The sequence below is a fragment of the Chryseobacterium mulctrae genome (genome assembly GCF_006175945.1).
Classification (GTDB): domain Bacteria; phylum Bacteroidota; class Bacteroidia; order Flavobacteriales; family Weeksellaceae; genus Chryseobacterium; species Chryseobacterium mulctrae.
In genome coordinates this window covers 3,561,714-3,619,384 of the sequence record NZ_VAJL01000001.1, presented here as the reverse complement: position 1 = coordinate 3,619,384, position 57,671 = coordinate 3,561,714, and the positions used below count along the sequence as shown (strand labels likewise).

Genomic DNA, 57,671 nt, shown 5'->3' with positions numbered 1-57,671 from the left:
ATTTAATCTATTTTTTATAAAATATTCTTGATTATAAAAACTTTGAAAATTATTGGATTTTATCCTTTCTTTTACTAATCGATCTTATGATAAATATTCTTTATTATTATCTTTGAACCAATCATCTAATGCCTGATCAAATGTATAATGAAAATTATATCCGCTAGTTTTCATTTTTTTTCCGCTCACATTTGTTGATATCATAAGTTTTTTCACTCTATCCGGATGTATCCCAATAGATTTTCCACCAAATGCACCAATAATTCCAGCAGCAATTTTCAGAATTCCAGCAGGAATTTTATAAATCTTTCTTTGCATTCCTGTTATTTCCATCATAGAATTTGAGATTTCTTCTATAGTGAATGCTGGTTCATATGTGCAATTGAAAATTTCTATATCTATATTTTTGTTTTCAATCCTAAATACCATGAAGCGCACAAGTTCTTTCACATAGATACTTGCTTTTATTGTATCTTTTCTGCCTGGATAAAAAAAACGGTGTCTTTTTATACTCCAATATAGCCTTGTAAAGTTTCCATTTTCACCCTTTCCAAAAACTACGCCTGGTCGTAGAATCGTAAGTTGTCTTTGTTGATTCTTTTTTGCCTGCCAAATCATATGAGTCTTTTCTGCAACTAATTTTGATATTCCATAAGGAGTATTTGGCATTGGGGTAGTTGTTTCCATCTTCATTTCTTCAGATGCGCCATACGGAGCAATAGAAGAAGTAAAAAGTATTTTTTTAACATTAAATTTTTCTGCAAAAGCCGTAATATTCTCTGCCCCTTTGATGTTGGTTTCGAAATAATCATAGTCAGGATGTCCAGGTGTGACATGAATAGCAGCAAAATTAAAGATTATATCATTTTCAGAAACAGGAATATTTAAATTTATCTCTGACTTTACATCACAATTTATAAAGATAGATTTACCATTATGGGTATTTTCAATAATATCAAGGTTGTATATTTTTGAACCAGCCTTATTTTCTTTTAGATAGTTGATTAAGTGAGTTCCTATAAATCCCGAACCTCCAAATATAAAATAATTCATGAATAAGGACTTTTATTTTTTATTAGTAAAATATTGTTTTTTCAACATAATGTTTATTGATGTATTTTCAAGAATCATATATCTTTAAAAGTTCAAGGAAATTTTTGTCTTTATCAAAAAGTTCTCTACAGCGTTGGTAAGATGCTTCGCCCATTTCGGCTCTCAAAGATTCGTCCTGTAGCTTTCTTATTTCCACTATAGCTTCATCTGTTGTATTAAATAAAAATCCTGTCTTCCCGTTTTGTACAGAATCTTTATTACCAATAATATTACTTGCAACAATAGGCTTTCTTAATGCCATTGCTTCTAAAATAGCTATAGAAAGTCCTTCCCACAGTGATACTTGCAAATATACATCAAATGTAGAAGTGAGAGACAACAACTTTTCTCTTGTGTCTATCCAACCAGTAATCGTAATATTGGGTGCCGTGAGTTGGTGTGCTAATTCGCCATTTCCTATCCATATAAAATCTATATCTGGCATTTTAAGAGCTATTTCATTGAAGTCTGAAGGATTTTTTTGTGTATGTAAAACCCCGATTGTTCCTACTGTAAATTTTTTATTTTTTTCTATACTTGCAATAAAACGTTGATTTTTAAAGTCTACTCCGTTTCTTACAAAATATGTTTTGCCAATTTTCTTAGCAAACTCAAGCTCTGTTTCTCCAGATGCAATGGTAATTCCTCCAAAAAAAAACTGACCAGACATTTCGATAAAACGAAATAGTTTTTGTGATGCAGGCGAAATATCTTGGCGTAGAAATGCGTAACCGTGTGGTGAATAAAAAACTCTGTTTCTTTTTATAATACCTATAGATGCTATTCTACCCAAAACACCAGCTTTGGAAGAATGCAGATGAACAATATCCGGGCGTTCGGCTTTCAATATCTGCCTAAGTTTTAGCAAAGATTGAAAATCGTCTTTAGGATTGATATTACGCATCATTTGTAATTTAATGAATCTTACATTATCAGAAAAATCATCTTTAATTTTTGATTCGTCAAGTACATCCCGTTTGCTATAAATGATAACTATCTCGTATTTTTCCGCATTATCAACATTTGTCATGTAAGATGTAAGATCACGTAAATATGTATAGATACCTGTACTGAATGCTTCTGCAATGTGTAAAATTCTTTTCATCCAATTTTATTCTTAAAATTTACGGATCGTAAACTTTTACAAAAGTATAATAAATTAAACATTTTAGAAACATTATTAATTTGAATACTGCCCGACAAGTCATATTTTTTTATAAAAACACATTCTTTTGCCATTTATTTTAGCTATGATTTCTCGATTTTCCAAATTTATAAAGAAACCTTAAAGATTCTAATCCAAAATAAGAGATAATGGCAGCAATTCTAGCTTTTCTTCTGGCTTTCTGATCTTTTAAGACTTTAAATCTATACTTTTTAACTATTAAAAATATTACTCTCTCATCGTTACTGTATTTTTCGGTTTCGAATAACAGATGAAGAGACAAACTTAATATTCTACAATTAATGCTTTTTTCTAAATCTGGCATTTCCAATTTTATTTTTTCGAAATCCTCTATTGCAAAAATTAGACTTTTCATTTTTTTATCACTAAAGGGAGAACCCTCTATACTATCTTCTCGCAATAGGTAGTTATATGTTTTCACATCTGAAAATGCGACACCTCGTTCTGCTAAAAGCATTAATTTGTATGTAGTTAAAAGATCTTCATATAGAAGTCCTTTAGGAAATCTTATGTTTTTAAAAAGTGCCGAATGATATAATTTGGCTGTTGCATTATTATCGAAAGTATCTTGGTAAAACATCGTATTTAATGCTTCAAGACGTGAAAATTTCATGTCCTTTCCTTCTTCCTGATATACAATCTGCCTCTCACCTTCTATTACAAATTTAAAAAGACTTACTGCAATATCTGATTGATATTTGTGAATAAGATTAAAAAGATTTGATATGTAAGTAGACTCCACAAAATCGTCACTATCTATAAAAGTGATGTATTCTCCTTTAACTAATGATAAAGCAGCATTTCTTGCGTCTGATAATCCTCCATTTTCTTTGTGAATGACTATTACACGATTATCTATTTGAGCAAAATGATTACATATAGAACCGCAATTATCAGGAGAACCGTCGTTAACTAAAAAAATTTCAATATTAGAATATTCTTGAGAGAGCAAACTTTCCACACACTTTTCTAAATATTTTTCAACTTTATAAATTGGAACTATTATTGAAATCAGCGGATTCATAAATTCAGAATTTTAGATTTGTAAGGATAGGTTTCACCAAGATTAGCATAAGGAATAGTTAATGCCCAATATAAGAGGAAAAAACAGAAAACACTTATCCATAATATATATTCTATTTTTTTATTTTCTATTGAGGTTATTAATAAAGGAACGATGATAATTGACAAAAATGAGAAGTAATACATACCTCTTATTGCAAAAGTAGATTGAACGGCTGCAAAGCAAAGAATTATTGAAATTAAAAATATAGTTTGAAATAAATTTTTCTGAAACTCCTGAAGGACTGAATATTTTTTAAAAAAGACAAATAAAATAAAGAACACAAAACACAAAAATAAATCAGAAACTGGTAGATTTGAGCCATAGATACCTCCTGATTTGTAAGTTCCAAATCCTTCTCCCAGAACCCCGACTCCTATGAAAGCAACGATAACAGCATCAAGTAAAACAACAAACAAGATACATGCTATACTAACTACAAGCTGAAAGAGCCAAAAGTTTTTAATAAATCTTGATGTGTAAAAATAAACTGGAAATACTGTCAAAAATATGTATGCTGTAAAATGAAAACTGGCAGCTAAGCATACTATGATCAGAGCTTTAATTATTCGGCCCGTCAACAAATTTGAAAAAGCATAGATACACATTGCTATTGCCATGGTCTGTCTTGTCATATTCAGTGAATTTGAAAAGTACAGAAGAAAATATATTAAAAATGCCCATGGTAATAATCTACTCTTTTTTAATTGCAATATTGCCAGGGTTATAAAAAGCATTATAAAACCTTGAATAAAAAATAAAAGCCAAGAAATATTATTAAAAATCTTTACGACGATATAATTAAATATAGCATATCCAGTCTCAGCACGAGCTACATCTTCTCTATATTTGAAAAAATTTTTAGCGTGCTTGGCTTCTTTAAAATATTCTAATACATAAAAACTTGTATCTGTACCTATACTTAAATCCCTACAGCCAGCAAATGCAGAAGGTATCAAGATTGCCACGATAAGAAATAAAATAGCTAAACCCTTTTTTTTATCTAAAAAAAAATCGGTTAACTTGAAGAAAATCAAGGATAAAAAAAATACAAATAAGTATATCATGTTGGCAAATATTAATTAGCTATTTTGGTCAACATGCAGTATCGCCTTAAAGAACAGTTCTCCTGAGTGTTTCCAACTTTTAGATCCATTGAAATATTCTGATTCTATATTTTCCATCATGGAGTCAACAATTTCAGGATCATTGTATAGAGATATAATTGCTTCATATAATTGTTTTTTATTGTTTTTTTCAATAATAATTCCCGTTTTTTGATGTGTAATCATTTCAGGAAGACCTCCCACATTTGTGGCTATTACAGGTTTTTTAAATGCAAAAGCAGACATTACAACCCCACTCTGTGTAGCATCCGTATATGGACATACTACAACAGAACAATCATTTATTAATAATGCAAGTTCTTCAGGAGATACAAATTTATTGAGAATTTTAATATTGGGGTTCGATTTGTAAATATCAATATCAAAATCAAAATCACCACTTCCTGCTATCGTTAGTGTAATATTCTTATACCTTGATGAAATCATATCAGTATATGTATCTAAAAGGAATTGAATTCCTTTATAAGATGAAATTCTTCCAAAAAATAAAATATTAAACTCACCCGTAACTATATTTTTAACAGGATCATTGTAATAAGTAAGATAATTATATACACTTAAAAAAGATGTATGTATATTTTCATTCTCTTCTTTATTTTCTAAAATAAATCGGTCTTTTTGAGTATTATTGAGCAAAATTTTGTTATCAATTAATTTAAAAAAAAATTTTCTTAAATATTTGTCTATAACAAATTCTTCTCCTGAATGCTGAAATGGATCATGAACGATTAATAGTGCTTTTTTTCTTAACCGAATCGCTGACCATAGATAAGTAAGCGTGATATTGTCTATAACAATTACATCTGGATTTATTTTCTTTATTAATTGATTTATCTTGTAAGAATTGTAGATTTTTCTAAAAATATAAGAGCTTCTTGTTCCTTTTATAACGTATGTATTATCAAGTGGTATCAAATTCTGAAAACGCTTGATCTGCTCAACATCTTTTCCTACTGTAATAAATTCTTTCAGCTGTTCTCTATCGATATAATTATACACCTTATGTAAAGCCTCTGTAAAAAAAGAGATTTCACATTTTGTTTTCAAAGAATCTATCAAAGATATATTAGCATCAAAAGCAAAAACAGACAAAAATGACACTTTCATAAGGAATGTTTTTTTAAGATTTTAAAGATTTTAGACGTCTTAGATTTTGAATAATATATTTAACTGACAACTGTTCTTTAGAAAATATATTGATTTTTCTTTTCCTAATAATATATATCTGAATTGAAATAATCATAAATTCAGTACATGTCCAGATAATTGATGTTGCTAAAGCTCCATATTTTGGAACAAAAAGAAAATTTAAAACTAAGCTAAAAATCGCAGCGAATACAGAGATTGCGAAAAAAAACTTATCCATCTTTAGATTTAGCATTACTAGTGAACCAAAAAACATATTAAAAAAGATAGCAAATAATCCTATATTTAAAACTTCCAGCAAAATGATACTATCTTTAAACTTTTCACCAAAAAAAATATTAATTACGTAAGGTCCCAAAATAGCAATTGATGTAACCACCGATAGTGTAAGAATCAAGAAAAGTGGTAATATCTTTTTTACAGTATTTACACCTATTGCTAACCCTTGTGTAAATGCAGCACCTATAAACGGAAACAAACCCTGAACCAAAGGTCTCATGACAACATTTCTGGCAATATCTACAACTTTTTGAGCAGACGTATAATAACCTACAACATCATTAGAATGATAAAAACCTAAAATAACAGTACTTGTTGTAGAATACAAAGAAATAATCATGTTTGAGAAAAATATAATTTTATCTTCTTTAATTAATTTTAAAACGTCTGTAAATTTTGGAATCTTTAATTGAAGATTAAACTTTTTATAAGCTATAATAAAAGAAATAACAGATACTAACACCGGTACAAGATTAAAAATACATGCATAAATAATATAATCTTGCTCTTTTCTTATGGTAAGCAGAACACCTACCATAATAAGCGATCTCGCTGCAAAATTGTAACCTGCGATAAACTTGAGTTCCTGCTTGACCTGAAACAACCAGTTTTGAGAAAAAAGAGACTGGAGGCAAAAAGAAAAACTAATAATAGAAACTATGTAATCTTGCTTTAAAAAAGGAATAAAAATTAAACATGGGATAAAAATAATTACAGAAAGTCCAACCAAAAATAATTGTGAAAAAAAAATTTTCGAAAAAAGTTCATTAATTAACTTTTTATTATTATTTACTTGGACAGCTCTTCTCACACCCGTCAACTCAAAAGAATAGGATACTAATAACACAAAATATAATGCAAACGCTGCTGCATAATTTACCAGTCCTATTTTTTCTGGCCCTAAAATCCGAGAAACTATAGGAATCGTAATAAATGGAAAAATGTAATTGGCAATCTGAACTATACCCAGAGAAGTTACACTTTTGAATAATTTTTTATTCCCACTCATTCTTTAAATGAACTTGATTGTAAAAAGTTCTATTTCTTTTTCCACCACTTACTCTTTTCAGCCTGATAGCCATAACCAAATTTATTACCGTAACCAAAATTTGACTCTTTAACGCCATTCAGGACAATTCCTACATTCTTCAATTTTTTCTCCTCAACAGAATTATTCAGGAATTCTAAATAACTTTTTTCTGTTACTTCAGATCTTGTAACATATACGATAACATCACTTTTATCTGCAATTATGAAAGAGTCTGTAACAAGTAGTAATGGTGCCGTATCTAATACAATGTACTTATATTTGTTTTGCTCTTTAAGCATAGATAATAAGTCATCTAATTTATTGTTTTGCAATAAATCTGTTGGGTTTGGTGGAATAGAACCAGAGTATATAAAATCACAATTTTCATTAAAACCGCTTGGATGAATAATATCATTTAAAGATGAAAATTCTTCACCGCCTAAAAACTCTGTTAAACCTTTAGCAGATTTCATACTTGGATTATAACGTTGTAGTTGCGGATTTCTAATATCGGCACCAACTACCAAGACTTTACTTCTAGCAGAAGCTAAGACTATTGATAAGTTAGTTGATACAAATGTTTTACCTTCTCCTTTTACAGACGAAGTAATCATAATAATTTGTGGTTCATCTTTTATTGGCAATAAAAACTTCAGATTGGTTACTAATATTCTGAATGCTTCAGCAATAGGAGAAACATCATTAAAACTCACCAAATTATTTTCACTACGTTTAAGTTTAGGAATTTCCGCAATAATAGGATTTTGAGTAAGTTTGGAAATATCTGATCTTTTATTAACCGTACTTTGTAAAATTTCTTTCAGATAAATAATTGAAAACGGCAACAAAATACCAAAAACCATAAATACTCCTAATATGAGAACTTTTTTTGGTGCAACTGGAACCTTAAATACAAAAGCCTTATCTATGGTTCGGGCCTTATCTGCTGTAATCTCAACATTGATAGCCGCTTCCTCTCTTTTCTGTAAAAGTAAAAGATATAGGTTCTCTTTTATTTGTTGCTGTCTTTCAATACTTCTGAAAAGTTTTTCCTGTGACGGTATCTTACCAATTACTTCCTCTGAGCCACCATATTGCATTTCTACCTTTCTTTTTGCTAAGGCTAAAGATGTTTCATTCTTTTGTAGTGTTTCTTTCAATGAGCCCCTCAATTCGTCAATTTGACTATTGATACTTTTTACAACTGGGTTGTCGGGTGTTGCTTCTCTAAGTAATTTATTTCTTTGCGATACTAAAGTGTTGTACTCTTGAATAGATTTGGTTGCAGCCTCATTCTGTAATCCCAGATTGAAAGGTAAAACATCACCTGTCTCTTTTTTATTCAAAGTATTTTCAAGAATTTTGTTAAGCTCTAGCTGAGTTCCGATTTCCAGTATTTGAGCTTTACTTTGTTCTTTTAACTGAAGGTTAATTCTGGCCTCAGTTGGTAAATCAACAATATTGTTACTTGATTTATAGCCCTCTTTTTGGGTTTCGACATCGCCTAATTCTTTCGATATTATGCTTATCCTCTTATCAATAAAATCTTTTGTTCTCTTAGATTCAATATTTTTATCATTAGTAGCATAAATATTGTACTGAGTAATCAAACTGTTGAGAAAGTCTTTAGCTTTGTCTTTATTTTCAAAATCTACTGATAGACTAATTATTGTGCCTTCTTTTTCTAATAAATCAACCTCAAGTTGGGCTTGAAAATTACTAACTGTTGAATCAAAATCACTATATGTGAAAAAAACATCCGACATCTTTGTCTTTTTAGGGATTTTGAAGTTCGGGTTTTTACTAATCATCATTAGTGCAAATGGTAAATTTATAGTCTTATTAAAAGAAGAAACAATCTCATTATCCCACTCATCAGAAATCAAAGTTATCTGATTATTGTTAGTTTTTATATAAATCGGTTTTTTAGGTAATTCAACATCATTTTTTTCTTGAATAATATGGATGATATAAGGACTTGTTTTACCATACAGCTCAAGATTATAAAATGTCTGTTTAGAGTACAGCGGTGTTTGAAAATTATGCTCTTTCAAAACATCTTCAATAATAGTTTTAGACTGGAACACCCCTAGTTCATTTTCAATGCTGTTGGTTCCCATTCCACTGAAACCACCTAAGCTTTGTAATACTCCAATATCACCAGATGCAGGAGACATTTTTTTTGCATCTTTTATAAGAACAGTGGCTTGAGCTTTATAAACTGGTGTAGTAGATTTAATAAAATAAACCGCTGCAATTATCATCAAAAATAAGAACCCAACAAAATATTTCCAATTTTTAAAATACGGATTAATAAGTTCCTTTATATTAATTTCTTTACTGTTTTTGTTATCCATTTTTGTTGGATTATATTTGAGAATTAGGATTATTTTTTTTACTTATTTTTTTTTAAACGTTGCAAATATATCTATATTTTACAAATTCATAGCAGTGATTATATCATTTTATACCATCTTGCAAGTTTTCATTTATCATAAGTGAATGTTTGTTATCATTTATCTCTTTTTTTCTATAATAATCACTAAAAACTGAGATGATAATCTTACTTCAATTTGTATGTTACCATCACTCCACCTCTTGTCGGGATCACCTCTCCACTCTTATTCCAATTTTGTGCACTATCATATCGTTCGTTATTATCTTTGTAATAACCTTTATATATTGACTGTGTAGCTCCGATTCCTGCATAAATATCCAATCCCAATTGATCATTGATTCTAAAATGATACCCGCCACTAACGCCAATAGTAAAAGCAAGCCCTTTTTGATAACGCTCTGTTAGTCGTACATTTCCATTTGACAAAAGCTCAGGATTTCCATTAGAATCATAAACTACAGCAGATCTAAGGTAATTCCACTTCTGAATATTGAAAGCGGTGACAGAACCGTAAGCGCCAATATACCATTTTTTCATTACCTCATCAAAATAATAACGTCCTTCTAATGTTCCCATGTAGATCTGCATGTTTTTTCCGTAAAGTGACTTCCATGGTGATATGAAACCTTCTGCCTGTATTGAAAGCTTTTTATTGAGTGGTTTTTCTACCGCAATATTCAACATTGTTAATGGAACAAAAGCAGCATTTAGTTTAATTTCGGTTTGTTGTGCCTTTATTTTTATCTGTAAAAAAATAACAGCTATTAAAAGGATTTTTAGCCACAATTTTTCTGTGAACTTCATAATTATATTCAGCATCATTATTTTAAAACAGAGAAAGTTTTAAGTAAAATATACATATCATTTTTAAAAGAAAGCCGATGGTAATACGCAAGATTCATTTTCACTTTATCGGGAAAAATAACTTTATCATTATACTGTAATGAATCTTTCTGTTGGTTTAAAATTTCTTCTTCATTTCTATATTTTATTCCAGCTTCACTCGTTAGTCCGGGTTTTAAATTAAGTATCAATTTATCTTCGTTTTTCAGTTTATCATAATACCCGGGAATATCCGGTCTTGGCCCTACTAAAGACATATCTCCTTTGAGAATATTGAATAACTGAGGTAATTCATCCAGTTTTGTTTTTCTCATCCATTTACCTATAGAAGATTTTGTATGTGTTTTAATATGATAGGTTCTAAATTTATAAATTACAAAAATTTTGCCGAATCTTCCTATTCTTTGCTGTCGGAAAATACCAGGAAAACCAGTATCTAAAGATGCCAAAATTATTAAAATAAAAAATACAGGCAGCATAACAAAAATAGCTACGAAACTTAATCCGTAGTCCATAAAAGCTTTCCAGCATGGGTATTTTTTCATTTATAATTAAACTGACTTGTAAATATAAGGAAAGAAGTTGATTCGCTATAAATGTGAATTTTAAAAATATCGTTTTAGGCGAATTCTATCATGTAAAATATCTTACAAACTGATAATTAACAAAAAACTGCTTACTTTCAGTCCGAAATAAGCAGTTTATTTAAGTATTGACTTTTAATTTATGAAAGAAAACTGTTTTGGCTAATTAAGAGAAAAAATTTTTGATTCCTTTTTCGATTCTTTCTTTGTCAGTTTCAGAAAGATTTGAGCCTGATGGCAAGCACAACCCATCATCAAATAGTTTCTCTGCAACATTAGTCCCATAATATGGAGTATCTGCAAAAACAGGTTGTAAATGCATTGGCTTCCAAAGTGGTCTTGATTCTATATTATCTTCGAGAAAAGCTAATCTTAAATCTTCCCGGTTTTTCCCTGCTATCTTTTCATCAATGATAATCGCAGACAACCAATGATTAGAGTAATAGTTTTCATTTGGTTCAGAAAAAACCTCTACACCATCAATATTTTTAAAAACATCAACATAAAAATCGTGCATTTTTCTGCGTGCATCTATCCTTTCACTTAAAACTTCCATTTGACCGCGACCAATACCTGCTACAATATTGCTCATACGATAATTGTATCCAATGTGCGAATGTTGATAATGAGGAGCATTATCTCTTGCCTGTGTTGATAAGAATACTGCTTTATCTTTATCTTCCTGACTATGACAAACCAATGCACCTCCTCCAGAAGTGGTAATAATTTTATTTCCGTTAAAAGACAAAATCCCGAAACGACCGAATGTTCCGCAAGCTTGCCCTTTGTAGGTTGAGCCCAAAGCTTCAGCAGCATCTTCAATTACAGAAATTTCATATTTTTTAGCGATTGCAGTAATCTCATCCATTTTTGCCGGCATTCCGTATAAATGAACGACAATAATAGCTTTTGGCTTTTTGCCTTTTGAAATTCTATCTTGGATTGCTTCTTCTAAAGCAACAGGGCAAATATTCCACGTTTCTTTTTCTGAGTCTATGAAAACGGGAGTTGCACCGCAGTAAGCAATTGGGTTGGCTGAAGCGGAAAATGTCATAGACTGGCAAATGACCTCCTCACCATAGACTACCCCACATTGAATAAGAGCCAAATGCAATGCTGCTGTGCCTGCGGAAAGTGCTGCTACTTTAACATCTGTATTTAAAAAAGTTTCTATATCTTTTTCAAAACCATCTACATTTGGTCCTAATGGTGCTACCCAGTTCGCATCAAAGGCTTCGTTTACATATTTTTGTTCGTTTCCACCCATGTGTGGGGAAGAGAGCCAGATTTTGTTTTGCATTATATTATTTTTTATCAGTTTTGCAAAATTACTTTTAATAATTTAAATAATAAGTTTACGAAATAATATCAATTAATTCGATCAGCCTTCTAATTCTAATTTTTGGAAGATAGCTGTAATCTACCTCAAAATTTTGAGGATGAATATTTTTCCCATTATTTAATAAACATATCGACTTCCAACCTAATTTATTGGGAGTTATAAAATCTTTATTGGGATTGTCGGCGATATAATAATACTCCGAAATTCCATCTTCGATAAAATTATTGAAATTTCTCAAATCTGGTTTTGATGATCCAAACTCCTCTGAAACAACTATTTTATCAAATTTATTTTCAATGGATAAAGATTTAAGTTTATTTCGCTGAGTAATCGAACGTCCATCTGTAATTACTCCTAATTTATAACCCTTACTTCTGAAGTACTCTAAAACCTCGAGTGCTCCTTCATTAAGCACAATATTAGGAAAATGGTTTCTGTAAAGTTCTAATAAATTTAAATCTTTTTGTAAAGGATATTTTTCAATCAATAAATTAAAGACATTCAATTTACTGTGATACCAAGAAATCATATCATTATACAACAACTGATAATTCAAAACATCAATTTTTTTTGCTATATCTAAATATGCTGATTCTAAATAATTTATTTCGTAAACCAAAGTATCATCAAGGTCAAAAATGATATATTTATTCTCCATAGTTTTTTACCAACACTTCGTTATCGTACCTTAACATCAATAAATTATTTTCCCAACTATCAAAATATTCAATTGTTTTTCCGTGAATATATTCTTCAATAATAAACTTTGGATAATTAGCGCCTGCAAGATAACTAAGCGGATAGCCACCTCCAAAACGAGGATTAATTTCTATCCCTATAATTCTTTTTGTTCTTTGATTATAGAAAAACTGTATTGTCAAACAACCTATTGCACCATCAATGTGTGATAGTCTTTCTTTTACATAATCGACAATTTCATTCTTGTGTGTAACTCCTTTATTAATCTCGCCAGCACGCACAAAGATTCTTTTTCTGGGAACAATACATTTTAAATTTCCATTTTTATCATAATATGTATCCACAGTATATTCATCATGTTCAGTATGATCAATATATTCCATAAACATTAATTTGGGATTTGAAAAATGATAATCTATAAAATCAGATTGATCTTTAATCAAAAAAATATCCTTACTTAATGAGCCATCATAAGGCTTGATAAATAGCGGGAAAGTAGGATTATTTTTATCAATTTTTTTGGGAACTTCAATATTATTCTCAATAAAAAAATTATTAATTATCCTTTTATCTCGGCAAGCTTTAACGAAATCTAATCCAGATACAATAGGAGTAACCCCTTCTTTTAAAAACAGTTCTTTATTTTCTGCTAAAATCAAAAGTTCGGTATCAATTGTTGGAATAATTATACTAATAGCTAGTTCTTTACAAATTGCAATCAGTTCAGGAATATAAATAGGATGGCTTACTTTTTCAACCTTTCTGTAACCATCTGAAACATGGCATGCAGGAGCCAAAATAGGATTTAAATCTACAGTATAAACCTTACTTTCTGGGCTTACATTTAGAATTTCTTTTTGAAAAGCTTTAACCAAGGAAACCCTTTGTCCTGCTGAAGTGATTAATATATTATTCATTCTAGTTATTTCCATTAAATATTTCCATTGTAGCTTGCCCGTCCTGAGCAATACCTTCGCTCTTAAAAACCTTTTTAAAAGTTGTAAAAAAAACCTTACAATCTGTGGAAAATGATATGTTATTAACATACCAAACATCCAATTCGAACTTTCTCTTCCAAGAAATTGCATTTCTACCGTTTACTTGTGCCCATCCTGTAATACCAGGACGAACATTGTGGCGACGCCTTTGCTCTTCACTGTATAATGATAAATATTGTGGCAATAAAGGTCGCGGACCAATTAGAGACATATCGCCTTTTAGTACATTTATTAATTGTGGTAATTCATCCAAAGATATTTTTCTTACAAAAGCTCCTATTGGTGTGAGTCTTTCAGAATCAGAAAGTAAATTCCCATTAGAATCTTTTTTATCATTCATCGTTTTAAATTTAATGATATTAAAGATTTTCTCTCTTAATCCGGGACGAGCTTGAAAGAAAAATGGTTTTCCATCATTAGCAAAATACAACCCAATTGTTACAATGATAAATATAGGGCTTAAAACCAATAATCCTAAAAGCGCCACTGTGAAATCTAGTAGTCTTTTTATATAACTTTTGTACATCATCATATTTTTTCTATAATCAGATTGTAGGATTTGTCAACAAGATACTCGTTATTTAATAACTTTTCCGCATTATCTCCTAACCTTTGCAAATCGTCATTAAGAATATATTTTAATTTTGTTTGCATTTCAACTTGATTCCCTGCAATAACTTTATACCCACAACTATTATTTTCAATAATATCACCAATATCTGTATTGCAATCTGTGGCAGCAATTACAGGCATTTTCATTTCCAGATAAGATAATAACCTTGATGGAAAATTTGGTATTAAAAAGTTTTTATCTAAAAATATCAACCCTACATCACAAGCCGCCAACAACTTATCATAATCTTCCTTTGGTAATCTTTGCAATAATTTTGCATTTTCTGGACGATTGTAATCAAACCAATTCTTGATTTTGGCGTATTCTGTACCGTCTCCTACTATCAAGAAAAAAGCCTCATGATTTTTTGTTTCTTGTATTGTTTCTAACAGGAAATCTAAACCTTGAGGTCTCCCCAAGTTTCCACCATATACAAGCACTTTTTTATCTACAGGAATATGATACTTTTCCCTAATTTCTTTCTTTTGCTCATCAGAATAGCTAAATGCAATAGGTTCTATTGTATTCGGATTAACCTCAACTTTATCTTTGTCAACTTCAGGATTATGTTTTAAAACAAAACTGACATTTGCGGGCGACATACAACCTATAGTATCAGAAATCACATAAAGTTTTTTTTCCTTTTTCAAAAATTGTTTATGCAAAAAACCACCTTCCTTTAGCATATTCATATCAACAGCATTTTGCGGAAAAATATCTTTTAACAAAAGGTAAGATTTAGCATTGTCTCTCTTTTTCACATATTCAATTACCTTTGCAAATGTTATAGGTGGTGTAGAATAAAAAACTAAGTCAAACTTTATATCTGAAGTATATTTTTTTATTGCAGCAAGATATTGATATTCTATAGCAAGTGTACCAATACCTTTCTCAACAATATTGGTTTTCTGAATATTAAATGTTTTAACTTGAAGGATTGAAACACCTTCCTTTTCATTAAAATTAGTTGCTACTTTTTTTCTCCTTTCAACAGGGGTTACAATGGTGAGATGATGCCCTTCATTACGAAACTTTCGCAACAAGTCTTGATAAATCCCTCGTTCTTCGATTGAGTTGATTTCTACCAATGTTAAGAATAAAACATTCATTATTTTTAAATTTCCTCTGACCAAACAGTCCTTTTAATATAATCTGTATAAGAAATAATGATTCTCACCACTTTCTCTGAAACATTCGGCATCGAGTAATCAGATACAGGTCTGAAGTTTCTTTCTGTTCCCACTTTTTGTTGTAAAACCTGAGTTAAACCTTGCAAAATACGTTCTGGTGATAAACCTACCATCATTACACTTGCTTCCTCCATGGCTTCAGGTCTTTCGTGTGCCTGACGAATATTTAATGCTCTAAAGTTTAAAATCGATGATTCTTCAGAAATTGTTCCGGAATCGGATAATACTGCATATGCTCGTTTTTGCAATGCATTGTAATCGTGGAAGCCTAATGGTTTTAAAAACTGAATTTCCGAACGCATTTCAATCTGCATCTTATCAATCATGTTTTGTGTACGTGGGTGCGTAGAAACAATGATTGGATATTGATATTTTTCTGCAATGGCATTTAAAGATGCCATTAATCCTTTAAAATTCTTCTCAGAATTGATGTTTTCTTCACGGTGAGATGATACTACAAAGAATTTTCCTTCTTCTAAATTTAATTTATTTAAAACATCAGAAGCTTCAATTTGAGGTAAATAATGATTCAAAACTTCAAACATTGGCGACCCTGTTTTAATGATTCTGTCTGCAGGAAGTCCTTCTCTCAACAAATATTCTCTTGCAATATCCGAATATGTCAAATTAATATCTGATGTATGATCTACAATTTTACGGTTTGTTTCTTCCGGAACTCTTTGGTCAAAACATCTGTTCCCAGCTTCCATGTGGAAAATAGGGATGTGTCTTTTCTTTGCAGGAATTGCACACAGACAAGAATTGGTATCTCCTAAAACCAAAAATGCATCTGGCTTTAATTCTTCCAACAAAGGATCTATTTTAATTAAAATATTTCCTACAGTTTCTGTGGCTGTTTTCCCTGCAGCTTCAAGAAAATAATCTGGTTTACGAAGTCCCAAATCTTCGAAAAAAATCTGGTTTAGTTCGTAATCATAATTTTGTCCGGTATGAACAATAATATGTTCTACTGCATCAGAAGCATCTAAAGCATCTAAAACTCTTGATAATCTTATAATTTCGGGACGGGTTCCTACCACCGTCACTACCTTTAGTTTCTTCATTATATATTTTTTTTCTATCAACTTTTTTATCAAGTATTTAAATTATAACTAGCTTTTTTAGATACTCACCATATCCACTTTTTCCATACTTCGAAGCTGTTTCGAGCAGTTTTTCTTCATTAATGAAGCCGTTTCTGAAAGCGACTTCTTCAATGCATCCGATTTTGAAATCCTGTCTTTTTTCAATAACCCTTACGAATTCTGAAGCATCATTAAGAGAATCAAAAGTTCCAGTGTCTAACCATGCTGTGCCTCTATCTAAAACTCCAACTTCCAATTTATCTTTACTTAAATACACATTGTTGATATCTGTGATTTCTAATTCGCCTCTTGGGGATTGCTGAATATTTTTAGCAATTTCCACTACATCATTATCATAAAAATACAATCCAGGAACTGCATAATTTGATTTAGGATTTTCCGGCTTTTCTTCGATTGATTTTGCCTTGAAGTTTTCATCAAATTCCACAACACCATATCTTTCAGGATCTGCTACATGATAGGCAAAAACAACTCCACCATTGGGATTGGTTTTATTTTTAAGCAAAGTTCCCATTTCAGATCCATAGAAGATATTATCTCCTAAAACTAAAGCCGCAGAATCATCTCCTATAAATGTATCTCCTAAAATAAATGCCTGTGCTAAACCGTCTGGATTTGGCTGTACAACATATTGAATGTTGCAGCCAATCTGTGAACCGTCGCCCAAAAGCTTAATAAAACCAGCCTGATCGTGTGGAGTGGTAATAATTAAAATATCTTTGATACCCGCCAACAATAAAGTAGATAGAGGATAATAAATCATCGGTTTGTCATATACAGGCATCAATTGTTTACTGACGGCAATGGTAAGAGGAAAAAGCCTTGTTCCTGAACCTCCTGCTAATATTATTCCTTTCATAAAGAGTTTGTGGTTAGTATTTATTATACTTTTTTGATGAAATCTTCAAAAGATGAGGCCTTCTGATCTTTATCTGAAATAATCATTTTATCTGTTGGTATATTCCAGTCTATATCCAAATTTTCGTCAGTTGGAGAAACTCCATTTTCAGAAGATTTATCATAAACGTTATCACACTTGTAGAAAAAAACTGCAGTTTCTGATATTACAGAAAAGCCATGTAAAAATCCTCTTGGTATAAATAATTGCTTTTTATTCTCTGCAGAAAGTTCTACAGCGACATGCTGTCCAAAAGTAGATGAACCTGGACGTACATCAATGGCAACATCTATCACTGTTCCCTCAATCACTCTTACCAATTTTGCCTGAGCAAATTTGCCTTCCTGCATATGCAAACCTCTAACCACTCCGTATGATGAGCTTGATTGATTATCCTGAACAAATGTAGGTTTATATCCTAAAATACTTTCCAATTTATTTTCACTATAAGATTCAAAAAAATATCCTCTTGAATCTTCAAATATTGTCGGTTCCAAAATGAAACAACCTTGCAGTTTTGTTTCTGTAGCTTTCATATTAATTATTGTATTGTCCGTCGTAGTATTTCTGATATTCTCCGGAAGTCACATTTTCCAGCCATTCTTTATTTTCAAGGAACCAATCAATGGTTTTTCTTAAACCCTGTTCAAAAGTTACGGAAGGCTTCCAACCTAAATCATTACTCAGTTTATTAGCATCGATCGCATACCGTTTGTCGTGTCCAGGTCTATCTTTTACATATGTAATCAGTTTTTCTGAATGACCTTCAGGATTTCCAAGTTTTTCATCCATCTGTTTGATCAGTTCTTTTACCAGATCAATATTTTGCCACTCATTGAAACCTCCGATGTTGTATGTTTCTCCGGTTTTAGCTTCATTGAAAATCTGGTGAATTGCCTTTGCATGATCGATCACGAATAACCAGTCTCTTGTATATTTTCCGTCACCGTAAATCGGCAATGGTTTTTCATTGATGATATTAAAAATACAAAGTGGAATCAGTTTCTCAGGGAAATGATTGGGTCCGTAGTTGTTTGAACAGTTTGATATGATAAAAGGCATTCCATACGTGTTTCCATAAGCTCTTACCAAATGATCCGAAGCTGCCTTTGAAGCAGAGTATGGTGACTGTGGATCGTAAGCAGTGGTTTCTAAGAAAAATCCTGTTTCACCTAAGCTTCCATACACTTCGTCCGTGGAAACATGATAAAACAAATTCGTTCTTTTTTCGTTAGGGAATCTTCCATGCGTGTGATCTAGGTTTAATGTCCAGAATTCTTTGCAAAGATTAAGAAGATTCGCAGTACCATTAACGTTGGTATTGATGAATGCCATCGGATCTGTGATGCTTCTGTCAACATGGCTTTCTGCAGCTAAATGTATAACTGCATCCGGATCGTATTTTTCAAAAACCTTTCTTAATTCTTCAGGTTTTGTAATGTCCGCTTTTTCGAAAACATAATTGGGCTCGTCTTCAATATCTTTTAAGTTCTCAAGATTTCCCGCATACGTTAAAACATCAAGATTAATGATGGTAGAATCGGGATTGTTCTTTACAAATTCTCGGACTACATGTGAGCCGATAAATCCTGCTCCGCCTGTAATGATTATGTTTTTCATAATATTTATATAATATTTTTCAAAGTTAAACTTCTAAAAAATATGTGTCTGCGTTTTCAGGGTTAAAGGCTTCATTAATCCAGAAAATAGTGTACAATTCTTCTTCTCCTATATTTTTAATGTTGTGGGTGTACCAAATCGGCATATCTACATACGCAGGCTCGTCTCCGTCAAGATAAAAATCTAGAACCTCGTCGGTATCTATCTTTCTTAATTGGATTAAAGCTTTCCCTTTTATTACTGCAAATCTTTCGATTTTTCTTGTATGATAGTGATTTCCACGTGTAATATCGGGCACGGTGGTTGAGAATGAACATTGCCCACCAATACCCAATCTGATTACTTCTACAAAAGCTCCACGAGGATCTTTATGCTGAGTAAATTTGACAGGAAAATATGTTTTATAATCAATATAAGATCTGTAAGTATTAAATAAATTATGTTCAAATGAATCTCTGATTGCGGGAATTTTTCCGCCGTCAAAATATTTAGCTTTATAATCATTCAATAATTCCAAAACCTCTGAAACTTTTTTAGTTGCAGTAGCATGTATTAAGAATTCGGGTTTGCTGTTGCCTCTTCTGACTTCATCAATCATCATGTCAACCAATTCCTGAACGTAAATTAATTTCACCTCCCCATCATTTTCGATAGTAGGTGTTTCATCGTTCATCAATTGATGACAAAATGTAGCAATGAAAGAATTGTAAAAAGGTTTTCCAAAAGCGCCAAATACGTTTGGAATTATTAACCCTGTTATCTTACCATCATTTTCTTCTGCCCAATTTGCTAAAGATTCTCTACTTTCTTTCTTTGATCTACCATAAAGATTATCTCTTTCTTCCTGAGTAGAAGACGAAATCATTACATGTGCCGTTGAACCGGTTCTTTTCAAGGAATCGACTAATTTCTGAGCCAGCCCTACATTCGTTTCGTAGATAAACTGCTCATTCTCGTGGCGATTCATTGCTGCTAGATGTATGATTACATCGCACTGAGCGATAAACTGGTCCAAAAGATTATCATTTTCAAAATAATCCTTACTAAAGTCAATTCTTTGAAACTCTTCAGGAAACAATCCTAAAGTATTGTACAAATGTTTTCCAACAAAACCATTCTGACCGGTAATTCCGACTTTTTTCATTTATGTGTAGTTTATTGAATTGGTATTCAGATAATTTCTGTCCACCAACATCTAAAATTTTTATTTAAAATAATATAAATTATATCTGTATTCATCATTGATTTCTCCCAAACCATAATCGGCTAAAATCAACATTTTACTCCCTTGTTCTTTGGATTGAATTGCTGTAATGCAACCCGAAGGAATATGGAGGTAAGTTAAGACATCATCTGTCAAAACATATTTCTGAATTGTTAAATCTTTTGAAGGATTTGTAAAATCATCAACCTCAATAACAGAAATTTCAAAGCTTCCTTTCATGCAGGCAAACCATCTTTGTTCAATTTTGTGACCTTGCCAACCACGAATAAATTCATTTGAATGATTTTCTATGGTATAGATTCTTTTTATGATTGAAGCATCAAAATCGTTATTAGAAGTAATAATTCCGCGCTCATCACTATGTTTTCTACCTTCTAAAATCATCACTCTTTTACTTTTACCTTTTTAATATAACCTTTTAATAAGGATACTGCATCACGTCTTCTCCGAAAACTTCTTTGCGAATTAAAGGCAAAGTAGAAATCAATTTTTTTAAACCTTCAACTCCTTGCTGCTCGGTATTGTGTGAATGGTAATCTTCAATTTGAGCAACTTCCTCTTCTCCTTCAGAGAAATATTGTGCGTAATTCAAATCTCTGTTATCTGCAGGAACACGATAAAAATCTCCCATATCTTCAGCTTTCACCATTTCTTCACGAGTGCAAAGTGTTTCGTACAATTTTTCGCCATGACGTGTTCCGATTACTTTTACAGGAACCTCTTTTCCTGTTAATTCAATTAAAGCTTTAGCCAAATCGCCAATGCTTCCTGCTGGAGCTTTATTAACAAACAAGTCTCCCGGATTTGCATGTTCAAAAGCAAATAAAACCAAATCTACTGCATCTTCCAATGACATGAAAAACCTCGACATATTGGGGTCGGTAATTGTAATTGGTTCTCCTTTTTGAATCTGATTTAAAAACAACGGAATTACTGAACCTCTAGAAGCCATTACATTTCCGTATCTGGTTAAGCAAACTACGGTTTCTGTAAGGTTTCTTGATTCTGCAACCGCAACTTTTTCCATCATCGCTTTAGAGATTCCCATTGCATTAATTGGATATGCTGCTTTGTCCGTTGACAAACAGATTACTTTCTGTACTTTATTAGCCGCAGCTGCACGAATTACGTTTTGTGTTCCTTCAACATTGGTTTTTACAGCCTGCATCGGGAAAAACTCACAAGATGGAACTTGTTTCAAAGCAGCAGCGTGAAAGATATAATCAACCCCTCTTGTTGCGGGTTCAATACTTGAAAAATCACGTACATCACCGATATAGTATTTTATTTTATCGTTTTTGTATAGGTTTCTCATATCATCCTGCTTTTTTTCATCACGAGAAAAAATACGGATTTCTTTGAAATGGTCGGTTTGTAGAAACCTGTTGAGAACAGCTGTTCCAAATGAACCAGTACCACCTGTTATCAAAAGTGTTTTATTTTGAATTTGCATAATTATTTTGTAATTAATTTTTCTTTATCTTCTTTACTTGGATAATTGATGAGTACCGCTTTATATTTTCCTTTGAATATAAATAAGCTACCTGCAGCAGCTCCAATAATTCTAAATTCTTTAAAAAGACTCTTTATATCATCTAATGAGCTTGCTCCCCCTAAAATAGTTATAGGTCTTGATACGTAATTATATATTTTTCGAGCCAGATCAAAATCATATCCTTTAAATGTTCCATCTCTATCAATTGAATTGATGATGAGCTCACCATATGGATATGAATCAATTTTTTTTAGAAAAGCAATCAAATCTATTTTTGTATTTACAGTCCCATTTTGCAAATATAAGTCATATCCGCCAATCAGACGCTTTCTAACATCTAAAACAACAACAACACTTTGACTTCCTACTTGAGCTGCTATCTCATCAATAATATCTAAGTTGGTAAATAGAACGCTTCCCAAAGCAATTTTTTCTATTCCCAGTTTGAAAATTTTCAATGCTTGCTCTGAAGTTTTTATTCCTCCACCGTAGCAAATTGGCATATTTGACTGAGAAGCAATATCTTGAATTAATTGATAGTTTGGTTCTATATTTAGTTTTGTTGCGCTTATATCAAAAACACAAAGTTCATCAACTTGCTTTTCGTTGAAAATTTTCACCGTATTGATAGGATCTCCTACATATTTTGGTGATTTAAAGTTGATTGTTTTTACTAATAACCCATCTTCAATCAATAAACTAGGTATTAAGCGTGGCTTCAACATAGTTTAAATTTTTGCGAAATTTTCTAGAAACTGAATACCCGCCTGATGACTTTTTTCAGGATAACATTGAATACCAAAAATATTATCTTTTTGTATTACAGAGGTAAATTCTTCTCCGTAAGAAGTTGTAGCTATACTATTCTCTACATTGCTACATTTTACATAATAGGAATGCAGAAAATAAAAATCTTTCTCATCCAAATTGTTTAACACTGGTGACTCCTTAATTATATTTATAGTGTTCCAGCCCAAATGTGGTAGTACATATGATCTCTCTTTAGCATTATTTTTCATTTTCAAAACTTCCCCTGAAACCCAATCTAAACCACGACGCTCACCTTCTTCACTACTAGTTGTCATCATCTGCATACCTACACAAACACCAAGGATAGGTAGCTTAGAATCTAATACTAAAAGGTTTAAAGATTCAACCATTCCAGATTCTTGTAGCTTTTTCATTGCAAAATCAAAATGACCAACCCCAGGAAGTATTATTTTTTCTGCTTTTTTAAGTTGGCCTTCATCTTTAGCAATATTACATGATATTCCCAATTTCTTATAAATATTTATAAAAGTTTGAATATTTCCGACCCCGTAATTTAAGATAGTTATCATCTGAAAAGTTTTTTTTCCAATCCAAAATTTCTCATAAAACTTATTCCTAAACCAATTAATCTTCGTTTAGATTTATAATCCTTATACGTCTTATTTGTACCATGAAATAGGTTATTAAGTTCATTTTCAAGAAAATCTAATTTTTGAGCTATATAAGTCTTTTCGTTTAACTGCATCTGCTCATCTAATTCTGGTTTAGAAATACGTTGCAGAGCCTCATCTCTTGTAAGTTGTCCTGTAAGAATTAGGCTAGAAAAATGGGCTTTTCTTTTATCAAATCCAAATTTTTTGGGCAGCCAAAAATCTTCTATAAAACGTGTAAAACGAGATTCATGATGCTTATGTTGAAATGGTTCCCAACCGAATTTTTCGGAGAGGAGTCTTTCTGCATCTTTTTTGATGTAAGAAACATAATTTAGAGGATGAAAAACCTTCATTCCTCCGAAATATTTGTAATAAACTTTGTAAATAAAAATATCTACAATAGGAAATGTGGAAAGTTTGCGTTTTCCAAATTTTTTATGAATATCTAAAATCAAAGTTTTGTCAATCCCAGGATATGCACCCCACTCTTCAGGTTCTCTACAACATTCTATACTATAATTAGCACCTGTGAAAACGTACTTTACTCTGTTTTCTCTCGCAAATTTATATAAACTGGAAAAAAAGGCTATGTCTTGAGGCCCATCTTGTTCGGCAATCTGAGCTTGGAAAAATGCACGTTGCAAGTCTTTCATCTCATTCCAATTAATAACATCGGTGTAAAGCTCAAGATTTAATTTTGTAACTAATTTTTCAATATTTGAAACAGCTTGTTCAGTATTCCAACCTGCATCTACATGATATATTAAAGGGCGCAATCCCATAATTTGGGTAGTAATATATACACAGTATGAGCTATCTAAACCGCCACTAAGACCGATAATACAATCGAAATCCTTATTTTTACCTTCTTCAGAAACTTTCGATGCAAATTTCATAAGTTCGTCAAGACGATTTTTTCCAAATTTCCATTCAGGAACTATTCTCTCAATAAAATTGGTGTAATAGTCACTTTCACCACGTTCATTGAAAACAATGTTGGGATCGGTAGTGTCCATGACTGTTTGAGTCCAAATTTGGTGTTTTTTCATCTGTGTATTAAGTATTTTTTTAATGTATTTATTATTTATATATTGCTATTGCACCTAAATCACTCGACAATGAGGGTAATGCTATATAAAATTCATTTCCTTTTAAAGCATCTGTATCTATACAAAATTGAACCTTAGCGCCTGACTGTGGTAAAGCAAAACCATATACTCTCAACCATTTCTCTCTATTTTCATCAGTTACATCTAAAGATATATATTGTCCTTCTACAATAGATATTGCAATATACTTCCCTTTAAAATCTTTTGGAATGAATACCCATGCACTTGCTGCAAACTTTGTTTTTCCATCAGCAGTTTGTGAGTTTTCTAGTTTCATCCTTCTAACATATTTATCATTTAAAACTGTAATTCTTTTTGCAAAGTCTTTTGAGAAACCTAATGGACTACTTATATTACTTGCTACCCAACTTAATGTTTGCATATTAACATCTGCATTTTCTATCCATTTTTTTTTTAAATAATTTGTATATTCACCTCTGTATGTAAAGGATAAAGACCCTAAATATTCAATGACTCCATATGAGTTTGAATAAATTATTTGATTATTTTTTCCTAAGTCTTGTATTAGATTAGCTGAAAGTCTCACACTTCCCGTTATTTCTAAATCATTGAATTCTCCCGTATATTTTAGCAAATTATTTGATGAAGTTTTTTTTAAAAGTATAAGTTTTGCAGTGGTTGTAGTTTTTGAGATTTCAATTTCATTTCCATTTCCTTCAACAATCATCATATAATCTTTTGGCTCGTCTTCGAAATTCCAATACCAATCACATTTTGTGAATTTGTTATCTGACCCTAATACAAACCAAGGTCTATCGTACACTTTGCTTAACAAATTAAATCTTTCAAACCTACAATTTTGAAATGTATTATTATTACCAACAAACTGAGTATTACTTGCGGGCTCGATATCCATATTAATAAATAAATTCTTTTCAGAGGTAATGCCACGAAGATCTAATGATGAATTTCTTTGTGCTCCATTGTAAAATGTATTGCCATTGGATCCTCCTATAGTTTTAATACCTCTCCAATTAGATTGTGCAAAATAATTAATAATTATATTTAGATATGAGTCATCTAAGATAAGAGCATCTAAAAAATTTTCAATGTAGACATCTTTCCAATCTGATGAATGCATTTCTTTACAATAGATGCCAGTTCCAACCATATCTGATGCTGGTATTGATTGTCTATTTATTTTATTCACTAGTGCAATATTAGACAGATTGAATCTTGCAGTAGACAAGTCCGCAACTTTACTCTTATAATTAATTCCTACACCATTATGGTGTATTAATAAAACGGTATTTTTAGATCCTTCTCCTTGTATAAAAAAATTATCAAAATCTACATTTAGAGTCTTTGAAATCTTGTACTGACCTTTAGGTATATATAAAACACCTCCATTAAATGTTTTAAGAGTTTTGATTGCATGAAGAAAAAACTCGGTATCATCAGTAACACCATCACCCTTGGCATTAAACCATTTTATGTTTATTGGTCCTGAAAAATTTCGTTTGTAATATTTTCCGTTATTTTTTTTATATATAATATTATCTACTAATTTATCCGTGATGGGAATTCTATTTTCCCACATTAAAGTTCTTTTGAAACTTACAATTTCACCAGTAAATTGATCGTTAAAAGTTACTATTTCCTGTGCAGAAAATAAAATAGAAGAAAAGATGAATAATATACTAAAAATTTTCATGGAAAATCAGTTTATTGATAAGCGATTATTATCATTAAGTTTTAATATATAAAGAGTTAAGCAGTGGCAAACTATAGCTAACGGAGCTAATAAAAAAGGATTTCCTATAGAAGGAAAAACATATGCCATTAGTCCCAAACAAAGAAGTCCAGAGAAATTACTGATTGCAGATTTGCCAAATAATCTAAATATTTTTATAAATGTGTATATATAGATCGCAAAAAGAATCACACTCATGAAACCAAATTTGTGCATTAGATTTAAATAAGTAAGTTCAAAACCATACGGTGCGTCATCAGCCCTAGTATAAGATACATTTGTTAAACCACTTCCTAACCCTCTTCCAAAAAAAGTTAAATCATCTATTAAATATACAGACTGTATAGAACGGGTGGCATTTGAAACCTCTTTATTACTAAAAAGCTCTTGTAAAATACTGAATAGGTCGAAGTAAATTAAAAGGAAAGTAATGAGAAATACTATTCCCGTAATACGAATAAATATTTTAAAACTCAAACCTTTGAACACTCTGAAAACAAAAATCAAAAACATTACAAGGAATGAGGCAAGAATCATTCCTTTAGAAAAAGAAATAATAACACTTGTAAAATAGCACAAGGTTGCAAGTATCAATAAAGCTAAACTATTTTTGAAAATCAATTCTTTTTTTAAGTCTTGAATAGGAAAAAAAATATTACCAAATATTAAAACAAATGGTATGAATATTATCATTTGTAAAAAACAAAAAACAACTCTTTCCCCACCGACTGCACTTATATCACCACTTGTTAGCGCTAAATAAGTAATGTAGAAAATAATAGGTATACCAATAATAGCACTGAATATCACACTTCTAATTATGGAGAAAAGATTTAATTTTATTATGTAAAAAAAATAGAAGATTAAATAAAAAACCATACCTCCAAAGTTCCTAAATACATATTTCTCAGGAACATTATTAAGTAAACCTACAAAAACACCATATAACCAAACTGATAAAAAAAATAATGGTATCAAATCTATATAATTGTAATTTATCTTCTTTAGAAAAAGTGATTTAATACCATATTTAGCAACGGACAGTACTAAAAATGCTATAATTATTAAATAGTGAATTGTAGTTCCTCCTGAACCCTCTTCCTTGCTAGGTAAACTTGTCAAAGAAAGAATAAGAAAAAAAATAAAGAAGAAATAATTAAGATATTTTTTTTTATTCTTTTTAATCATGTTTAAATAAGACCTTGATTAATTTACTACCCATATAAATTCTATGTTTCAAAATATCTAACATTGAATAAGGACTTTTCTTAGATAAAAAAGTATCATCACTTACAGATGCAGAAAAATTTTTACCATGTCTCCTAAACAGTATAAGTTTGTCATCTAAAACTTTTACATTACCTCTAAGCTCAGAAACCATTCCTATCCACATGTCATGCGAGTTTATCTTCTCTGGAAATGGAAGCGACAAATTTTTAATTTTCTTATTAAAAGCCATACAACAGCCAGTATATATATTCTTATAAAAATTTTTTGCAAAACCAGCCGTTGGTATTTTATCTCCAAAAAGAGATTCTACAATCACTTCGTCTTCACCATTTATAAGTGTACAATCACTAAGAACCAAATCAAAATTCTTTAAGTTCTCTAACATAATTTCCACTTTATTATTCACCCAAATATCATCCTGATCAGACAAAAATATAAAATCTCCTTCTACTTTGTTTAATAGAAATTCAAAATTCTTTATATGGTTTTTAAATCTATTATGATAAATGGTGATCCTTTTATCATTATAGTGTTTTAAAATCTCCAATGTCCCGTCACTACTTCCATCATCAGATATTAGTAATTCGTCTGTAGGATTGAGTTGGGGCAATATCGAATCTATTTGCTTTTTTATATAAGACTCACCATTATAACATGCTAAACAAACTGAAATCATAATATTTTTTTATAAGCATTAAATGTATCAATCCCAACTTTGTTCCAACTAAATTCATTTAAAATCAAATTTTTAATTTTATCAAAATCTCTACTCATGTTTAGTTCTTTCTCAACACCTCTTTCAATAGACACAAAATCTACGGGATCAATTGCTGTTGCAATATCATTGAAATAACTATTAAAAGGCAGATATTTATCATTGGATGTCACAACTTTACATCCATTTAATAATGCCTCTAAACTTACTAATCCTGGAGATTCACGTAATGAAGGTAAGATATGTAAAGCTGCATGTTTATAAAAATTGCTTACTTCTGTATTTTCAACATAGTCTACAAAATAAACATTCCCTCTTTTTTGTGCAATCTTTTTGATTTTATTAAAGTAATCAACTTCTGCTACAAAACCGACAAAAACAATAGGAATATCCATTTTATACAAAGCTTTTAACGTAGTTAGCTGCCCTTTGATCAGTTGAATTCTTCCAACTTGTAAAACATAAGGTTTATCCGGTAATTTATACTTTTTCAAAAACTCATTCTTTTCCATAAAAATATTTTCACTAATATCTGCAGCATTAAATACTACTGAAACCTTATTAATATATTTTGATGGATTTATGTCAACAAAGTCACAAATTTTATAATATTCTTCAATGGAGTTAGGCAATAAAACATCTGAACCTTCAAGAAATTTTAAAATCTGATTTTTGAATTTTGTCGATAGAACTATAGGTAAATTAATCATTTTACCTAATGTTAAAAACAATAACCTATCAATTTTTTTAAACACATTTAAATCAAAATACTTACTAATCATATGATATCCATACGAATAATCCCAAAATATTGTTGAAAATGCAATTTTAACATTTACAGATTTTGCTTTATCGAAGAAACGCGTAGAAATATCTAAAGTTGCAAAATTAAATATATGAGCTATGTCATAACTATTATCTAACATTTCCGGATTTGTTAAAACATCACACATAACATCATCAGAATAACGCATAACATTCTTCATCGTTTTTAGAAGTTGAGTTGTATCTCCTCCTTTATTTGTGGGAGAATCCCAGTCAGCTCTAATGCAATATGCAACTTTCATTTATAATTTTTTTTTAATGAATATGAATTGTACGACAGTATGTATAATATAACTTATTAAATATGCCATTGAAATACCGATAGCTCCATATTTGAATACGACTATAAACAAATATGAGAGACTGACAAGAGCTAAAGCCCATAAAAGATTAACTTTAAATCCAAACCACATCTTATTTTGACTGGCTATTGCTTGTCCAATTACATTATTGATTGCAATTAGAGAGGTTGTTACAAACATTATAATCAATGGAAATAGTGCATCTTCATACTTATTGCCATAAGCAAAAAGAATTATTGGCGATGCAATGATGAAAATTAGCCCCAAAATTGTTGCTAAATATATATTTATTTTCAAACTTTTATAAAAAATATTTGAATATTTCAATTTATCATCCAGATTTGAAGAAAGCATCGGCAGTGCTATTTGTGACAAGGCTGATGGTATAAATAAAATTGTATTTCGCCATTGGTTTGCGATATCAAAATTTGCCATTTGTTCGTAACCTCCTTGCTGATTTACTAAAAGATAATTACAATACCAAGTCACCGGCCCAACAAGTAAACCTGCAAGAATTGCGGGTAAGCTGAACTTCCATAAAACTTCTAACTCTGAAAAATTATCTTTATTAAAAATTGCAATATTAAAACTTGAATAAAAACATTTTCTTAATGTAATAAAATTCAATATAAATAACAATAAAAAATTGGTACCAAAAGCAATCACAACAACATATAATCCAAAATATTTTGCAGCAATTACTAAAAATATTGATGATAAAAATCCAGCAATAGCATTGTTTATAGACAATTGCTTAAATTTTTCTATTCCTGCTAATATTCCGTTTTGTATGCCATTTAGAGATGAAAAAAACAAAACAAATGAACTTATCTGAATTTCTTTATATAGATTGGGTGCATTGATTTGTACCGCAATGTTTTTAGAAAAAAGATAAACTAACAAAGAGATTGTAATGCTAATTAATATTGCAAATAAATTTGACAATCCTACGATTTTCTCTACTTTTATTTTATCTTTTAATCTATATTCAGAAATATACTTTGTCGCAGTTATACCCAATTCCAATCCTGCAAACATCGCAAACATTAAAATAGTTGACTTAATGATTCCAAACTGCCCATATTCACTTTTACCTAAATATCGAGCCATTAGAATAGTAGCTACAAGAAGTGTGAATTTAGATATAGTATTTCCTAACAATATCCATATACTATGAGAAAATATCTTCTTGTTAATATCAGAAGATAAAATGCTTTTAAACTTTGCATTAATATCCATTAAATGATTGATTATAAAGAATTAATGAAATTAACAATACGCTCACAAGCTTTTCCATCACCGTAAGGATTGTGTAACTCACTCATGGCATTATATCTTATTTCATTTGCTAATAAATCATTAACTTCATAAATAATTTTATTTCTATCAGTTCCCACTAGAATTACAGTTCCTGCATCTACCGCTTCAGGGCGCTCTGTCGTATTACGCATTACCAAGACAGGTTTCCCCAAACTCGGAGCCTCCTCTTGTACACCACCCGAATCTGTTATAATTATATATGCCCTATTCATTAACCATACAAATGATGGATAAGATAAAGGATCTATCAATATAATATTATTAATATCTGATAAGATTTCATAAACTGGTCCTTTTACATTTGGATTAAGATGTACAGGATAAATAATTTGAATATCTGGGTTTTGCATTGCAATCTCTTTTAATGCTTCACAAATATCAATAAAACCCTGTCCGTGATTTTCTCTTCTATGCCCTGTTACCAGAATGAGTTTTTTGTTTTCATTTATAATATCTTTAAGAAACTCAATATTGGGATTATTTAGGTTATTTACTTTCTGAGCACTTTCTAGTAAAGCATCGATAACAGTGTTTCCAGTAACCACAATATTATCAACATCAATATTTTCTTTTAACAAATTATCTTTAGATTGTAAAGTTGGAGCAAAATGATAATCAGCAAGTCGACCTGTAACCTGACGATTCATTTCTTCAGGAAATGGAGACCTTTTATCATGTGTTCTTAGACCTGCTTCAATATGACATATTTTAGCACCTGAATAAAAAGCTGCAAGACCTGCTGCCATTGTTGTCGTTGTATCACCATGTACATATACAAAATCTGGTTTAAAATTATCTAAAACTGTTTTTAGTTCTGAAATAATATCTGCAGTTAATGTATATAAATTTTGATTAGCCTTCATCAAATTTAAATCATAATCCGGTACTATTTCAAAAAATTCTAAAACCTGATCTAGCATTTCCCTATGTTGAGCAGTTACACAAACTTTTACATCGAATTGAGGATGTTTTTTGAACTCCTTAATCAATGGTGCCATCTTGATAGCCTCAGGTCTTGTTCCAAATATAATAAGATGTTTTGTTATCACAATTAATTTAATTTATAATCTTTTACTTACTTTATTTTTTTTTAAAACTCCTTTCACATCGTAAATCACAGAATTTTCTTTTAGATAACAATTTAAATCTTCATTTAAAAACTCGTCATGTGCGACTGTTAAGATTATTGCGTCGAATTTTTGAGAGTCATTAAGCTCAGATTCACAAATTAATCCATATTCCTCATTAACTTCAATCGAATTTGCCCAAGGATCAAAAACTGTAACTTCTGCTCCATATTCTTGTAAATTTGCAATTACATCAATTGCCTTAGAATTTCTAATGTCCGGACAGTTTTCTTTAAAAGTAATTCCTAAATTCAATATTTTAGAACCTTTAATTTTGATATCACTTTTAATCATCAATTTTACAACCTGTGAGGCAACAAATGCTCCCATAGAATCATTTAATCTTCTGGCGGCTAAAATTAATTCTGAATAATATCCAATTTCTTGTGCCTTTTGAGCTAAATAGAAAGGATCAACACCAATACAATGACCACCTACAAGGCCTGGTTTAAATTTCAGAAAATTCCATTTTGTACCTGCAGCTTCTAAAACATCATGGGTATCAATATCCATTAATGAAAAAATCTTTGCCAATTCGTTCATAAAAGCAATATTGAGGTCACGTTGAGAGTTTTCAATTACTTTTGATGCTTCAGCCACCTTTATCGTAGGAGCCAAATGAGTTCCTGCAGTTATTACAGATTTATACAAATCATCCACCACTTTTCCTATTTCTGGAGTAGAACCTGATGTAACCTTTAATATCTTATCTACTGTATGTTCTTTATCGCCGGGATTAATTCTTTCAGGTGAATATCCTACAAAAAAATCTTCATTATATTTTAATCCTGAAACTTTTTCTAAAACAGGAACACACTCTTCTTCAGTAACACCAGGATAAACAGTAGATTCATAGATAACAATATCATTTTTCTTTAGAACTTTAGCTACTGTCTCACTTGATTTATATAATGGAGTTAAATCAGGACGGTTATGTTTATCTACTGGAGTCGGTACGGTAACAATATAAACATTGGCATTCTGAAGATCATTATTGTCTGCAGAACAGAATAATCCTTTTGCAATATTTTCATTCAAAGGATTTTCCTGAAGCAAAACAGCTTGCAAAATTTCATCCTTCAATTCTAAAGTAGTATCAGCTCCATTCTTTAAATCAGCAATTCTTTTTTCATTAATATCAAAACCTATGACAGGAAATTTAGTGGCAAATAATCTTGCTAAAGGTAACCCAACATACCCTAAACCTATTACTGCAATTTTATGCTCTCTATTATTCATTATTAATCATCATTAAAACAGTTGCCAATTTAAATTACTTATCAAAGAGATTAACAATATTACATATCAGAAATTCCAAAATATTTTAAATTTTCGACGATACTTATCTTCTTAATAGTTTTTCCCACCAAGTTTTTTGGGCATCTACAGTATAACCGTAGCCATATTTCCCATATCCGTAGCCACTATGAATTTTGTTTACATCATTCAATACCAATCCAACATTCTTGATTTTCTTATCCCTAATCTGCTTATTGATAAATCCTACCAATTCTTTTTCTGTATAGCCAGATCTTGTTACATAAACTGTAACATCTGCCACGTCAGCAATTAAGAAAGAATCTGTTACCAACATTAATGGTGCTGTGTCCAATAATATGTAATCATACATGGGTTTAAGTACTTCTATTAATTCCTGATACCTTCCATTGGATAGCAATTCTGTAGGATTTGGTGTAATCGCACCAGAATAAATTACATCACAGTAAGGATTAAATGATGTTGGATGAATAATTTCAGAGATACCCATCTGATCATCATACATAAATTCTGACAACCCAACTAAACCTCTTCTACTCTCATTATATCTCTGTAACTGTGGATTTCTAATATCAGAACCAATGATAATTACTTTCTTACGTGGTGTAGCCAAGGTTAGTGCTAAGTTTACCGAAGTAAACGTCTTTCCTTCACCTTTTACCGTAGAGGTTACAAAAATAACGTTCCCCTTTTTATTCTTAGGCAACATAAAGTTTATATTCGTAATTAAAATTCTGAAAGCTTCAGCTAAAGGCGATAAATCATTTAACTGTACAATTTCAGGATCTCCTTTTTGTAACGAAGGCAATTCTCCAATTACCGTTGTTCCGTCAACCAATTTTTCAAGCTCTTGCTTAGTCTTAACTTTATTATTAAACAATTCCAATAAGTAAATTATAGCAAAAGGAATCAATAAACCTATAATCAAAGCTCCAAGATAAATAATCATTTTCTTTGGAGAAACAGGAATAGGATTCGTTAAAGCATCATCTACAATTCTTGCTTTCGGAGCAGTAATTTTTAATGAAATAGCTGCTTCCTCTCTTTTTTGTAATAATAAAAGATAAAGCTGCTCTTTAATAGTTTGTTGTCTCTCAATACTTCTAAATAATTTTTCCTGCACAGGAATTTTAGAAATTCTACCAGATAATCTGTTTTGTTCACCAAGAATGGTGTTTTTCGAAATCTGCAGCGCTGATCTACTTTTCTGTAAACTTTGAACTACAGAATTTCTCATGCTGTTGATTTGATTAGTAATATCCTGTACAACAGGGTTAGATGTTGTGGAGTTTTCAAGCAACCTGTTTCTATCAATTACCAATTGATTAAATACTGCAATATTTGAAGTAATATTTCCGTCTGCAAGCCCTACATTAAGTGGTAAAACCTGATAAGTTCCTTGTCTGTTAATAGAGCTAAGTAAGCTATTAACTAACTCAAGCTGAGACTCATTTTCAAGCTGTTTTTGACGGCTGCTCATTGCTGTCTCTAAAGATAGTTCAGCTTCAGTCTGTATATCCGCAATATTATTACGAAGTTTAAAATCTTCTTTTTGAGATTCTACCGTTCCTAATTCTTTGCTGATAATATTAATACGCTCATCAATAAAGCTTGCTGTTTTTTGTGCTTCTGAATTTTTATCTAGAATAGCTTCTCTATTGTAATTTACTGCTAATTTATCAAGGATGTCTACTGCTTTATCAGGAACAGGATCCGTAATTGCAATTTTAAGAACTGTAGCTTCTTTTTGAATCAAACTTACATTGAGCTTAGATAAATAATATCTAGTTCTGTCCATTCCGGACATAAATTGCAATCTAAACTCTTCGGCTGGTTTATCTGAAGCTTTAGGTTTGTAATCTGAATTCTTCTGAAACATTACTACGCCAAAAGGCATCGTAATCGTTTTATTGAAATCAGTCTGGATCTCTTTCTTGAAACTTTCAGATTCAATTATAATCTTATTACCTTTTATTTTAGCAATAACGTCTTTTGGGGGATACTTAGCCTTTTTCTTTTCACTGATAATTCTTACAAGAAAGGGAGAGGTTTCTTTATATAGTTCTGTTTCTTTTATTTTTCCTTTAGAATAAATATTGGTTTCCAATGCTAATTCTTTCACTACAGAAAACATTAGTTTCTTAGATCTTAAAATCTCAATTTCATTGTCCACAGAATTGGTTCCCATACCGCCAATTCCCCCCAATTCGGAAATAACAGACATTTCTGACTGACCAGATGTTGATTTTTTAACCTCTTTTATTAATAAAGTTGATTCTGTACTATATACAGGAATGCTATATCTTAAAAAAAACCATGCGACAATGACGGCAACAATTGCACCTATAATAAACCAATGCCAACGATGGATGTAAGGTTTTATGATTTCTCTGATATTTAAAGACTCTTCCTGAGCCTTATCTTGTGTTTGATTATAGTCCACTATAAAGAATAATTCTTATTATTAATTTTTCACCAATGCCAAAATACCAATGGCTAAAGATGCTATAACCGATGCTATAGAAATATACAATCCTGTATTAGGATCTACCCTAGCAGATTTTTCTCTGTTAGCATTAGGCTGTACATAAACCATATCATTTTGTTTTAAATAATAATATGGAGAATTAATGAACTGCGCACTCGTTAAATCTACTCTTTCTTTAGTAATCTGGCCGTCTGTATTTCTAACAATTAAAACATTTGTTCTGATTCCAAAGGGTGTTAAATCACCTGCTAAACCCAGAGCTCCTAATAATGTAGTACTACCATCTGGAATAACGTATGTACCTGGTCTTGTAACTTCTCCTAAAACAGAAACTTTGAAGTTAATCAATTTCATTTCTACCACCGGATTTTTCACATATTCTGAAATAAGATTTGTTAACTTGGTTCTCATTGTTTCCAAATTCTCATTTTTTGCGCTTACAATACCAATTTGCGGAAATATAATATTTCCGTCTGTATCCACAATATAAGTAGGTCCGGAGACCGGTATTTGCTGAGGAAGATTATTTGAACTAGGATTAGAATACTGCGTTATTGTTGAACTAGAAGAATAGCTTTGGTTAAATGGCTTCACTACATCCATATCTTTAGCGGTTACAGTGATAATTAACTGGTCACCTGGTTGCAAGGTACTTCTGCTGTTTTTAATGGAATTATCTAGCGCCAAACTCTCTATGTCTTGCATGTAATTAATTTCTTGTCTTGGTGCACAAGAAAATATAGTTAAACTAAGAACGCCGTAAATAAAATATTTTTTTAAGATCATTTCTGATAATTTTTTCACAAAAATAGGATTATTATTTCTCAAACAAAATTTGTTGAGGATTATATTGAAAATTAGCTGTTAATAATGCTTAACAACAGGTAATTATTTTTACAATTAAATTGATATATCTGTCAGGTCTTTCTTATCTAATACTTCGAACTCTGAATTATTACTTATAAACTCCGGTACAATATCTTTCAAAAGTCTCACCACCTGTAGCTTATCTCTTTTAACCGCAGATCTGATAATTTGTTTACATAAAATTTCAATTTCATCAAAGCTAATCACAGGATCTTTGGATATCATAATCTTCTGATGATGAGTCGGAATTGTAGTTGCATTATTACTTAATAATTCTTCATACAATTTCTCACCTGGTCTTAAACCTATGAATTTAATTTTTATATCTACATCCGGTGTAAAACCAGATAGTTTAATCATTCTTTTCGCTAAATCCAAAATCTTGACAGGCTCACCCATATCAAAAACATAAATTTCACCACCAGCCCCCATGGTTCCTGCTTGAAGAACTAATTCACAAGCTTCAGGAATTGTCATAAAGTATCTGATAATGTCTGGATGTGTAATCGTAACCGGGCCTCCTTTCTCAATTTGTTTTCTAAAATGTGGAATTACCGAACCATTAGAACCTAATACATTTCCAAAACGTGTAGTAATGAATTTTGTTGTGTTCCCTTCTGAATTCTGTAATGACTGTACAAAAAGTTCAGCTGTTCTCTTAGAAGCACCCATTACATTAGTCGGATTTACTGCTTTATCTGTAGAAACCATTACAAAACGGTTTGCATTATATTTCTTGGAAAGCAGGGCTACGTTCTTGGTACCTAGTACATTCACAAAAATGGCCTCATGCGGATTTTCTTCTATTAAAGGAACGTGCTTGTAAGCAGCGGCATGATAAACCATTGAAAACTGATGGAGTTCAAATACTTTTTCAAGTCTGTGAGAGTTGGAAATATCCGCCAAGACAAATTTAAATTTCTGCTCAGGAAACTTTTCAAGCAATTCGAGTTCCAATTCATACAAAGGAGATTCCGCCTGATCAAGAACAACAATCAGCGAAGGACTAAATTGAGCTACCTGACGCACGATTTCGCTACCGATAGAACCCGCACCACCTGTAACTAAAACATTTTTATTAAAATGTCTTTTCTTAACCTCTTCATTTTCAATTTTAATAGGTCTACGGTTTAATAAATCCTCAATTTGAAGCTGACGAATTCCTCCTACTAAGTCAGAATCACGCATCTTACTCAATGTTGGAGCTTTTAAAACTTTCAATTCATGATCCAATGCCAGTGTCATCCATTCTTCGAGCTCGCGTTTTGACATGATTTCTTTGATAATCAAAAGAGCATCAAACTGGTTGATTAGATGTTTATTTTTAAAAAAATAATCAATATTATAAATTTTATGTCCTAATAAAATTGCCTTGTTCGAATCTGATCTCTTTGTAATAAACCCCTCTAAGCGATAAGGATAATTAGGGTTGTGAAGGATTGCTCTTGCCAAAGAAACTGACGCATCACCTACACCAACCACCGCAACTTTAATCTTTGATGATGAACCTTTGAAGTCAATAAGAATATTAAAAAACTGTTTGGTCACCATTCTGAAGAAAAACATAATGGAAACAGAGATAAAAAAATAAAGAAATAGAATAGGATATAGATAAAGTGATTTTCCTAAAAAAAACTCACTGCCTACGTTAATCGTCAGCATAACAATTAAAGTACTTCCTGAAGACAAAACAATTTTAAAAAAATCAAAAAAAGTAGAGTGTCTGATAATACCAGCATATGTTTTAAATACAAACATAAAGAAGATATTAATAGCAATAAGAAGTAATTCCTGCTGAATCAGATAATCAGGAAAATTGATTGTAACCTTGAGTTTTTCTAAGAAGAAGTAAGAAATAAGTATGGATGTTAAGACTATAAAAAAGTCTATAAAAATAACTATCCATCTCGGTATATATCTTAGCTCTGTGAGTTTCACAATATTATCCCCATTATATAAGGCAGTAAAAGCATCAGTAAGCTTTTTCATTCAACATTTTGATATTTCGATTATTCGGCAAATATAATGATATTATTTTTATAAAAAAACAGAAATTTCACTTACTTAATATCCATTAAAACCGAAGAAAAAACAGATTATGATAAAGAAAAACACTCTGCTATTCAAATGAAGTAATTGATTTGATACCTCTAATATGTTTACACAAATTAAGTATAAATTAGAAAACAAAACCATAGAATTGAATCTTAATAAGTTAATTTGACGAAATAAAAATACTTTCTTGGTTTTAATCAAAAATCTTCCGAAATTAATTTCGGAAGATTTAATTTAATGATAAGAATTATTATTACTAAGCCACTTTCTTTTTATTTGCATAAGCAATCACAAAAGCAACTGCAACGATCAAAAGAGCTGGAACATAATCATCAATTGGTGCTTTTCCTGGATTTGCAGGAAAAGTATCTTCTTCTTGCAACTCAGTAGTACCACTATCATATACAAATGGATTATCTGAAGACTCCTGTGCAAAAGTAAATCCCGACAATACCATTACAAACATTATTATAATCTTTTTCATAATTCTTCTTATTTAATTATTTTTTTTGTGTATTCTTTACCCTCTGACAATGCTTTCAAGATATAGACACCTTTAGAAACAAGCTGTACACGGATTAGTTTAGAATTTTCGTTGATTGTCTGAATTTTTCTTCCAGCAGCATCAAATATCTCCACTTGTTCAATATTCTTATTATTTCTCACAACGAAATCTTGACCGTTTCTGTACACTTCAAAACCATCTTTCTGAACTTCAGCAGTTGCCAAAACATTAAGTTTGTAAACAATCTCGAATCTACTTGTACTTTCTCCTGCATTTGCAGTAAATGTATAAGCTCCATTCTGAAGATCTGTATAAGTCCCTGTAACCTTATCATGCAGATAAATTGCCTGCCCGTTATTAAACAATCCTTCTTTCTTTACTAAAGCAATGGTAAAGTTTCCGTTTTGGAAATGCTTTGCTCCTACAGGAACTACATCATCAATATCAAAACTTTCTTTCCCTTGGATGATTAATTTTTGCGCATCAGCTAAAGTATAGAATCCGTCAGAACCCATTCCTATTGCTTTAGAATCATAATTATCAAATGAGTCTGAAGCTCCGTTTGTATAATCTACAGCAAAAATATTATTGGTATTGTATTCAGAGTTTAATTTTAACCAGAATTTACCTTCTGTAGAAGAATTGTTTTTATTAAAGAATGTTCCGCTTGCAGCACCTCTCATATCATTATTAAATGTTAAAGAAGTATCAACAAATGTATTTAATGTCTTAACAATAAATCCTTGACCAATATTCGCAACATCACCTGTAGGAATAACCGCTGTTCCGCCAAGACCATTAGGAGCAGGAACCCAGGTAGGATTCGCACCGTTTGCAGCATTGAAAGTAGCATATCCAAAATTTGTAGTGCTTGCACCATTCTGAAGCGTTACATTCGTGCTTTTATTATCCCAGAAATAGAATGTACTTGAAATTCTTGCCGAGTTAGCTGTATAGAATGCTCCTAAACCTAAACTTGAAGGATATGGGTTACCAATTAAGTTGAATCCATTTCCCGAAGTAGCCAATGTGAAAGTCTGCGTTCCGTTATTTGGGGCTCCTGTGAAAACTAAAGCTGCGTTAGCTACTGGAGTTTCAATAGAATATCCTTTAGCAAATGCAGAAGTTGAGCCTGCATTAACATAAGAATCAGTAGCTGTTTCATATTCTGTAATAGATGTAGGTGTAACTGTATAAATATTAGCTAAAGTCTGACCAACAACCGGAGAAGACCAAAATGCATATTTATTAATTTCACTAGTTCCATTTTTCAATACTTTGAAAGCTCCTGTATAAGATAAAGTAGAACCGTCTTTCTGAATAAGGTTACCGCCGTCTTCTATAGTAACATTCACTGCACCAATCGTATTACCTGAAGTAATTTCTAAAATTCCACCGTTTTTAACTGTAATATTTTTCGCAACGAAAGCCGGAGTCGCAGTAGAAGTTGTATAAGCACCTGTAATAATCGCATCTACTGAAGCCGCAGGAGTGCCATTTGACCATGAGCTTCCGTTCCAAGTGGTGGTTGATGTAACAACTGGTGTATTAATTGAAAGATTACTTACTCTCCACATTGCCCATCCTCCTGCACTTGCGTCTTCGTAAACAAATGCAAAATGTACGTTTCCTGATGCAGGTACAACAAAGTTTGTTAAACTACCTGTAGAAACTGCTGTTCCAGAAGCTTCTGCAATTGTTGTAAGGTTAGTCCAAGTAGCTGTAGTCGGATCCCCATATCCAGCATAATTCGTAGAATATACTACTTTCAAATCATCCCCTTCATATTGAGAAGCATAATTAAAAGATAAAAGCGAATTTGTCTGTACACCTGTAAATTTTGGAGATATTAACCATGCTTTTGCTGCTCCTAGGTTATAACCATTACTTTCTGCACCACTTGCAGCTGTTGTCCAACCAGTATAACCAGCACTACCTGATTCCTTGTAATTTACCCAATCTCCTAAAGTATTATTAAATGTTTGATTATAAGGAATTGTTGCTGTAGCAGGATTTGTAATTGTAATTTGTTTTGTAGTAACGGTACTTACAGTTAATGGTGCAGCTACTGCAATTGCTTTAATTTCTGAAGTAACACTTATTTGAAATGGAGCGCTATATTGTGTAGAAGAAATAGTAGGTGTTGTACCATCTGTTGTATAGTATAATAAAGCACCAGATGAAGCACTTTCTAAAGTAATATTTGCATTCCCCCAATAATTATCCGTTCCACTTCCTGTAGCTGTACCACTCGCTGTAATGGTAGGAGAAGTTGTTTGAGTTGGGCTTGCATATTCTACAGTAATATCTGTGATCCTAGCAGTCCCTGAAGTTGATCCATTAAGAAATATTATTTTAAAGAACGTATTTCCTGCTGTTGGTGTCCATTCAATTTTACCGCTTGAAGCCACTCCAATTACACCAGTTGTTGCCGCAGCTTGAGTTGTTGTTCCTTCAGCAAGCCTAATAGAACCATTATTAAATGTACCACTAAAAGTATTTAAAGTAACTTTAGTAATGTTACCTGGCATTGCAGAAGTATTGTAAAAAACAAAAGCATCAGTTTGGTTCCCTCTTACCTGTAAATTAGTGGGATTCCATTGTTTGATTGCCCAATCAATATTCGCAGCAGTAAAATTTGTTAATGCTGCTACATAAGTATTAGAATTATTCCCAGTTGTCGTTTTATCAGGAATAATCGTCACCGATTGCGCCCATCCCCACACCGAGAATAGAGCCATCAAAAACGCATATATCGTCCTTGACTTACTTTGTAATTTTAAATTCATAAATATTATTTTTTTCGTCTGACAAATCTAAACTTTTTCTAAATAATATTAATGAATGTTAAAATTACATGTATGTTAATTTTCAATTACTTGTAAAATAGAGTCATATTCAAAGCCTCTACCTAGAAGATATTTAATAGTTTTTGATTTTTTTTGATAATTCTGCAATCCTTTCAATTTACTCTCGTAATTTTCGTATATCTTATTTATTATGTTTAAATAATCATTTTCGTCAATTTCATCGAAACAGGTAGAGATTAGTTTTTCAGTAATACCTTTTTGCTTTAAATGCATTTTAATTTTAGTTTTCCCCCAGCTTTTTATATAAAATTTTCCACGAATATAACTTCTTGTAAATCTTTCTTCGTTCAGATAATTTTCTTTCATTAAATACAAAAGAATTTCATCTTTAGCTTCGGGGATCAAAACAAACTCCCGCATTTTTTGCTCAACCTCAGCATGACAACGATCCTGATACACACAATAATTGGCCAGTTTCTGTTTTATTTCTTCAAAGGTGAAAAGTTTTTTTTCGGGTTGCATAGTTTATTTGATAGTTGATAGTTGATAGTTGATAGTTGATAGTTGATAGTTCAAAATTACAATTTGCAAAAAAGAGGCGCAAAATATTTGCACCTCTTTTTATTTTATATTGAAAAGCCAAAAGCAAATGGCTATTAGCTAAAAGCAATTCTTAATAATTAAATAAAGCCTTACCTTCCATTAATTGGTTTACTTTCTTTCTAGTACCTGCAATTACTTCTTCATTTTTAATATTGTCCACTACTTCAGAAATTAATTCTGCAATAGTATTCATATCATTTTCTTTAAGACCTCTTGTCGTGATAGCCGCAGTTCCTAATCTGATACCAGAAGTAGTGAACGGAGATTTATCATCAAACGGAACCATGTTTTTATTACAAGTAATATCTGCTTTTACTAAAGCTTTTTCAGTTTCTTTTCCGTTTACGCCTTTATTTCTAAGGTCAACCAACATCAAGTGATTATCTGTTCCGCCACTTACAATATCAAAACCTAAATCTACCATCGCTTTTGATAAAGCTTGAGCATTAGATTTAACTTGTTTTGCGTACGTCAAGAATTGGTCATCAATAGCTTCTCCGAAAGCAATTGCTTTACCAGCGATTACATGCTCCAATGGTCCACCTTGAATTCCAGGAAAAACAGCTCCGTCAAGAACTTGGCTCATCATTTTGATTTCACCTTTTGGAGTTTTGTGTCCGTAAGTATTTTCAAAATCTTTACCCATCATGATCATTCCTCCTCTTGGACCTCTTAAAGTCTTGTGGGTTGTTGTTGTTACAACATGACAGTGCTCGAATGGAGAATTTAATAATCCTTTTGCGACCAAACCTGCAGGATGCGCAATATCTGCCCAAAGTGTAGCACCAATTTCGTCTGCAACTTCTCTGAATTTTGCATAATCTAAATCTCTTGAATACGCCGAGAAACCAGCAATTAACATTTTTGGTCTTTCTCTCAACGCCACTTCTCTCATTTGATCATAGTCAATCAAACCGGTTTCTTGTTGAACTCCGTAAGAAACTACATCATATTGAATTCCTGAAAAGTTGACTGCAGAACCGTGAGTAAGGTGACCTCCCATAGAAAGATCCATCCCCATAATTTTATCTCCAGGTTTCAAAACTGCCAAATAAATTGCTGCATTTGCCTGAGAACCAGAATGCGGCTGAACGTTTACATAATCAACACCGAAAAGCTGCTTTGCTCTGTCGATTGCCAATGTTTCAACCTCATCTACTACTTCACAACCTCCGTAATATCTTTTTCCCGGATATCCTTCTGCATATTTATTCGTCAATACACTTCCCATTGCTTTCATTACATTTTCAGAAACAAAGTTTTCTGAAGCAATAAGCTCTAATCCGTGGGATTGTCTTTCTCTTTCTTTTTCGATAAGGTCAAAAATAATGTCCATTTATTCTTAGATTTTTAGATTTTGAACCCCAAAAATACGGAATTTAGTATAGATTTAAGTATTTCTAATAATGATTTTTACACTTTACTTTTTCAATTTAATTTTAATAAAATTTTCGCTTTAACCATAAACTGGCTTTTACCAATAAAATCAACACCGGAACTTCTACCAAAGGACCTATAACGCCAACGAAAGCTTGTGCAGAATGAATTCCGAAGACAGAAATAGCAACCGCAATCGCCAATTCAAAATTATTTCCTGTAGCCGTAAATGATATTGAAGCATTTTTATCATAAGAAACATTCATCCATTTATTAATGAAAAAACTCACGAAAAACATCAGTACAAAATAGATAACAAGAGGAATTGCTACTTTCAAAACATCCATCGGAAGCTCTACAATTTTATCACCTTTTAAAGCAAACATCAAGGTGAATAACAGAGCATACAAAGTAACCGGAGAAATCTTTGGTATAAATTTCCGGTTGTACCATTCTAAACCTTTTAATTTTACTAAAAAATAACGCGTTAAAAATCCTGCTAAAAAAGGAATCCCAAGATAAGTTAAAACACTTTCTGTTACATCTTTCATCGGTACATAAACATTGAAATTTCCAAATCCTAATTTTTGTGGTAAAACGTTGATGAACAACCAAACAAAAAAGCTGTAAGAGAAAATTTGAAATACACTGTTTAAAGCAACCAAAAATGCAGCGTATTCCCGGTTTCCTTTGGCTAAATCGTTCCAGACGATCACCATTGCAATGCATCTTGCCAAACCAATTAAGATTAAGCCAATCATATGATCCGGTTCATTTTTTAGAAAAATAATTGCCAGAATAAACATTAAAACAGGTCCTAAAACCCAATTGAGAAGCAATGAAAGTGATAATACTTTTTTATCTCTAAAAGCTATTGGCAACAGAGAATAATCTACTTTTGCAAGCGGCGGATACATCATTAAAATTAAACCGATTGCCAACGGAATATTGGTACTTCCAACCGAAAGCGAGTTGTTAACAGATGAAATATCTGGAAATAAAAAACCTAAACCTACTCCGATTGTCATTGCAAGAAAAATCCAAAGGGTAAGATAACGGTCGAAAAGCTTAAGTTTAGGCTGCATTGAATTAATTTTTAACTAAAGAAAAAACATACAGACATTCCATCGCAATTTGATTGCTTCTCTCAGTGTATTTTTCATCCTGAAGAATAGAATTATCGTAAGATTTTGGATCAAAATAAGTCGTTCCGATTCGTAAATCGCAACCCGGAATAAACGGACAATTTTCGTCTGCATCTCCGCAAGTCATTACTGCCACAAAGTTTTCTTTGGGCAAAGTTCCATCATCAATGGTTTTTGAAAAGCAGAGACTCGATTTATTCTCTCCAAAAATGACTTCGTATTTAGGATTGTTTATTTCCTCTAATTTCTTTACATCAAAACCTGCAGATCTCAATGCATTGATGGCATTTTGATTGAAAGCCGTCGCTTCAGTTCCTGCAGAAAAAGTATTGATATTAAATCCATAAAAATCGGCAGCCACTTTTGCCCAAATCTGCCCCAAATGACTTCGGCGGGAATTATGCGTGCAAACATACACCAGATTGATTTCTTTTCCTGAATTGAATTTCTCCTGAATATGATTGGCTAATTTTTCCAATAAAACTTTTCTTTCAGGATTAATTTCTTTAAAATTTTTGCTGATGATTTCGCAACGCTCTTTAATTTGTTGTTTCATTTCGAATATTTAAATTGTTTTAATGCCACGAATACAGAAATATTCATTTTATTATTCGTGCATTCGTGGCTAAAAAAATTAACAACATCCACTTCCAGGTTCACAAGAATTTCCTGAATTTGAAGTTAATTCTGATAGATTTTTCTTTTGTTTTTCTGAAGGAATTCCGCAAGCATCCTGAGCTAAGCAGGCTGTCGTTTTGTTAACCAATACAAAATGTTTCCCGTTGAATTCCAAATCGTATTTCCCGATAGTTTCAGCTTGATATTCCACTTCAATTTCCGAATCTTCTATTCCCAATTTTTCTTCAGAAAGTTTGATAATGCTTAAAAGTTTTCCCGGTTTCAGGCGATGTTCAAAATCATCAGCATCCCAGAGCTGGAAATTCACTACTTTTTCTGAACGAATTACTCCACCACAATCGATAAAGTTTTTGGTGATTTGCCCTACTTCTGTTACGTGAAAATGTTCCGGTACAAATGTTCCGTTTTCCAACTGAAATTCTACATTTTCTAATGATGGTAAAATTTCTTTAATTTTTGAAAGTTTCATATGATGTATATTTAATTAAGTTTAAATTGTAATATTGCTATATAACGATAATAATAAATAAAAAAATGCCTTTAACAGCATGATTCTGATTGAATATCCTGAGTAAAAAACATTCCTAATTCATCTTGAACTGTTTTCCAGACTTTCTCATCAATACAGTAACAAACAGATTTTCCTTCGATAGAACCTTTGATGATTCCGATATTTTTCAGCTCTTTTAAATGTTGTGAAATCGTAGCTTGTGCCAAACCCAATTCTTCTACCAAATCATTACAAATACAAGCTTTTTGATTGATAATATGCTGCAAAATTGCAATTCTTGCAGGATGTCCTAAAACTTTGAAAAGCGTTGCCAATCTGTTTTGCTTTTCGCTAAAAATCTCTGTCTTTGTAAGTCCCATATTGTTATTTTAATATTGCAATATTACGATAATAAATTTATTACAGAAAATAAATTTTAATTTTTAACTTTAGAATACGCAAAATTGATAATTATATATTTAAAACTTTTTTAAACTTTAATAGTTGGAATCGCAAAGGCGCAAATTTATAGTCTAAAATGTTTTAAGGCGCAAGGATTTTATCTACGATAAAATCTTAACTGTTTTATTGCTAGATTCTTTATAAAGTTTTTTGTCACACTGAACGAAGTCGAAGTACTTTGCGCCTTAAAAACTAAAAAAGATAAAAAATTGCGCCTTTGCGATTCCAACAAAATAATGTTTTATAAAAGTTTAAACATACTTTTAGACTACTTTTAAGATTTAGCTATAAAAGCAACAAAAGATAATTGTAAAGCTATTACTAGATAATCAAAGATTTTTAAAGGCTTTGTGTGCTTTTTCAGCCTTAAATAGAAATATCTAAATCTTTTGCCTCTTTTGTAGTTAATAAAAGTTTAAAAATTTAATATCGAAAATGAGTTATAATGTAAAATGATATATTTGCATATCGTAAAAGAAAAAATTGTCTGAAAATTATGGGAAAGAAAAAGTATAAAAAACAATTGCTCAACACTTTAAAAGCTCTTGGTAAATCTGAACACTTAATCCTTGAAAACATGACCGACCTTATGCTGAAAGGAGAATTAAAGAAAAGTAAAATAGAGTTTAAAAACGGTGATACATTTAGTTTTAAAGATAATATTTTTGATTACAGCGAAGATAAAAACATCAGAAAACTGGCTAAACTTCGTAGAGAAATGCTGATCACCATGAATAAACTCGTGGCAAAAAATGATTTTAAAGACAAAGAAATTAAGTTTTTAGGCTAAATTTTAGCTCTTATCATCTAAATTACTAAAACAAAAAAAAGTCCCAGATATTCTGGGACTTTTCGTTTATATCAAGAAGAAATTATTTCTTCGCTTTCTCTTTCAGCTCTTCTTTATCTTTATCTGAAGGATTCCAGACTTTCACATCAGAGTTTTTATCAATACCTGAAAGAATCTGTACATTAATTCCGTCGCTTGCTCCTAATTTCACATAGACTTTCTTAAACTTCCCGTCTTTTTGTTTTACCTCAACAAAAGGAATGTCTTTTCCGTTTTTCTTTTCGTACTGAATTAAAGATTCATCCAAAAGCAATGCATTTTTCTGAGAGCTCATTACGATTTCTCCATTGGCAGAAAATCCGGCTCTGATGTATTCGTTATTTGGATTGTTTACATCACCTTCAACCGGGAATTTAATGGTTCCGTTGGTATCTTTTCCTTTTGGTGCAATCATCGTCAGTTTCCCGGGAAACGTTTTATTCTGCAAAGCTCCGATAACGATTTTCATATCCATTCCCTGCTTTAGTTTTCCGGCTTGAGCTTCATCAATTTCTCCCTGAAAGATCAATGAATTCAGATCCGCAATCGAACAAATTGTAGTTCCTGCATTGAAAGAGTTGGCTTCAATTACCTGACTTCCTACTTTTACGGGAACTTCAAGAACGGTTCCTGCAGCTTTAGAACGGATTTGTGTTGTTGCCAAACCTTGTAATTCAGGAGTTGCACCCGTTTTTACAATCTGCAATCTTTTTTGCGCAGTCTGAAGTTGCTGATTAGCATTTTTCACGCTTTGCTGCATTGAATATAACTGCTGCTGAGAATTTAGAAATTCTTGCTTTGAGATTACTCCCTGTTTGAAAAGTTTATCCTGCATCGCAAATTGCTTCTGCATATTATCAACATTCATTTTTGCATTGCTTATCTGAAGTTGAGAATTTACCACTTCCTGTTGTGCATTATTTACTTCGGCAATGTTCGGAATAATTCTCACTGTTGCAATCAATTGCCCGGCTTCTACTCTATCTCCTTCATCAACTAAAATTTTATCAATAATTCCTGCAATGTTTGGCTTGATTTCAATTTCTTCTTTAGGAACAATTTTTCCGGTTGCCATCACTTTATCTTCCATATTCTGAATGGAAGGTTTTCTCGTAAGGAAAGCTTCATTTTGCTTGGAATTTGATTTTACAACATAACTGATTCCTGAAAATAATGCTACTGCAAACAAAAGCCCCAAAAAGATGTAAATGCCTTTTTTCCAGGTAAATTTCTTTTTCATATGTCTAGTTTATTTTAATATTGAATAAATTTATTTTTTTCTATTTTCTTGTGTTTTGAAAGCTTTTCCATCGCAGCTTTCAAATCTTGTTTTTTATTAATGAAAAGCAGCACAATCATTCTTCCTTTTGAATCTAAAAAACTGATATTCTGAATAGACTCATCATAATTAATATTTTTAATTTCAGGAAATACTATTTTTAATTCTTCCAGATATTCTTTCTGATGTTTATCTAAAATGATAATAAAAGATGAGTTACCTTCCAAAAGTTTTGGACTTTTAGAAATGTTTTTCATAGGACTGCTTACTCCGACATTGTTTGCATTAAAATATTCAAAGAAATTATCGAAGATATAATTGCCCTCGATATCATCCGTAAAAATATCAATTGTATTAAAATTCTGATTATACTCATAAATAGAATCTGGGAAAGTTTCGCCAAAGACTTTTATGGAATAATCAATAAAAGCTTTATCAATAGTTTTATTTTCTTCAAGATATTTTTCTGTTATCGAATAAATGGCTTTCGCAAAAAGATTAATTGTAGGATTATTATACCAATCACCTTTATCCAAAACTCCTTTCTTAAGAACTTTCCATGCATAACCATTTCCTAAAGCTGTTGCAACCGCTTCATTAAAATAAGAATACGCCAGTTTTGAATATTTTGAAGGATTTTCGTTAAAATACTTCTCCTGTTCAAGCTGAACTTCACGATCTTGTTCTTGGTACAATATATGGCACATTTCGTGCATCGTTACGCTCAAAGTTCCTTCAATATCATTAGTATCTGTTAAAGTTCCGATGCATAAAGCATTTCCATGCGGTGTAGAAACTGTACTTCCGCTTTTTCCGGGAATAGGATACAATGTCACATAAAACGGTATTTGTTGATTCCAGGAAGATTTATAAAATTTATTAAACCTTAAAAACATCTCAGAACTTAAATCTTGATATTTTTCCAATGCAACAACCTGTTTTTTCATCTTTAATTCACCATCATTCCAAACATATTTTCGAAAATAAGGCTGTGCATTTTTTAAAATATTAAACATTTTCATCTGTTCATTTACAGGAAGAAGTCCGGTAATTCTTTCATTAAAATCGTTTAAATCCTTAGACTTTAATGACTGTACAATCAATAATGTCAAATAGCTCTTTCTATAGTTTCTTCCCTGCGGATAATCTTGCCTTACGATGCCTTCATTAAAATTAAGAGATTTAAAATCATTGGCAAGCTTTTGAAAGTCTTTATTATCAGATAATTTCGATTCAATATATTTTCTGTAATTAGAAGAAGTCCCTTGTTTTTTAGCAGCCGTCTCCATAAAATTGAAAAGACTGTATATCTCACTTTCTTTAAAAATAAAAAAATCGCTTTTCTGTGCATTAGCAATACTAAAGCAAAAAATAATCAGAATTAAACAAACTTTTTTTATCATTCTTTATTCACTTCTCAATGCTTCAATCGGACGTATTTTTACCGCTCTCTGTGCAGGAATCATTCCGATAATTAAACCTAAAATCACCATCACCGCCATTGCACTGAAAACATTTCCGTAGTTGACTGTTGGATTATAAAACGGAAAATCATCCTGATTTTGTGTTAACGAATTCGCAATCATTAAAACAAAAATCCCGAAAATAAATCCGAGTAAACCCGAACTTAGTGTAATCACAACACTTTCCAACAAAATCTGGTTTCTTACTTCCGAAGGTTTTGCGCCTAAAGCTCTTCTGATGCCAATTTCTTTGGTTCTTTCTTTTACCGTAATCAATAAGATGTTTGAAATGGCAATAACTCCTGCAAGAATCGTTAATGTTCCTACAATGATGGTTAAAAGCTGCATTCCACTTAAAAATCCGGTTAGTTTTTTAAATTCTTTTCCAAGATTAAAACTTCCAAAAGCATTGGTATCTTCCGGTGAAACCTGATTTTTCTTTTTCAGCTCGTCTTTTACTTTATCTTCTACGAAATTTACATCTGCATTCGGCTTGCTTACAATCGCAAAAACATCTACATTATCTCCGTCGTTAAATATTTTGGTGAACGTAGAAAGTGGAATAAAAACAGTTTGGTCATTATCCATTCCGCCTCCTTTTTTTACTCTGAAAACTCCGATTACATTAAAGAAAATTCCTTTTACATTGATTGATTTTCCAATCGGATTTTCCTTCTTTTTAGAATCGAAAAAGTTTTTATACACCTCTTCCCCAATTACCGCTACATTTTTATTTTGCGAAACATCTGCGTCGTTAAGATACCTCCCGTAAATCAATTTTTTCTCTGAAATTTTATTCCCGATCGGGTAATCTCCATTTAAATTATAGGTTGCAGTCTTTCCGTTTCTCGACATTTGTTCGCCTGCAGATCCGAAATTACCTCTTGAGTTTTTTGGAGAGATATATTCAATTTCATTCACTTTTCGTTGCAACATATCGATATCCTGAAGTTTCAGATTCATTTGCCTTCCTTTCGGAAAACCTTCATAAGGAATCGATGTATTTTGCGCCCAAAGAAAAATAGAATTCGTTGCAAAACCAGAAAACAATTTATCAAAACCGTTTTCCATTCCTTTTGCAGAACCCAGTAAAACTACATAAAGGAACATTCCCCAACCCACGCCAATCATGGTAAGAAACGTACGAAGCTTATTATTCTTGAGTGAATAATAAATCTCCTGCCATGTATCTTTTTTAAATAAAATGTTCACTTTATTGAGTTATAAGTTATTATTATGAGTGATGAGCAATTCATTTTCAAATTAGCTCATTAACAAATTTTCAAATTAAATTATTCTGTTCTTAATGCTTCAATCGGTTTAATTTTCGAAGCCCTGTAAGCGGGAACAAATCCGGCGATCAAACCTGAAAATACCAAAGCAATAAATGCGGCGATAATTTCAAACCAACCTACACTTGGATTTTTAATAAAATATTCTTCTAAATTATCTCCAATTAAATTTAAAGCTAAAACTCCCAATCCAACGCCTACAAATCCTGAAACAACGGTAATCACAACACTTTCCTGAACAATCAATGCAACAATACTTCCCGGTTTTGCACCGATCGCTTTTCTTACACCGATTTCTTTGGTTCGTTCTTTTACGATATAAACCATGATGTTGCTGATCCCAATAATTCCTGCCAATAAAGTTCCAATTCCGATAAAACCTACAATTCCGGTAAGAACAGCCATAAACGTAAAAGTATCGCTCATATTTTGGGCGTTGTTCCAGACACGAACTCCGTTTTCGTCATCAGGAGAAACATTTTTCCTTGATTTTAAACGGCTTTTCAGTTCATCACCATATTTTATTGCCTGCTCCGGATTCAAATTTTCATTATAAGCGATATACACTGTACTCACCGTATCTGATCCTTTTTTCATCTGCTGCAAAGTGGTAATCGGAATAGAAATATGTCTTTCGTCCCAGTCTCCGCCATCATCAGAAAAAACACCGACTATTTTAAACATCGTTCCGTTGATATCTAAATCTTTACCAACTGGGCTTCCGTTTTTAATCAAATCTCGCTGTACCATTCTACCAATAACCGCAACATTTTGTTTACGCTGCAAATCCATCGGTGAAAGATAGCGACCTTCCAACATTTTCCTGTTTTCGATATATTTTTCTTCGGTATCGGCTCCGTTGATCTGATAATTACCGCTTTCTTTGCCGTATTTTACCATCAAATTTGCTGTATATCTTGGAGATGAATATCCTACTTTTTCTTTGTCGTTATTAATCAAGAAATCGTAATCATCATTATCCATCGTCACTTGTCGGTCAGACTGCAAACCATTGTAAGCAATCGTTGTTTTTCCTGTAAAAATAGAAATCAGGTTTTGGGCATCTCTTGCAAAACCTTCGGTGAAAGCATTCTGCAAACCTTTCCCAATTCCGAAAAGAACAATAAAAATAAACAGACCCAAAGCCACGGTAAAGCCCGAAAGCACCGTTCGCAATACATTACTGCGAATTGAACTGAATATTTCCTGCCAACGATCTAGGTCAAACATATTTTTTGGTTTGAAGCGGGAAGATTGATGATGGAAGTTTCCATACTTACCGCTGATTTTTTATTTAATTTTAAAAGTAAATTTTCACTTTTTTATCAATTACAACTGTGAGGTATTATGATTGGAACGCTGCAATAAACTTCAAGCATCCAGCTTCCATATCTACAAAACGATTTGTTTTATAAACTCATCACTTTCTATAATTCCGTCTCGTAAGATGACGTTTCTTTTGGTTTGAGCAGCAACATCAGGTTCGTGGGTTACAACGATGATTGTTTTTCCTTCGTTGTTGATATCCTGAAGAAGCTTCATAATATCATGCGTGGTTTTTGAATCTAATGCTCCGGTTGGCTCATCGGCAAGAATTACTTTTGGATCTGTAATTAATGCTCTTGCAATGGCAACTCTCTGTTTTTGTCCACCCGAAAGTTCATTTGGTAAGTGATTTGCCCATTGTGCCAATCCTACTTTCTCCAAATATTCTAAAGCTTTTTGGTTTCTTTCTTTTCTTGAAACATTTTGATAATATAAAGGAAGAGCCACATTTTCTATAGCAGTTTTGTACCCAATCAAATTGAAAGACTGAAATACAAATCCTAGAAATTTTGAGCGGTATTCTGCAGCTTTCACTTCATTTAGGTGTTCGATAGGAATTCCATCCAGCTCATAAGTACCTGAATCTTTTTCATCCAAAATTCCGATAATATTCAGCAAAGTTGATTTTCCGGAACCTGAACTTCCCATAATAGAGACAAATTCACCTTCAGAGATATTGAGGTTAATTCCTTTGAGAACGTGCAGTTTACTCTTGCCCGTATCGTATGATTTATTGAGATCCTGAATTACTAACATTAAGCTTTGGATGTTTTATGTCTTAATAAGTAGCCACTATTCTCATTTTGTTACAAGATTAAAAAATTCTTTTCATTTTGCGTCTGTTTAATATATAAAAACCTAAATATCAGTTAATTAAAAAATATTGTTTAATCAAAATCAACGTCAATAATTTGTTTCCGACACTTAAGTTCCTCTAACCCAATGGTAAAGGGAGTTTCATGTAAATGTGGAAAACTTTTAAGGTTAAAAGTCAACCAATTACTCTTTACCCCTTTTAAAATAGGCTTCTGTTTTCTAACTTTGTAGGTAGATTCTGAAAGAAAGTAATTGCTGATCAAGATAAAAAAATCACTTTATTAACTTTCAAAAAATCAAATACTTATCATTTCAACGGTTGTATTTGTAGAATTTTATTTTTGACAAAACAAAAGACATAAAATTTATAATATGGGAATTTTCGATAAAAGAATTAGTTACAAGCCATTTGAGTACCCTGAAGTTCTTCAGTTTACAGAAGCTATCAACAAATCGTTTTGGGTACACTCGGAAGTAGATTTCACGGCAGACGTTCAGGATTTTCAGTCGCAGCTTGAGCCGCACGAAAAAAATGCTGTAAAAAATGCACTTTTAGCGATCGCCCAGATTGAAGTTTCGGTAAAAACTTTTTGGGGAAATCTTTACAACCACATGCCAAAACCTGAGCTTAACGGTCTTGGAGCTACTTTTGCAGAGTGCGAATTCCGTCATTCTGAAGCATACTCTCGTTTGCTTGAAGTTTTGGGTTACAACGAAGCGTTTACTCACGTTGTAGAAGTTCCGGCTCTTAAAAAGAGAATCGACTTCCTATCAAACGTTTTGAAGCACGCCAATTCTACCACTCCAAAAGAGTATGTGTCTTCTCTTTTGTTATTCAGTATTTTGATAGAAAACGTTTCGCTTTTCTCACAATTTGCAATCATTCTTTCTTTCACAAGATTCAAAGGATACATGAAAAATGTTTCCAATATCATCGCTTGGACTTCTATTGATGAGCAGATTCACGCCAATGCAGGAATTTATCTGATCAATAAAATCCGTGAAGAGCAACCTGATCTTTTGACTGATTCTGATATTGAAGATATTTATACTTTGGTTGACCAATCTATCGAATTGGAAGGTGAAATCATCGAATGGATTTTTGAAATGGGTGAATTTAATTTTTTCACAAAAGAAGACTTGTTAAACTTCATGAAATACCGTGTTGACGACAGTTTAAAGAAAATCAACATGGCAACTCGTTACAACATCACTCCGGAACAATACAGACCAATGGTTTGGTTCGAAGAGGAAGTTTTTGCAAACTCTATGGATGATTTCTTTGCAAAAAGACCGGTAGATTATACGAAGCACGATAAGAGTATTACGGCGAATGATTTATTTTAAATATTAATTATTTGGGCACCTTTATCCGCCTTCCACTCCCGCTTTTTTGTCATTGCGAACAACGTGAAGCAATCTGTTGCACTTTTTGCGAAACGCAATAACAAAAAGAGCTCCGTTCAAGTCGGGGCGCGAGCGAAGCGAGCGTCGAAACAATTAGTATTAGAGATGTCATGCTGAGCATAAACTGAAAGTTTACGAACGAAGTTCACGAAGCATATAAAAATAGAGATTACTTGTTCTTCGGAAATAGAAGATTCGGCGTATCCAATGACAAAATTGAAAACATTAATAGGAATGAGCATGTCATTCTGAATGAAGCGAAAGCGAAATGAAGAATCTCAAGCTTAAATATTCTTAAAACCTAAATTAACCTTAATGGTTAAATTTTAAAACACTAAGGTAGAATTAAGAAATTAAGATTATTAAGAGATTGCTTCGTTCCTCGCAATGACCAAAAAATAAAATATGATCAATGTAATTGTAACTTATACTGTAAAACCTGAATTTGTTTCTGAAAACAAAAGCAACATTCAGAAGTTTTTGAATGATTTTAAAAATTTGGATCAGTCAAAATTTGAGTATAAAGTTTTTATAAAAGAAGACGGCGTTACGTTTGTTCATTTTTCAAATTATGAAAACGAAGAAGTACAGAATATGGTTTTAAATATTCGGTCCTTCAAAGAATTTTAAAGAGTAAGAGACGAAAGCGGAGTTAATGATTCTCATAAAGTAGAGTTTTTAAAGTCTGTTGGAGTTGAATAAATAAAATAGAGGCGCGAGCGAAGCGAGCGCCGAAACAGTTAGTATTAGTGATGTCATGCTGAGCGGAGTCGAAGCATCTAACAAAATAGAGATTTCCTTTGTTCTTAGAAATGACAAATTGAAAATATCAATAAGAATGAGTATGTCATTCTGAATGAAGCGAAAGCGAAATGAAGAATCTTAAACTTAATATTCTTAAAACCTACATTAACCTTAATGGTTAAATTTTAAAACATTAAGATTGAGTTAAGAAATTAAGATTATTAAGAGATTGCTTCATGACGAAGTTCAGAAGTAAAGAAAACAAACCGTTGTCTTAGCCCTGATTGAGCGGGGTGTCTGAGCTCTTTTTCTTTGCAAAAGAAAAAAGCGAGTAGCGAAAGCAGGTAGAAAATTGAGGAGAAACACAAAGCGTAATGCTCCTAAAAAATAAAAAATCAATGTACAACGTACATTTTACAATATAAATGAACATGGAAGAACAAAATACAAATATCTGGTGGCTCAACGAAGAATCTGAGCAAATGTTGAACAGAGGTTACCTTCTAAAAGGAGAAACCGTAGACGGAGCGATTGACAGAATCACCACTGCCGCTGCAAAAAGATTATACAAACCCGAATTGCAGCCTGCTTTTAAGGAAATGATCACCAAAGGATGGATCAGCTTTTCTTCTCCGGTTTGGGCAAATATGGGAACACAGAGAGGTCTTCCAATCTCATGTTTCAACGTACATATTCCAGACAGCATTGAAGGAATTACCCACAAAATGGGTGAAGTGATCATGCAGACAAAAATCGGAGGTGGAACTTCAGGGTACTTCGGGGAACTTCGTAACAGGGGAACTGCCGTAACGGATAACGGAAAATCTTCAGGAGCTGTTTCTTTTATGAAGCTTTTTGATACTGCAATGGATGTGGTTTCTCAAGGGGGTGTAAGAAGAGGTGCTTTTGCTGCTTATCTGGATATTGACCACGGAGATATTGAAGAATTTTTATCTATTAAAGATATCGGAAGTCCGATTCAGAACTTATTTACCGGAATTTGTGTTCCTGATTACTGGATGCAGGATATGATTGACGGTGATATGGATAAACGTAAAATATGGGCTAGAGTTTTGGAAAGCCGTCAGCAAAAAGGTTTACCCTATATTTTCTTTACCGATAACGTTAACAGAAATAAGCCACAGGTTTATAAAGATTTAGGATTAACGGTCAATGCGAGTAATCTTTGCTCGGAAATTATGCTTCCATCAACAAGAGAAGAATCTTTCATCTGCTGCCTTTCTTCAATGAACTTAGAATTGTACGACGAGTGGAAAGATACTGACGCTGTAAAATTAGCGATCTATTTCCTTGACGCTGTTTTATCTGAATTTATCGAAAAAACGGAAGGGAATTATTATCTGCAGGGAGCAAGAAACTTCGCAATGCGTCACAGAGCACTTGGTTTAGGAGTTTTAGGTTACCATTCTTACCTTCAGAAAAATATGATTCCGTTTGAAAGTTTTGAAGCGACTCAGTTCAATGCAAGAGCTTTCAAAAGAATTAAAGAACAGGCAGATATCGCGACAAGAGAATTAGCAAACATTTACGGAGAACCAGACTTGTTAAAAGGTTACGGAATCCGTAATACGACCACAATGGCGATTGCTCCTACAACTTCTAGTTCGGCAATTTTGGGACAAACTTCTCCTGGAATTGAGCCTTTTGCTTCAAATTATTATAAAGCAGGTTTGGCAAAAGGAAACTTTATGCGTAAGAATAAATATCTTGCTAAATTGTTGGAAGAAAAGGGTCTTGACAACGAAGATACATGGAGAACAATTATGCTAAACCATGGTTCAGTACAGCATTTAAGTGAGCTGACTGACGAAGAAAAAGCAGTTTTCAAAACATTCAAAGAAATTTCTCCAATGGAGATTATTTCTCAGGCTGCACAAAGACAACAGTACATCGATCAGGCTCAGTCTCTGAATTTACAGATTCCTTCAACAATGCCTGTAAAAGATGTTAACTATCTTTACATCGAAGCTTGGAAAAAAGGAGTAAAAACTTTGTATTACCAAAGAAGTTCATCAGTTTCTAAGGAAATGATGGTGAATTTTGTAAGCTGTTCTGCTTGTGAAGCTTAAGAAAGA

Annotated in this window: 51 protein-coding genes; 4 read left to right on the top strand and 47 right to left on the bottom strand. The window is 31.9% G+C overall.

Annotated features, from left to right (window positions below):
* Window positions 1–84: 84 nt before the first annotated feature.
* The 42 genes from FDY99_RS16735 to FDY99_RS16525 form a co-directional block, all read right to left on the bottom strand.
* Window positions 85–1,053, bottom strand: coding sequence for an NAD-dependent epimerase/dehydratase family protein (locus FDY99_RS16735; RefSeq protein WP_139422930.1), 969 nt, complete (start codon window positions 1,051–1,053; stop codon window positions 85–87).
* 67 nt (window positions 1,054–1,120) lie between these two features.
* Window positions 1,121–2,197, bottom strand: coding sequence for a glycosyltransferase (locus FDY99_RS16730; protein WP_139422929.1), 1,077 nt, complete (start codon window positions 2,195–2,197; stop codon window positions 1,121–1,123).
* A gap of 139 nt (window positions 2,198–2,336) precedes the next feature.
* Entirely contained in the window at window positions 2,337–3,302 is a 966-nt protein-coding gene (locus tag FDY99_RS16725; RefSeq protein ID WP_139422928.1) for a glycosyltransferase family 2 protein, read from the bottom strand.
* Window positions 3,299–4,408, bottom strand: coding sequence for an EpsG family protein (locus FDY99_RS16720; protein WP_139422927.1), 1,110 nt, complete (start codon window positions 4,406–4,408; stop codon window positions 3,299–3,301). The genes FDY99_RS16725 and FDY99_RS16720 overlap by 4 nt, the downstream gene beginning before the upstream one ends.
* A gap of 15 nt (window positions 4,409–4,423) precedes the next feature.
* Window positions 4,424–5,575 (bottom strand): glycosyltransferase family 4 protein, encoded by a 1,152-nt coding sequence (locus tag FDY99_RS16715; RefSeq protein ID WP_139422926.1) that lies wholly within the window; start codon window positions 5,573–5,575, stop codon window positions 4,424–4,426.
* Between the two features lie 13 nt (window positions 5,576–5,588).
* Window positions 5,589–6,902 (bottom strand): flippase, encoded by a 1,314-nt coding sequence (locus FDY99_RS16710; protein WP_139422925.1) that lies wholly within the window; start codon window positions 6,900–6,902, stop codon window positions 5,589–5,591.
* Between the two features lie 29 nt (window positions 6,903–6,931).
* Window positions 6,932–9,280 carry a GumC family protein gene (locus tag FDY99_RS16705; protein ID WP_139422924.1) on the bottom strand — a complete coding sequence of 783 codons (2,349 nt, stop codon included), beginning with the start codon at window positions 9,278–9,280 and terminating at the stop codon, window positions 6,932–6,934.
* A gap of 206 nt (window positions 9,281–9,486) precedes the next feature.
* Window positions 9,487–10,125, bottom strand: coding sequence for a DUF3575 domain-containing protein (locus tag FDY99_RS16700; protein ID WP_139422923.1), 639 nt, complete (start codon window positions 10,123–10,125; stop codon window positions 9,487–9,489).
* A gap of 17 nt (window positions 10,126–10,142) precedes the next feature.
* Entirely contained in the window at window positions 10,143–10,709 is a 567-nt protein-coding gene (locus tag FDY99_RS16695; RefSeq protein ID WP_139422922.1) for a sugar transferase, read from the bottom strand.
* 205 nt (window positions 10,710–10,914) lie between these two features.
* Entirely contained in the window at window positions 10,915–12,048 is a 1,134-nt protein-coding gene (locus FDY99_RS16690) for an aminotransferase class I/II-fold pyridoxal phosphate-dependent enzyme (RefSeq protein ID WP_139422921.1), read from the bottom strand.
* 55 nt (window positions 12,049–12,103) lie between these two features.
* Entirely contained in the window at window positions 12,104–12,748 is a 645-nt protein-coding gene (locus FDY99_RS16685) for an HAD family hydrolase (RefSeq protein WP_139422920.1), read from the bottom strand.
* The gene (locus FDY99_RS16680) at window positions 12,738–13,706 is read right to left on the bottom strand and encodes an ATP-grasp domain-containing protein (protein ID WP_139422919.1); all 969 of its coding nucleotides are present in this window, start codon (window positions 13,704–13,706) and stop codon (window positions 12,738–12,740) included. Before FDY99_RS16680 ends, FDY99_RS16685 begins: the two co-directional genes overlap by 11 nt.
* Window position 13,707: 1 nt before the next feature.
* Window positions 13,708–14,313 (bottom strand): sugar transferase, encoded by a 606-nt coding sequence (locus FDY99_RS16675; protein ID WP_139422918.1) that lies wholly within the window; start codon window positions 14,311–14,313, stop codon window positions 13,708–13,710.
* A gap of 2 nt (window positions 14,314–14,315) precedes the next feature.
* Window positions 14,316–15,509 (bottom strand): glycosyltransferase family 4 protein, encoded by a 1,194-nt coding sequence (locus FDY99_RS16670; RefSeq protein WP_139422917.1) that lies wholly within the window; start codon window positions 15,507–15,509, stop codon window positions 14,316–14,318.
* A gap of 5 nt (window positions 15,510–15,514) precedes the next feature.
* Window positions 15,515–16,654, bottom strand: coding sequence for a non-hydrolyzing UDP-N-acetylglucosamine 2-epimerase (wecB, locus tag FDY99_RS16665; RefSeq protein ID WP_139422916.1), 1,140 nt, complete (start codon window positions 16,652–16,654; stop codon window positions 15,515–15,517).
* Between the two features lie 37 nt (window positions 16,655–16,691).
* The gene (gene rfbA / locus FDY99_RS16660) at window positions 16,692–17,555 is read right to left on the bottom strand and encodes a glucose-1-phosphate thymidylyltransferase RfbA (protein WP_139422915.1); all 864 of its coding nucleotides are present in this window, start codon (window positions 17,553–17,555) and stop codon (window positions 16,692–16,694) included.
* A gap of 23 nt (window positions 17,556–17,578) precedes the next feature.
* Window positions 17,579–18,130 (bottom strand): dTDP-4-dehydrorhamnose 3,5-epimerase, encoded by a 552-nt coding sequence (gene rfbC / locus FDY99_RS16655; protein WP_139422914.1) that lies wholly within the window; start codon window positions 18,128–18,130, stop codon window positions 17,579–17,581.
* Window position 18,131: 1 nt separating this feature from the next.
* Window positions 18,132–19,214 (bottom strand): dTDP-glucose 4,6-dehydratase, encoded by a 1,083-nt coding sequence (rfbB, locus tag FDY99_RS16650; RefSeq protein ID WP_139422913.1) that lies wholly within the window; start codon window positions 19,212–19,214, stop codon window positions 18,132–18,134.
* Between the two features lie 25 nt (window positions 19,215–19,239).
* The gene (locus tag FDY99_RS16645) at window positions 19,240–20,358 is read right to left on the bottom strand and encodes a polysaccharide biosynthesis C-terminal domain-containing protein (RefSeq protein ID WP_139422912.1); all 1,119 of its coding nucleotides are present in this window, start codon (window positions 20,356–20,358) and stop codon (window positions 19,240–19,242) included.
* A gap of 60 nt (window positions 20,359–20,418) precedes the next feature.
* A complete protein-coding gene (locus FDY99_RS16640) occupies window positions 20,419–20,823 on the bottom strand; it encodes a WxcM-like domain-containing protein (protein WP_139423842.1) in 405 nt (134 codons plus the stop codon).
* 34 nt (window positions 20,824–20,857) lie between these two features.
* Window positions 20,858–21,892 (bottom strand): polysaccharide biosynthesis protein, encoded by a 1,035-nt coding sequence (locus FDY99_RS16635; protein WP_139422911.1) that lies wholly within the window; start codon window positions 21,890–21,892, stop codon window positions 20,858–20,860.
* A gap of 2 nt (window positions 21,893–21,894) precedes the next feature.
* Entirely contained in the window at window positions 21,895–22,659 is a 765-nt protein-coding gene (locus FDY99_RS16630; RefSeq protein ID WP_139422910.1) for an AglZ/HisF2 family acetamidino modification protein, read from the bottom strand.
* Window positions 22,660–22,662: 3 nt separating this feature from the next.
* Window positions 22,663–23,274 (bottom strand): imidazole glycerol phosphate synthase subunit HisH, encoded by a 612-nt coding sequence (gene hisH / locus FDY99_RS16625; protein WP_139422909.1) that lies wholly within the window; start codon window positions 23,272–23,274, stop codon window positions 22,663–22,665.
* Window positions 23,271–24,407 carry an N-acetyl sugar amidotransferase gene (locus FDY99_RS16620; protein WP_139422908.1) on the bottom strand — a complete coding sequence of 379 codons (1,137 nt, stop codon included), beginning with the start codon at window positions 24,405–24,407 and terminating at the stop codon, window positions 23,271–23,273. The genes hisH and FDY99_RS16620 overlap by 4 nt, the downstream gene beginning before the upstream one ends.
* A 31-nt stretch (window positions 24,408–24,438) precedes the next feature.
* Entirely contained in the window at window positions 24,439–26,142 is a 1,704-nt protein-coding gene (locus FDY99_RS16615) for a glycosyl hydrolase family 28-related protein (protein ID WP_139422907.1), read from the bottom strand.
* Between the two features lie 6 nt (window positions 26,143–26,148).
* Window positions 26,149–27,369, bottom strand: coding sequence for a hypothetical protein (locus FDY99_RS16610; RefSeq protein ID WP_139422906.1), 1,221 nt, complete (start codon window positions 27,367–27,369; stop codon window positions 26,149–26,151).
* A complete protein-coding gene (locus tag FDY99_RS16605; protein ID WP_139422905.1) occupies window positions 27,362–28,087 on the bottom strand; it encodes a glycosyltransferase family 2 protein in 726 nt (241 codons plus the stop codon). Before FDY99_RS16605 ends, FDY99_RS16610 begins: the two co-directional genes overlap by 8 nt.
* The gene (locus FDY99_RS16600) at window positions 28,084–29,193 is read right to left on the bottom strand and encodes a glycosyltransferase family 4 protein (protein ID WP_139422904.1); all 1,110 of its coding nucleotides are present in this window, start codon (window positions 29,191–29,193) and stop codon (window positions 28,084–28,086) included. The genes FDY99_RS16605 and FDY99_RS16600 overlap by 4 nt, the downstream gene beginning before the upstream one ends.
* Window positions 29,194–30,492 carry an oligosaccharide flippase family protein gene (locus tag FDY99_RS16595; protein ID WP_139422903.1) on the bottom strand — a complete coding sequence of 433 codons (1,299 nt, stop codon included), beginning with the start codon at window positions 30,490–30,492 and terminating at the stop codon, window positions 29,194–29,196.
* Between the two features lie 11 nt (window positions 30,493–30,503).
* A complete protein-coding gene (wecB, locus tag FDY99_RS16590; RefSeq protein ID WP_139423841.1) occupies window positions 30,504–31,619 on the bottom strand; it encodes a non-hydrolyzing UDP-N-acetylglucosamine 2-epimerase in 1,116 nt (371 codons plus the stop codon).
* Window positions 31,620–31,634: 15 nt separating this feature from the next.
* Window positions 31,635–32,939: a nucleotide sugar dehydrogenase gene (locus FDY99_RS16585; protein WP_139422902.1), complete on the bottom strand. Its 1,305-nt coding sequence runs from the start codon at window positions 32,937–32,939 to the stop codon at window positions 31,635–31,637.
* Between the two features lie 103 nt (window positions 32,940–33,042).
* Complete coding sequence (locus FDY99_RS16580) at window positions 33,043–35,421, bottom strand: GumC family protein (RefSeq protein WP_185148739.1); 2,379 nt, start codon at window positions 35,419–35,421, stop codon at window positions 33,043–33,045.
* A 21-nt stretch (window positions 35,422–35,442) separates the two neighbouring features.
* The gene (locus FDY99_RS16575; RefSeq protein ID WP_228448825.1) at window positions 35,443–36,171 is read right to left on the bottom strand and encodes a polysaccharide biosynthesis/export family protein; all 729 of its coding nucleotides are present in this window, start codon (window positions 36,169–36,171) and stop codon (window positions 35,443–35,445) included.
* A 195-nt stretch (window positions 36,172–36,366) separates the two neighbouring features.
* Complete coding sequence (locus tag FDY99_RS16570; protein WP_139422900.1) at window positions 36,367–38,322, bottom strand: polysaccharide biosynthesis protein; 1,956 nt, start codon at window positions 38,320–38,322, stop codon at window positions 36,367–36,369.
* A 322-nt stretch (window positions 38,323–38,644) separates the two neighbouring features.
* Window positions 38,645–38,872 carry a hypothetical protein gene (locus tag FDY99_RS16565; protein WP_139422899.1) on the bottom strand — a complete coding sequence of 76 codons (228 nt, stop codon included), beginning with the start codon at window positions 38,870–38,872 and terminating at the stop codon, window positions 38,645–38,647.
* Window positions 38,873–38,880: 8 nt separating this feature from the next.
* A complete protein-coding gene (locus tag FDY99_RS16560) occupies window positions 38,881–41,682 on the bottom strand; it encodes an FN3 associated domain-containing protein (RefSeq protein ID WP_139422898.1) in 2,802 nt (933 codons plus the stop codon).
* 75 nt (window positions 41,683–41,757) lie between these two features.
* Entirely contained in the window at window positions 41,758–42,225 is a 468-nt protein-coding gene (locus tag FDY99_RS16555) for a regulatory protein RecX (RefSeq protein WP_139422897.1), read from the bottom strand.
* Window positions 42,226–42,376: 151 nt separating this feature from the next.
* Window positions 42,377–43,642 (bottom strand): serine hydroxymethyltransferase, encoded by a 1,266-nt coding sequence (glyA, locus tag FDY99_RS16545; RefSeq protein WP_102980816.1) that lies wholly within the window; start codon window positions 43,640–43,642, stop codon window positions 42,377–42,379.
* Between the two features lie 103 nt (window positions 43,643–43,745).
* Window positions 43,746–44,768 (bottom strand): ACR3 family arsenite efflux transporter, encoded by a 1,023-nt coding sequence (gene arsB, locus FDY99_RS16540; protein ID WP_139422896.1) that lies wholly within the window; start codon window positions 44,766–44,768, stop codon window positions 43,746–43,748.
* A gap of 4 nt (window positions 44,769–44,772) precedes the next feature.
* A complete protein-coding gene (locus FDY99_RS16535) occupies window positions 44,773–45,384 on the bottom strand; it encodes a low molecular weight phosphatase family protein (RefSeq protein WP_139422895.1) in 612 nt (203 codons plus the stop codon).
* Window positions 45,385–45,462: 78 nt separating this feature from the next.
* Window positions 45,463–45,936: a DUF6428 family protein gene (locus FDY99_RS16530; RefSeq protein ID WP_139422894.1), complete on the bottom strand. Its 474-nt coding sequence runs from the start codon at window positions 45,934–45,936 to the stop codon at window positions 45,463–45,465.
* Between the two features lie 71 nt (window positions 45,937–46,007).
* Window positions 46,008–46,337 (bottom strand): ArsR/SmtB family transcription factor, encoded by a 330-nt coding sequence (locus tag FDY99_RS16525; RefSeq protein ID WP_102980819.1) that lies wholly within the window; start codon window positions 46,335–46,337, stop codon window positions 46,008–46,010.
* 578 nt (window positions 46,338–46,915) lie between these two features.
* On the opposite strand from FDY99_RS16525, the gene FDY99_RS16520 reads away from it, so the two are divergent.
* Window positions 46,916–47,209 (top strand): hypothetical protein, encoded by a 294-nt coding sequence (locus FDY99_RS16520; RefSeq protein WP_139422893.1) that lies wholly within the window; start codon window positions 46,916–46,918, stop codon window positions 47,207–47,209.
* A gap of 82 nt (window positions 47,210–47,291) precedes the next feature.
* Here the strand turns inward: FDY99_RS16520 and FDY99_RS16515 are convergent, their stop codons facing one another.
* The 5 genes from FDY99_RS16515 to FDY99_RS16495 all read right to left on the bottom strand — a co-directional run bounded on the left by FDY99_RS16515 (window position 47,292) and on the right by FDY99_RS16495 (window position 53,364).
* Window positions 47,292–48,488, bottom strand: a complete 1,197-nt coding sequence (locus tag FDY99_RS16515; RefSeq protein WP_074231345.1) for an efflux RND transporter periplasmic adaptor subunit — start codon at window positions 48,486–48,488, stop codon at window positions 47,292–47,294.
* 14 nt (window positions 48,489–48,502) lie between these two features.
* Window positions 48,503–49,816 (bottom strand): hypothetical protein, encoded by a 1,314-nt coding sequence (locus tag FDY99_RS16510; RefSeq protein ID WP_228448824.1) that lies wholly within the window; start codon window positions 49,814–49,816, stop codon window positions 48,503–48,505.
* 117 nt (window positions 49,817–49,933) lie between these two features.
* Entirely contained in the window at window positions 49,934–51,202 is a 1,269-nt protein-coding gene (locus tag FDY99_RS16505; RefSeq protein WP_074231341.1) for an ABC transporter permease, read from the bottom strand.
* A gap of 80 nt (window positions 51,203–51,282) precedes the next feature.
* Window positions 51,283–52,512 (bottom strand): ABC transporter permease, encoded by a 1,230-nt coding sequence (locus FDY99_RS16500; protein WP_074231338.1) that lies wholly within the window; start codon window positions 52,510–52,512, stop codon window positions 51,283–51,285.
* Between the two features lie 162 nt (window positions 52,513–52,674).
* Complete coding sequence (locus FDY99_RS16495) at window positions 52,675–53,364, bottom strand: ABC transporter ATP-binding protein (protein WP_074231334.1); 690 nt, start codon at window positions 53,362–53,364, stop codon at window positions 52,675–52,677.
* A 432-nt stretch (window positions 53,365–53,796) separates the two neighbouring features.
* Here FDY99_RS16495 and FDY99_RS16490 point away from each other — a divergent pair, with 432 nt between their 5' ends.
* From FDY99_RS16490 to FDY99_RS16480, 3 genes are all read left to right on the top strand, one after another.
* Entirely contained in the window at window positions 53,797–54,771 is a 975-nt protein-coding gene (locus tag FDY99_RS16490) for a ribonucleotide-diphosphate reductase subunit beta (protein ID WP_074231333.1), read from the top strand.
* Between the two features lie 465 nt (window positions 54,772–55,236).
* The gene (locus FDY99_RS16485; RefSeq protein ID WP_228448823.1) at window positions 55,237–55,461 is read left to right on the top strand and encodes a hypothetical protein; all 225 of its coding nucleotides are present in this window, start codon (window positions 55,237–55,239) and stop codon (window positions 55,459–55,461) included.
* A gap of 545 nt (window positions 55,462–56,006) precedes the next feature.
* A complete protein-coding gene (locus tag FDY99_RS16480; RefSeq protein WP_102980823.1) occupies window positions 56,007–57,665 on the top strand; it encodes a ribonucleoside-diphosphate reductase subunit alpha in 1,659 nt (552 codons plus the stop codon).
* Window positions 57,666–57,671 lie beyond the last annotated feature (6 nt).

Coding starts and splice junctions, on each gene's coding strand:
- FDY99_RS16735 (WP_139422930.1), bottom strand. CDS start 1,053: ATGAATTATTTTATATTTGGAGGTTCGGGATTTATAGGAACTCACTTA.
- FDY99_RS16730 (WP_139422929.1), bottom strand. CDS start 2,197: ATGAAAAGAATTTTACACATTGCAGAAGCATTCAGTACAGGTATCTAT.
- FDY99_RS16725 (WP_139422928.1), bottom strand. CDS start 3,302: ATGAATCCGCTGATTTCAATAATAGTTCCAATTTATAAAGTTGAAAAA.
- FDY99_RS16720 (WP_139422927.1), bottom strand. CDS start 4,408: ATGATATACTTATTTGTATTTTTTTTATCCTTGATTTTCTTCAAGTTA.
- FDY99_RS16715 (WP_139422926.1), bottom strand. CDS start 5,575: ATGAAAGTGTCATTTTTGTCTGTTTTTGCTTTTGATGCTAATATATCT.
- FDY99_RS16710 (WP_139422925.1), bottom strand. CDS start 6,902: ATGAGTGGGAATAAAAAATTATTCAAAAGTGTAACTTCTCTGGGTATA.
- FDY99_RS16705 (WP_139422924.1), bottom strand. CDS start 9,280: ATGGATAACAAAAACAGTAAAGAAATTAATATAAAGGAACTTATTAAT.
- FDY99_RS16700 (WP_139422923.1), bottom strand. CDS start 10,125: ATGAAGTTCACAGAAAAATTGTGGCTAAAAATCCTTTTAATAGCTGTT.
- FDY99_RS16695 (WP_139422922.1), bottom strand. CDS start 10,709: ATGAAAAAATACCCATGCTGGAAAGCTTTTATGGACTACGGATTAAGT.
- FDY99_RS16690 (WP_139422921.1), bottom strand. CDS start 12,048: ATGCAAAACAAAATCTGGCTCTCTTCCCCACACATGGGTGGAAACGAA.
- FDY99_RS16685 (WP_139422920.1), bottom strand. CDS start 12,748: ATGGAGAATAAATATATCATTTTTGACCTTGATGATACTTTGGTTTAC.
- FDY99_RS16680 (WP_139422919.1), bottom strand. CDS start 13,706: ATGAATAATATATTAATCACTTCAGCAGGACAAAGGGTTTCCTTGGTT.
- FDY99_RS16675 (WP_139422918.1), bottom strand. CDS start 14,313: ATGTACAAAAGTTATATAAAAAGACTACTAGATTTCACAGTGGCGCTT.
- FDY99_RS16670 (WP_139422917.1), bottom strand. CDS start 15,509: ATGAATGTTTTATTCTTAACATTGGTAGAAATCAACTCAATCGAAGAA.
- wecB (WP_139422916.1), bottom strand. CDS start 16,654: ATGAAGAAACTAAAGGTAGTGACGGTGGTAGGAACCCGTCCCGAAATT.
- rfbA (WP_139422915.1), bottom strand. CDS start 17,555: ATGAAAGGAATAATATTAGCAGGAGGTTCAGGAACAAGGCTTTTTCCT.
- rfbC (WP_139422914.1), bottom strand. CDS start 18,130: ATGAAAGCTACAGAAACAAAACTGCAAGGTTGTTTCATTTTGGAACCG.
- rfbB (WP_139422913.1), bottom strand. CDS start 19,214: ATGAAAAACATAATCATTACAGGCGGAGCAGGATTTATCGGCTCACAT.
- FDY99_RS16645 (WP_139422912.1), bottom strand. CDS start 20,358: ATGAAAAAAGTCGGAATTACCGGTCAGAATGGTTTTGTTGGAAAACAT.
- FDY99_RS16640 (WP_139423842.1), bottom strand. CDS start 20,823: ATGATTTTAGAAGGTAGAAAACATAGTGATGAGCGCGGAATTATTACT.
- FDY99_RS16635 (WP_139422911.1), bottom strand. CDS start 21,892: ATGCAAATTCAAAATAAAACACTTTTGATAACAGGTGGTACTGGTTCA.
- FDY99_RS16630 (WP_139422910.1), bottom strand. CDS start 22,659: ATGTTGAAGCCACGCTTAATACCTAGTTTATTGATTGAAGATGGGTTA.
- hisH (WP_139422909.1), bottom strand. CDS start 23,274: ATGATAACTATCTTAAATTACGGGGTCGGAAATATTCAAACTTTTATA.
- FDY99_RS16620 (WP_139422908.1), bottom strand. CDS start 24,407: ATGAAAAAACACCAAATTTGGACTCAAACAGTCATGGACACTACCGAT.
- FDY99_RS16615 (WP_139422907.1), bottom strand. CDS start 26,142: ATGAAAATTTTTAGTATATTATTCATCTTTTCTTCTATTTTATTTTCT.
- FDY99_RS16610 (WP_139422906.1), bottom strand. CDS start 27,369: ATGATTAAAAAGAATAAAAAAAAATATCTTAATTATTTCTTCTTTATT.
- FDY99_RS16605 (WP_139422905.1), bottom strand. CDS start 28,087: ATGATTTCAGTTTGTTTAGCATGTTATAATGGTGAGTCTTATATAAAA.
- FDY99_RS16600 (WP_139422904.1), bottom strand. CDS start 29,193: ATGAAAGTTGCATATTGCATTAGAGCTGACTGGGATTCTCCCACAAAT.
- FDY99_RS16595 (WP_139422903.1), bottom strand. CDS start 30,492: ATGGATATTAATGCAAAGTTTAAAAGCATTTTATCTTCTGATATTAAC.
- FDY99_RS16585 (WP_139422902.1), bottom strand. CDS start 32,939: ATGAATAATAGAGAGCATAAAATTGCAGTAATAGGTTTAGGGTATGTT.
- FDY99_RS16575 (WP_228448825.1), bottom strand. CDS start 36,171: ATGCAAGACATAGAGAGTTTGGCGCTAGATAATTCCATTAAAAACAGC.
- FDY99_RS16570 (WP_139422900.1), bottom strand. CDS start 38,322: ATGAAAAAGCTTACTGATGCTTTTACTGCCTTATATAATGGGGATAAT.
- FDY99_RS16565 (WP_139422899.1), bottom strand. CDS start 38,872: ATGAAAAAGATTATAATAATGTTTGTAATGGTATTGTCGGGATTTACT.
- FDY99_RS16560 (WP_139422898.1), bottom strand. CDS start 41,682: ATGAATTTAAAATTACAAAGTAAGTCAAGGACGATATATGCGTTTTTG.
- FDY99_RS16555 (WP_139422897.1), bottom strand. CDS start 42,225: ATGCAACCCGAAAAAAAACTTTTCACCTTTGAAGAAATAAAACAGAAA.
- glyA (WP_102980816.1), bottom strand. CDS start 43,642: ATGGACATTATTTTTGACCTTATCGAAAAAGAAAGAGAAAGACAATCC.
- arsB (WP_139422896.1), bottom strand. CDS start 44,768: ATGCAGCCTAAACTTAAGCTTTTCGACCGTTATCTTACCCTTTGGATT.
- FDY99_RS16535 (WP_139422895.1), bottom strand. CDS start 45,384: ATGAAACAACAAATTAAAGAGCGTTGCGAAATCATCAGCAAAAATTTT.
- FDY99_RS16530 (WP_139422894.1), bottom strand. CDS start 45,936: ATGAAACTTTCAAAAATTAAAGAAATTTTACCATCATTAGAAAATGTA.
- FDY99_RS16525 (WP_102980819.1), bottom strand. CDS start 46,337: ATGGGACTTACAAAGACAGAGATTTTTAGCGAAAAGCAAAACAGATTG.
- FDY99_RS16520 (WP_139422893.1), top strand. CDS start 46,916: ATGGGAAAGAAAAAGTATAAAAAACAATTGCTCAACACTTTAAAAGCT.
- FDY99_RS16515 (WP_074231345.1), bottom strand. CDS start 48,488: ATGAAAAAGAAATTTACCTGGAAAAAAGGCATTTACATCTTTTTGGGG.
- FDY99_RS16510 (WP_228448824.1), bottom strand. CDS start 49,816: ATGGAGACGGCTGCTAAAAAACAAGGGACTTCTTCTAATTACAGAAAA.
- FDY99_RS16500 (WP_074231338.1), bottom strand. CDS start 52,512: ATGTTTGACCTAGATCGTTGGCAGGAAATATTCAGTTCAATTCGCAGT.
- FDY99_RS16495 (WP_074231334.1), bottom strand. CDS start 53,364: ATGTTAGTAATTCAGGATCTCAATAAATCATACGATACGGGCAAGAGT.
- FDY99_RS16490 (WP_074231333.1), top strand. CDS start 53,797: ATGGGAATTTTCGATAAAAGAATTAGTTACAAGCCATTTGAGTACCCT.
- FDY99_RS16485 (WP_228448823.1), top strand. CDS start 55,237: ATGATCAATGTAATTGTAACTTATACTGTAAAACCTGAATTTGTTTCT.
- FDY99_RS16480 (WP_102980823.1), top strand. CDS start 56,007: ATGGAAGAACAAAATACAAATATCTGGTGGCTCAACGAAGAATCTGAG.